The organism is Arthrobacter sp. HY1533 (assembly GCF_027568515.1).
Classification (GTDB): Bacteria; Actinomycetota; Actinomycetes; order Actinomycetales; family Micrococcaceae; genus Specibacter.
Genome location: NZ_JANKZF010000012.1, coordinates 1 through 55886 on the forward strand (window position 1 = coordinate 1; position 55886 = coordinate 55886).

51 protein-coding genes and 1 tRNA gene (1 of these 52 running past the window's edge) are annotated in these 55886 nt (G+C 66.6%); 27 read left to right on the top strand and 25 right to left on the bottom strand.

From position 1 onward, the window contains the following. The first annotated feature begins 216 nt into the window (after window positions 1-216). The 3 genes from PCK14_RS10600 to PCK14_RS10610 all read left to right on the top strand — a co-directional run bounded on the left by PCK14_RS10600 (window position 217) and on the right by PCK14_RS10610 (window position 4923). Window positions 217-1875, top strand: coding sequence for a sigma-70 family RNA polymerase sigma factor (locus PCK14_RS10600; RefSeq protein ID WP_269938462.1), 1659 nt, complete (start codon window positions 217-219; stop codon window positions 1873-1875). Between the two features lie 117 nt (window positions 1876-1992). Next, on the top strand, window positions 1993-3483 hold the full coding sequence (locus PCK14_RS10605; RefSeq protein WP_269938463.1) for an amino acid permease: 1491 nt from the start codon (window positions 1993-1995) through the stop codon (window positions 3481-3483). 99 nt (window positions 3484-3582) lie between these two features. Then, on the top strand, window positions 3583-4923 hold the full coding sequence (locus PCK14_RS10610; RefSeq protein WP_269938464.1) for an anaerobic C4-dicarboxylate transporter family protein: 1341 nt from the start codon (window positions 3583-3585) through the stop codon (window positions 4921-4923). Window positions 4924-4942: 19 nt separating this feature from the next. On the opposite strand, the gene PCK14_RS10615 is transcribed toward PCK14_RS10610, so the two are convergent. Continuing rightward, window positions 4943-6109 (bottom strand): N-formylglutamate amidohydrolase, encoded by a 1167-nt coding sequence (locus PCK14_RS10615; protein ID WP_269938465.1) that lies wholly within the window; start codon window positions 6107-6109, stop codon window positions 4943-4945. Window positions 6110-6275: 166 nt separating this feature from the next. Here PCK14_RS10615 and PCK14_RS10620 point away from each other — a divergent pair, with 166 nt between their 5' ends. Further along, window positions 6276-7070, top strand: a complete 795-nt coding sequence (locus PCK14_RS10620; protein WP_269938466.1) for an oxygenase MpaB family protein — start codon at window positions 6276-6278, stop codon at window positions 7068-7070. 22 nt (window positions 7071-7092) lie between these two features. Here PCK14_RS10620 and PCK14_RS10625 read toward each other — a convergent pair whose 3' ends face one another. Further along, window positions 7093-7728 carry a DUF2461 domain-containing protein gene (locus tag PCK14_RS10625; RefSeq protein WP_269938467.1) on the bottom strand — a complete coding sequence of 212 codons (636 nt, stop codon included), beginning with the start codon at window positions 7726-7728 and terminating at the stop codon, window positions 7093-7095. Between the two features lie 153 nt (window positions 7729-7881). Here PCK14_RS10625 and PCK14_RS10630 point away from each other — a divergent pair, with 153 nt between their 5' ends. Both PCK14_RS10630 and PCK14_RS10635 read left to right on the top strand, forming a co-directional pair. Then, complete coding sequence (locus tag PCK14_RS10630) at window positions 7882-8349, top strand: Fur family transcriptional regulator (RefSeq protein WP_269938468.1); 468 nt, start codon at window positions 7882-7884, stop codon at window positions 8347-8349. 2 nt (window positions 8350-8351) lie between these two features. Then, window positions 8352-9818 (top strand): catalase, encoded by a 1467-nt coding sequence (locus PCK14_RS10635; RefSeq protein ID WP_269938469.1) that lies wholly within the window; start codon window positions 8352-8354, stop codon window positions 9816-9818. Window positions 9819-10015: 197 nt separating this feature from the next. Here PCK14_RS10635 and PCK14_RS10640 read toward each other — a convergent pair whose 3' ends face one another. Further along, on the bottom strand, window positions 10016-10402 hold the full coding sequence (locus PCK14_RS10640; RefSeq protein WP_269938470.1) for an ankyrin repeat domain-containing protein: 387 nt from the start codon (window positions 10400-10402) through the stop codon (window positions 10016-10018). Next, the gene (locus tag PCK14_RS10645; RefSeq protein ID WP_269938471.1) at window positions 10399-11274 is read right to left on the bottom strand and encodes a hypothetical protein; all 876 of its coding nucleotides are present in this window, start codon (window positions 11272-11274) and stop codon (window positions 10399-10401) included. Before PCK14_RS10645 ends, PCK14_RS10640 begins: the two co-directional genes overlap by 4 nt. 125 nt (window positions 11275-11399) lie before the next feature. Here PCK14_RS10645 and htpX point away from each other — a divergent pair, with 125 nt between their 5' ends. The 5 genes from htpX to PCK14_RS10670 all read left to right on the top strand — a co-directional run bounded on the left by htpX (window position 11400) and on the right by PCK14_RS10670 (window position 18777). Continuing rightward, on the top strand, window positions 11400-12263 hold the full coding sequence (gene htpX / locus PCK14_RS10650; protein ID WP_269938472.1) for a zinc metalloprotease HtpX: 864 nt from the start codon (window positions 11400-11402) through the stop codon (window positions 12261-12263). Between the two features lie 44 nt (window positions 12264-12307). Next, window positions 12308-13000 (top strand): histidine phosphatase family protein, encoded by a 693-nt coding sequence (locus PCK14_RS10655; protein ID WP_269938473.1) that lies wholly within the window; start codon window positions 12308-12310, stop codon window positions 12998-13000. After that, entirely contained in the window at window positions 12987-14312 is a 1326-nt protein-coding gene (locus tag PCK14_RS10660) for a sensor histidine kinase (RefSeq protein ID WP_269938474.1), read from the top strand. Before PCK14_RS10655 ends, PCK14_RS10660 begins: the two co-directional genes overlap by 14 nt. Beyond that, the gene (locus PCK14_RS10665) at window positions 14309-14986 is read left to right on the top strand and encodes a response regulator (protein WP_269938475.1); all 678 of its coding nucleotides are present in this window, start codon (window positions 14309-14311) and stop codon (window positions 14984-14986) included. Before PCK14_RS10660 ends, PCK14_RS10665 begins: the two co-directional genes overlap by 4 nt. A gap of 368 nt (window positions 14987-15354) precedes the next feature. Then, the gene (locus PCK14_RS10670) at window positions 15355-18777 is read left to right on the top strand and encodes a M66 family metalloprotease (RefSeq protein WP_269938476.1); all 3423 of its coding nucleotides are present in this window, start codon (window positions 15355-15357) and stop codon (window positions 18775-18777) included. 105 nt (window positions 18778-18882) lie between these two features. Here PCK14_RS10670 and PCK14_RS10675 read toward each other — a convergent pair whose 3' ends face one another. Together PCK14_RS10675 and PCK14_RS10680 are read right to left on the bottom strand one after the other, a co-directional pair. Next, entirely contained in the window at window positions 18883-19659 is a 777-nt protein-coding gene (locus PCK14_RS10675; RefSeq protein WP_269938477.1) for a VOC family protein, read from the bottom strand. A gap of 152 nt (window positions 19660-19811) precedes the next feature. Continuing rightward, window positions 19812-20300 (bottom strand): YajQ family cyclic di-GMP-binding protein, encoded by a 489-nt coding sequence (locus tag PCK14_RS10680; RefSeq protein ID WP_269938478.1) that lies wholly within the window; start codon window positions 20298-20300, stop codon window positions 19812-19814. Between the two features lie 236 nt (window positions 20301-20536). Between PCK14_RS10680 and PCK14_RS10685 the strand changes: the two genes are divergently transcribed. From PCK14_RS10685 to PCK14_RS10695, 3 genes are all read left to right on the top strand, one after another. Beyond that, window positions 20537-20899: a hypothetical protein gene (locus tag PCK14_RS10685; RefSeq protein ID WP_269938479.1), complete on the top strand. Its 363-nt coding sequence runs from the start codon at window positions 20537-20539 to the stop codon at window positions 20897-20899. 187 nt (window positions 20900-21086) lie between these two features. Next, a tRNA-Tyr gene (locus tag PCK14_RS10690) sits at window positions 21087-21168 on the top strand. A gap of 109 nt (window positions 21169-21277) precedes the next feature. Then, window positions 21278-22057 carry a hypothetical protein gene (locus PCK14_RS10695; protein ID WP_269938480.1) on the top strand — a complete coding sequence of 260 codons (780 nt, stop codon included), beginning with the start codon at window positions 21278-21280 and terminating at the stop codon, window positions 22055-22057. A gap of 59 nt (window positions 22058-22116) precedes the next feature. Here PCK14_RS10695 and PCK14_RS10700 read toward each other — a convergent pair whose 3' ends face one another. After that, window positions 22117-22359, bottom strand: coding sequence for a hypothetical protein (locus PCK14_RS10700; protein WP_269938481.1), 243 nt, complete (start codon window positions 22357-22359; stop codon window positions 22117-22119). A 190-nt stretch (window positions 22360-22549) separates the two neighbouring features. Here PCK14_RS10700 and PCK14_RS10705 point away from each other — a divergent pair, with 190 nt between their 5' ends. From PCK14_RS10705 to PCK14_RS10715, 3 genes are all read left to right on the top strand, one after another. Further along, a complete protein-coding gene (locus PCK14_RS10705; protein ID WP_269938482.1) occupies window positions 22550-22996 on the top strand; it encodes a MarR family winged helix-turn-helix transcriptional regulator in 447 nt (148 codons plus the stop codon). A 150-nt stretch (window positions 22997-23146) separates the two neighbouring features. Continuing rightward, window positions 23147-24307, top strand: a complete 1161-nt coding sequence (locus PCK14_RS10710; protein WP_442864701.1) for an MFS transporter — start codon at window positions 23147-23149, stop codon at window positions 24305-24307. A 64-nt stretch (window positions 24308-24371) separates the two neighbouring features. Further along, a complete protein-coding gene (locus PCK14_RS10715; RefSeq protein ID WP_269938484.1) occupies window positions 24372-24752 on the top strand; it encodes a thioredoxin family protein in 381 nt (126 codons plus the stop codon). A 210-nt stretch (window positions 24753-24962) separates the two neighbouring features. Here PCK14_RS10715 and PCK14_RS10720 read toward each other — a convergent pair whose 3' ends face one another. The 6 genes from PCK14_RS10720 to PCK14_RS10745 form a co-directional block, all read right to left on the bottom strand. Beyond that, window positions 24963-25241, bottom strand: coding sequence for a putative quinol monooxygenase (locus PCK14_RS10720; protein WP_269938485.1), 279 nt, complete (start codon window positions 25239-25241; stop codon window positions 24963-24965). Window positions 25242-25311: 70 nt separating this feature from the next. Then, window positions 25312-26055, bottom strand: coding sequence for a GolD/DthD family dehydrogenase (locus PCK14_RS10725; RefSeq protein ID WP_269938486.1), 744 nt, complete (start codon window positions 26053-26055; stop codon window positions 25312-25314). A gap of 2 nt (window positions 26056-26057) precedes the next feature. Further along, window positions 26058-26516, bottom strand: a complete 459-nt coding sequence (locus PCK14_RS10730; protein ID WP_269938487.1) for a ribose-5-phosphate isomerase — start codon at window positions 26514-26516, stop codon at window positions 26058-26060. A 32-nt stretch (window positions 26517-26548) separates the two neighbouring features. Beyond that, complete coding sequence (locus PCK14_RS10735; protein WP_269938488.1) at window positions 26549-28273, bottom strand: dihydroxyacetone kinase family protein; 1725 nt, start codon at window positions 28271-28273, stop codon at window positions 26549-26551. A gap of 32 nt (window positions 28274-28305) precedes the next feature. Next, window positions 28306-29610 carry an RbtT/DalT/CsbX family MFS transporter gene (locus tag PCK14_RS10740; protein WP_269938489.1) on the bottom strand — a complete coding sequence of 435 codons (1305 nt, stop codon included), beginning with the start codon at window positions 29608-29610 and terminating at the stop codon, window positions 28306-28308. Between the two features lie 50 nt (window positions 29611-29660). Next, window positions 29661-30788 carry a zinc-binding dehydrogenase gene (locus tag PCK14_RS10745; RefSeq protein WP_269938490.1) on the bottom strand — a complete coding sequence of 376 codons (1128 nt, stop codon included), beginning with the start codon at window positions 30786-30788 and terminating at the stop codon, window positions 29661-29663. 188 nt (window positions 30789-30976) lie between these two features. Between PCK14_RS10745 and PCK14_RS10750 the strand changes: the two genes are divergently transcribed. Beyond that, window positions 30977-31951, top strand: a complete 975-nt coding sequence (locus PCK14_RS10750) for a sugar-binding transcriptional regulator (protein ID WP_269938491.1) — start codon at window positions 30977-30979, stop codon at window positions 31949-31951. 45 nt (window positions 31952-31996) lie between these two features. Here the strand turns inward: PCK14_RS10750 and PCK14_RS10755 are convergent, their stop codons facing one another. The 3 genes from PCK14_RS10755 to PCK14_RS10765 all read right to left on the bottom strand — a co-directional run bounded on the left by PCK14_RS10755 (window position 31997) and on the right by PCK14_RS10765 (window position 35795). Then, window positions 31997-33478, bottom strand: a complete 1482-nt coding sequence (locus PCK14_RS10755) for an FGGY-family carbohydrate kinase (protein ID WP_269938492.1) — start codon at window positions 33476-33478, stop codon at window positions 31997-31999. 115 nt (window positions 33479-33593) lie between these two features. Further along, window positions 33594-34547 (bottom strand): DNA-3-methyladenine glycosylase family protein, encoded by a 954-nt coding sequence (locus tag PCK14_RS10760; RefSeq protein WP_269938493.1) that lies wholly within the window; start codon window positions 34545-34547, stop codon window positions 33594-33596. A 39-nt stretch (window positions 34548-34586) separates the two neighbouring features. Continuing rightward, window positions 34587-35795 (bottom strand): SLC13 family permease, encoded by a 1209-nt coding sequence (locus tag PCK14_RS10765; RefSeq protein WP_269938494.1) that lies wholly within the window; start codon window positions 35793-35795, stop codon window positions 34587-34589. Between the two features lie 150 nt (window positions 35796-35945). Here PCK14_RS10765 and PCK14_RS10770 point away from each other — a divergent pair, with 150 nt between their 5' ends. Beyond that, window positions 35946-36557: a hypothetical protein gene (locus tag PCK14_RS10770; RefSeq protein WP_269938495.1), complete on the top strand. Its 612-nt coding sequence runs from the start codon at window positions 35946-35948 to the stop codon at window positions 36555-36557. Here PCK14_RS10770 and PCK14_RS10775 read toward each other — a convergent pair. Continuing rightward, window positions 36554-37522, bottom strand: coding sequence for a LysR substrate-binding domain-containing protein (locus PCK14_RS10775; protein ID WP_269938496.1), 969 nt, complete (start codon window positions 37520-37522; stop codon window positions 36554-36556). The two genes, PCK14_RS10770 and PCK14_RS10775, sit on opposite strands and share 4 nt — an antisense overlap. Before the next feature lie 144 nt (window positions 37523-37666). On the opposite strand from PCK14_RS10775, the gene PCK14_RS10780 reads away from it, so the two are divergent. Further along, on the top strand, window positions 37667-41119 hold the full coding sequence (locus tag PCK14_RS10780; protein ID WP_269938529.1) for a bifunctional proline dehydrogenase/L-glutamate gamma-semialdehyde dehydrogenase: 3453 nt from the start codon (window positions 37667-37669) through the stop codon (window positions 41117-41119). A 158-nt stretch (window positions 41120-41277) separates the two neighbouring features. Here PCK14_RS10780 and PCK14_RS10785 read toward each other — a convergent pair whose 3' ends face one another. The 4 genes from PCK14_RS10785 to PCK14_RS10800 are packed head-to-tail and all read right to left on the bottom strand — an operon-like array spanning window position 41278 to window position 43254. Then, window positions 41278-41679 carry a VOC family protein gene (locus PCK14_RS10785; RefSeq protein WP_269938497.1) on the bottom strand — a complete coding sequence of 134 codons (402 nt, stop codon included), beginning with the start codon at window positions 41677-41679 and terminating at the stop codon, window positions 41278-41280. A 10-nt stretch (window positions 41680-41689) separates the two neighbouring features. Further along, window positions 41690-42178, bottom strand: coding sequence for a helix-turn-helix transcriptional regulator (locus tag PCK14_RS10790; protein ID WP_269938498.1), 489 nt, complete (start codon window positions 42176-42178; stop codon window positions 41690-41692). After that, window positions 42175-42756, bottom strand: a complete 582-nt coding sequence (locus PCK14_RS10795; protein ID WP_269938499.1) for an AAA family ATPase — start codon at window positions 42754-42756, stop codon at window positions 42175-42177. The genes PCK14_RS10790 and PCK14_RS10795 overlap by 4 nt, the downstream gene beginning before the upstream one ends. A gap of 57 nt (window positions 42757-42813) precedes the next feature. Beyond that, window positions 42814-43254, bottom strand: a complete 441-nt coding sequence (locus PCK14_RS10800) for an SRPBCC family protein (protein ID WP_269938500.1) — start codon at window positions 43252-43254, stop codon at window positions 42814-42816. A 111-nt stretch (window positions 43255-43365) separates the two neighbouring features. On the opposite strand from PCK14_RS10800, the gene PCK14_RS10805 reads away from it, so the two are divergent. Both PCK14_RS10805 and PCK14_RS10810 read left to right on the top strand, forming a co-directional pair. After that, window positions 43366-44751 (top strand): cystathionine beta-synthase, encoded by a 1386-nt coding sequence (locus tag PCK14_RS10805; protein ID WP_269938501.1) that lies wholly within the window; start codon window positions 43366-43368, stop codon window positions 44749-44751. Window positions 44752-44822: 71 nt separating this feature from the next. After that, on the top strand, window positions 44823-45986 hold the full coding sequence (locus PCK14_RS10810) for a cystathionine gamma-synthase (protein WP_269938502.1): 1164 nt from the start codon (window positions 44823-44825) through the stop codon (window positions 45984-45986). Window positions 45987-46121: 135 nt separating this feature from the next. On the opposite strand, the gene PCK14_RS10815 is transcribed toward PCK14_RS10810, so the two are convergent. The 3 genes from PCK14_RS10815 to PCK14_RS10825 form a co-directional block, all read right to left on the bottom strand. Beyond that, window positions 46122-50093, bottom strand: coding sequence for an alpha-N-acetylglucosaminidase TIM-barrel domain-containing protein (locus PCK14_RS10815; protein ID WP_269938503.1), 3972 nt, complete (start codon window positions 50091-50093; stop codon window positions 46122-46124). Window positions 50094-50232: 139 nt separating this feature from the next. Further along, window positions 50233-51048, bottom strand: a complete 816-nt coding sequence (locus PCK14_RS10820) for a hydrolase (RefSeq protein WP_269938504.1) — start codon at window positions 51046-51048, stop codon at window positions 50233-50235. A 26-nt stretch (window positions 51049-51074) separates the two neighbouring features. Beyond that, window positions 51075-51296: a hypothetical protein gene (locus PCK14_RS10825; RefSeq protein WP_269938505.1), complete on the bottom strand. Its 222-nt coding sequence runs from the start codon at window positions 51294-51296 to the stop codon at window positions 51075-51077. 95 nt (window positions 51297-51391) lie between these two features. On the opposite strand from PCK14_RS10825, the gene soxR reads away from it, so the two are divergent. Beyond that, window positions 51392-51898: a redox-sensitive transcriptional activator SoxR gene (soxR, locus tag PCK14_RS10830; protein WP_269938506.1), complete on the top strand. Its 507-nt coding sequence runs from the start codon at window positions 51392-51394 to the stop codon at window positions 51896-51898. Window positions 51899-52167: 269 nt separating this feature from the next. After that, window positions 52168-52848, top strand: coding sequence for a LysM peptidoglycan-binding domain-containing protein (locus PCK14_RS10835; RefSeq protein ID WP_269938507.1), 681 nt, complete (start codon window positions 52168-52170; stop codon window positions 52846-52848). A 147-nt stretch (window positions 52849-52995) separates the two neighbouring features. Here PCK14_RS10835 and PCK14_RS10840 read toward each other — a convergent pair whose 3' ends face one another. Next, window positions 52996-54408 carry an amidohydrolase gene (locus PCK14_RS10840; protein WP_269938508.1) on the bottom strand — a complete coding sequence of 471 codons (1413 nt, stop codon included), beginning with the start codon at window positions 54406-54408 and terminating at the stop codon, window positions 52996-52998. 96 nt (window positions 54409-54504) lie between these two features. On the opposite strand from PCK14_RS10840, the gene PCK14_RS10845 reads away from it, so the two are divergent. From PCK14_RS10845 to kdpA, 3 genes are all read left to right on the top strand, one after another. Then, window positions 54505-55254: an SDR family oxidoreductase gene (locus tag PCK14_RS10845; RefSeq protein ID WP_269938509.1), complete on the top strand. Its 750-nt coding sequence runs from the start codon at window positions 54505-54507 to the stop codon at window positions 55252-55254. Window positions 55255-55489: 235 nt separating this feature from the next. Continuing rightward, window positions 55490-55582: a K(+)-transporting ATPase subunit F gene (gene kdpF, locus PCK14_RS10850; RefSeq protein WP_269938510.1), complete on the top strand. Its 93-nt coding sequence runs from the start codon at window positions 55490-55492 to the stop codon at window positions 55580-55582. 9 nt (window positions 55583-55591) lie between these two features. Then, on the top strand, window positions 55592-55886 hold the 5' portion of the coding sequence (kdpA, locus tag PCK14_RS10855; RefSeq protein WP_269938511.1) for a potassium-transporting ATPase subunit KdpA. Its footprint extends 1361 nt past the window's final position; the window shows 295 of its 1656 coding nt (coding positions 1-295); the start codon lies at window positions 55592-55594; its stop codon lies beyond the right edge, outside the window.

Here is a 55886-nt window from a genome sequence, read left to right on the forward strand (position 1 = left end):
ACACCCCCCCGTCGCCCCGGCGCCGCCCGGCCCCCCCCGCTGCCTGGGCCGGGCCCCCCCCGCGACTGTGGTCGTTAAGGGCCAAAAAAAAGTTGTTGAAAAAGTTATCAAAAACCGCGTCATGATTCGGGGCAAACGCACTCACAGGCGAATCCTGGCGCCTGGGTAGACTGGAAGATTCCCCGTCGTGGCGGGTCGATGAAGGGATGGGGCAAATTGACTGGCAACGACGATGAAACCGTGCGGGTTGAGGATTGCGACGAACAGCTGATTGAGCTGGTTCGCTGCGGGGATGTTCAGGCCTATGCCGGCCTGTACGAGCGGCACCTGCCCTCGGCTCGGGCCACCGCGAACGGCTACGCCCGTAATTCCAGCGATGTGCCGGATCTCGTGGCCGAGGCGTTTGCCAACGTGCTGGAGGCGATCCAGGCAGGCAATGGCCCCACAGTCTTTTTTCGCGCCTACCTGCTCACAACCCTGCGGCGCCTGGCAGCAGCCAAGGGCAGGGACGACAAACGGGCGCTCGTTGTTGAAGACCTGGACTCGGTGCCGGACATCGAAGCGGGCAAGGACCCCGCAGTGGCCGCCTTTGAAAGGGATGTGGTGGGCCGTTCCTTCAGGGACCTGCCCGAACGGTGGCAGGCCGTGCTCTGGTACACCGAAGTGGACGGGATGGCCCCGGCCGAGGTTTCGCCCATACTTGGCATCAGCGCCAATGCCGTGGCGGCCCTCGCGGTCCGTGCCCGCGAGGGGCTCAAGCAGTCCTACCTGCAAAACCATGTTTCCACGGCCGCCGAAAGCTGCGCCGAATACTCCCGGCAACTGGGCGCCCATGCCCGCGGAGGACTCAGCCTCCGCCGCAAGGAGAAAGTGGATGCGCACCTTCAAGGCTGCCTGCGCTGCACCGAAATGCTGATCCACCTTGGCGATGTCGGGTTCGGCATGCGTTCGGTCATTTTTCCCGCCGTGGCGGGCCTGGCATTTTCGGGCACGGCAGTGGTCGGTGCGGCCGGAGCTGGCCTGGCGCCGACGCTGTCAGCCGGGACCCACGGCACAAGCCTGGCTGCAGTGCTGTCCGCATCGGCCATCGGTGTGGTCCTGGTGGGAACAGTCGTCGCGGCCGCCGTGGCGGGGACCTCGGGAACGCCGGGGGAACAAGGCAATCCGGGGGCCGCCCAGGAAAGTGCGGCGAGTGCCGCAATTCTTCCGGCACCAACGACCGGCCAAGGCGCCCCGCCGGCCACCAGCCAGGCCCCGGTGCAGCCTGGAAACCTGCCGGAACTGCTCATGATGCCTGTGCCGTCGGCGGAGGCCGTGCCGGGCGCCCTGGTGCCTGCGCCGCCGGCAATGCCGGCGGAAACAGTGCCGGATCCCACCCCGACAGGAAAACCCGTCCCCGGGCCGTCGCTCCAGCCAACCCCGTCTCCGACTCCAGCCTCCACGCCGTCGACCCTGCCAAACCCAACGCCCAGCCCCTCGCCGGAGCCCAGCGCAACGCAGCAGCCGGAAGCCGTGTTCTCGACAACCGGATCCCTGCTCTCCCAGGACAGCGGGGTGACGAGACTGCAGGTTGACATTGCCAGCAGCGTGGCCGGCCTGGCCGGACCCCGGGTTGGGTTCACCATTCCGCGGCTCTGGATGGGGCGCGACGTGAGCATCACCGCGCCGGAGGGCTGGAACTGCGTGGAGTCATTCGGGCTGCTCACTGCCGGTGGAATCTGCACCTCCGAGACTTGGGCGGGGGGCGTGCAGAGCTTCATCGTGGAGGTGCCCACGCCCAGCCTGCTGGAAGGCTATCCCATGGAAATCACGGCCACGGCCAACGGTGCGGCGGACTTTCGGGCATGGTTGAGTTTCTCCGCGACCCATTTGTGACGGATGCCAGCCGCCAGAAAGTCTCACGATTCGAGACAAAATATTTGAAATGCGCATAATCTGATAGTGCTTCGCTACTGTTGATGGGTTGTAAATACCAGAGGATTAGCGGTTTTCATGAACTTGTTCCGAACGAAGTCAATTGAGCATTCACTAGCAGATGCCGACGAGCCCGGCCACGGCCTGAAGAGGTCCCTGACCACCTGGGATCTGATGATCATGGGAATTGCCGTCGCCGTGGGTGCCGGAATCTTTTCCGTGGGCGCCGAGGCAGCCGCGCACCATGCAGGCCCTGCCGTTTCCATCTCCTTCATCCTGGCCGCGGTCACCTGCGCGCTGGCGATCATGTGTTACGCGGAGTTTGCCACGGCCATGCCTGTGACAGGCAGCGCCTATGTGTTCACCTACGCCACTGTGGGGGAGCTCCTGGCCTGGATCATCGGCTGGAACCTGATCCTGGAACTGCTCATGGCAGCCTCTGTCATCGCCAAGTACTGGGGCGTCTACCTCAGCAACTTCTTTGAGGCCGTCAACATCGACATACCCTCGAACTTCGCGCTGGGCCCGGTCACCGTGTTCTGGGGCCCGCTGGTTGTTGTTGCCGTCTTCACCTTTGTCCTGGTCATGGGCACCAAGCTCGCGGCGCGCATCAACAACGTCTTCACGCTGATCAAGATCGGCATCGTGCTGTTTGTCATTGTGGTGGGCTTCTTCTACGTCAAGGCCGAGAACTACACGCCATTCGTTCCGCCGTCCCAGCCGGCCCCCGCCACCGAAACCTCATGGCAGCTCCAGCCGTTCCTGTCGATGCTGACCGGCGCCGAACCCTCCGTGTACGGCTTTGCCGGGATCATCTCCGGTGCGGCATTGGTCTTCTTCGCCTTCATTGGCTTTGACGTGGTTGCCACCAGCGCCGAGGAAGTGAAAAACCCGGCCAAGACCCTGCCCCGCGGAATCTTCGCCGGCCTGGCCGTGGTGACGGTTCTGTACATCCTGGTCACCCTGGCCGTCACAGGCATGGTCTCCTATGAAGACCTGGCCAAGGTCGATTCGCCGTCGCTTTCCACTGCCTTCCAGCTGGTGGGCGCCGACTGGGCCGTGGTTGTCATTTCCCTCGGGTCCCTGATTGGCCTCACCACTGTCATCATGGTGCTGCTCATGGGCCTGGCCCGCGTGATGATGGCCATGAGCCGCGATGGGCTGCTGCCCCGTGGACTGAGCCGCACCTCCGACCGCCACGCCACCCCGGCCCGCACCCAGATCCTCAGCGGCATCCTGGTGGCCATTCTTGCCGGCTTCACCCCGGTTGAACTGCTGAGCGAAATGATCAACATCGGCACGCTCAGTGCCTTCGTCATGGTGAGCATCGGCATCCTGGTCCTGCGCCGCAAGCGCCCCGACCTCAAGCCCGCCTTCCGGGTGCCGCTTGGCCCGGTCATCCCCGTGCTCTCGGCGCTGCTGTGCATCTACCTGATGCTGAACCTGGCCACGCTCACCTGGGTGTTCTTCGCCGTCTGGCTGGCGGTCGGCCTGGTGTTCTACTTCAGCTACGGTCACTGGAATTCACGGTTGCGCCGCGAGGAAGCCGCTGGAATCAAGCAGCAGTAGCAGTACGAAACGCAAACAGTAATCCACTTCATGAACCCAAATCCGCCGTCCCATCCGGTATCGTCTTGACGAAAATTGGAAACTGCTTGGGGGCACTAATTGGAGACTGTTCGGTTCATCATTGAGTTGCTGGTGGTCTTGGCTGCCATCGTCATGGGCACGCGGTCCAGCGGCGTCGGGCTGGGCCTGTGGGGCGGTGCCGGTGTGGCGGTGCTCGTCTTCATCATGGGCCTGCCTGTGGGCTCTCCACCTGTGGATGCCCTGCTCATTGTCATGGCGGTCATCGTGGCCAGTGCCACCATGCAGGTGGCCGGCGGCATCGACTGGATGGTCTCGATTGCCGCCAAGCTCATTGCGGCCAATCCGAAGCGGATCACCTTTGTGGCGCCGCTGGTGTCCTTCCTCTTTGCCGTCGGCGCGGGAACCAGCAACATCCTGTACCCCCTGTTGCCGGTGATTTCAGACCTTTCCTACCGCAACGGGGTGCGGCCATCGAGGCCCCTGTCACTCTCGGTGGTTGCCACGGGTGTGGCCCTGGCCTGCAGCCCCGTCTCGGCAGCCATGGCCGCCATGGTGACCTTGACCGCCGTCGGGCCCTACAACTTTGAGCTCATCGACATCATCAAGGTCACCTTCCCGGCGGCCCTGATCGGCATTGTTGCGGCCGCCTTCGTGGTCAACAAGCTCGGCAAGGAAATCGAAAACGACCCCGAAATCCAGGCCAAGATTGCCGCCGGCGTGATTTCCGCACCGGGTGCAGGCGGCCAGGCGGCCGAAGTTCAGGTCAGTGTCACCAAGGAGGGGCGCAATGCTGCCATCATCTTCTTCGTCGGTGTTGCCGCCATTGTTGTCTTCGGCCTGTGGAAGGGCATCCGCCCCCTCGATGCGGCCGGGAACCCCATGGCCATGACGCCCATGATCGAGGTCATCATGCTCCTGGTGGGTACCTTGATCCTGCTCATCTGCAAGCCCAAGATGTCCGAGGTCCCCAGTACCACTGTGTTCAAGGCGGGCATGGTCTCGGCCATTGCGCTCTTTGGCCTGGCCTGGCTGACCGACACCTTCCTGAGCGCACACACGGATGAGATTGCCTCGGGCGTGGGTGCCCTGGTGCAGCAGGCCCCGTGGATCTTCGCCCTGGGCGTGTTCCTGGTCTGTGTGCTCACCACCAGCCAGTCCACGGCCACCAGGACAGTGGTGCCCATTGGCCTGGCCGCCGGCATGGCCCCGGCACTGCTGTCGGGCATGTGGGCAGGAGCCTTTGCCGGCATCTACCTGCTCCCCACCAACGGTTCACAGATCGCCGCGGCGAACTTTGACACCAGCGGCTCCACCAAGCTGGGCACCAAGCTCTACGACCACTCCTTCTTCATCCCCACGCTGGTCCTGGCCGTGGCGACGCTGATTCCCGGAGCCATCCTGGGCGCCATTCTCAGCTGAGGCGGACTCCCGCCCGCCCCTACTCGGGGCGGGCGGCCAGGTATGAGCGGAACTCATCCCAGCTGATCTTGCATGAATGCGCCAGCTGTGCGGTCCAGGCCGTGTCCTCCTCGGGCCAGCCCGTGCCCGGCTGCTGCAGCGCGGCCGTTGCGTCAGGACCCAGCAGATACTCCCGCAGGAATTCCGCCTGGACCGCTCCGAGCGCAACATGGGAGGCCCCGGCGCGCTTGCGGAACGTTGAGTCCGTCAACTCGCGGAACAAGGCCCCCGAGGCGATGATCTCCTGGCTGCCCAGGTAGGGCTTGTTCAGGGCCACCGCCGCTGGATCGCCGACATTGAAGCCCAGCCTGTGGCATTCGGCCAGGATCCGCAGCATTTCAGGGTCCATCGTGATGACCTCGCTGCCGCGGGGCTCACCCTCCTGGTCTCCCCGGTTGGACAGCGAAACCACGTCCGGGAGCCTGTCGGCTTCGGCCCGCTCAACGTTGACCGCCCCGTCCCGCGTGGTGGTGTGGTTCATGGTGTCGTGGAACGACAACGTAAAGACGTGCCCCGGAGTGCCGCTTGCAGCCGCACGGGCGGACGCGGCCTCGACGACGGCGTCGCGCAGCGAGTCGCGGGTGGACTCGTAGACGCCCAGGCCGCGTTCGGCCACCTCCTCGAAGGCCGCCACCATGCGGTCAAGCTCGGCATCGCTGCCTGGAACCTTGAGCAGGGGGTAGAAGGAGAAGGTGACGGGGCGGATGGTGTCCACCCCGCCCAGGTCCACCTTGTTCCAGGTGCCGGCTTCGCGCACCCGGACAAATGCCTCACGCAGTTGGGCGCCAAGGTCCTCTGGCCGGGCCCGGTTGGGGTCGCGGAGCAGGCGGGGGTGCGGGTTTTCGACGTAGACAATGCGGGGGTCCTGTTCCGCCCAGGCCCGGCAGACAGGGGCCGTGGTGCGGTCGCTGTAGTCGAACTGGAGGCGGTGGGTAAACTCCGGCGCCAGAAACTCCACCAGTTCTTCGGGGACGGCGTCGCCGGCATGCGGCGTTGACACCACAAGGTCGGCTTCGGCAATGGCCTCCTGCAGCGTCCGGCCGGACTCCTTGCCCTGGTAGAACGTGATGTCCGAACTGGAGTAGCTGGTCCCGGCCGGAATGACCACGGGTGCGCCATCGGCGTTGGAAGGGGAGTGCGTTGACATGTGCAGTTCCGGGCCTTTCAAGAGGGGGCGGGGAGAAATGGTTTGAGCCTACCTGTGCGTCGCGGGCCGTTGAGGCATTTGGGCATCTCACAGCCTTTTGTGTCAGGCTGGCGTTGCGGGCACGCAGGATGTCCGCACAAACAAAGCCAAGAACCAGGGTGGGCGGATGGTGCAGCACATAGGCATTGGCGACATTGCACCGGAATCGGTCATGCTGGCCGGGGCCGGCCGCGCCATACTGTTGCAGCTGGCCAACCCCGCCGTTGGGTACGGCGTTGCCCACCACTCACACTTCGCCACTGATCCGCTCCGGCGCCTGCACGGGACCCTGAGCTACATTTACGCCCTCACCAACGGCACGCCTGAACAGCGGGCCGCCATGGTCCGGCACGTGGCCAAGGCGCACCGGGCAGTGAAGGCCACCGCTGCGGCAACGCACCCGGCCTATGACGCGCGCGACCCGCAGCTGCAATTGTGGGTGGCGGCAACCTTGTACGATTCCGGCATGCTGGTCTACAACAAGGTTTTCCCGCCGCTTTCGGGCGCCGAGGCCGAGGCTGTCTACCGGGACTACGGTGTCCTGGGCACAGCCTTGGGGATGCCTGCGGAGCTGTGGCCGGCCACCACGGCGGACTTTCAGCAGTACTGGGACACCCAGCTGGACGGGCTGAGCGTGGATGCAACCATTCGCTCAGTGGCAGGGGACCTGTTGGCGGCACGCAACGCGCCGCTGTGGGCCAAGGCGCTCATGCCCCTTGCGCGCTTTCTCACCGCCGGGCTGCTGCCGGCCGCCGTCCGGGAGCAGTACGGGTTCCCCTGGACGCAGCGGCGGGAAGCTGTCCTCGGGGCACTTCTGGGTGCTGTCCGAATCGCGGTCAAGGCGATTCCCGCCCGGCTCCGCCATGCGCCCATGCACTTCTACCTGAAACGAATTCCCGGTCAGGGGCAGGCGCCGGTCTAAGATGCCGGCCTAGGGTGCCGGCCTAGGGCGCCGCGTAGCGCACCACCCAGTCCACCAGCGGCCGCAGCTGCTCCCAGAGGCCCGCGATTCTTGCCTCCGCCTGCGCATCATCCATCCAGTCGGGCCGGCCGGGGGCAATGGAGGCACTGAGTGTCTTGTGCTTGAGCAGTTCCGCCCGGGGGTGGTCCTTGGCGAAGCCCCGGGGGACCATCTTGAGGGTTTCGCCTTCGATCCGGAAACCGGCTGCCTGCAAGGCGGCGAGGTTGGTGTCCAGCGCCTTGCCGCTCGCGGAGGCATCGACGGCCGCCCGGTACCGCGCCAGTTGGGCCGGTGAATGGGAGTGGTAGCCGCCGCCCGCCAACAGGCCGTCGGCGCTGACCTGCAGATAGAACCCCACCCCTTCGTGGTTGGACAGGAACATGCCCTGCGCCGTCTTGTACGGGGTCTTGTCCGGCGAGAAGCGGACGTCCCGGTACGGGCGGAAAATCTTCGCCGTCCCAAACCTTGGCTCAAGGGCCCCGGCCAGCGCCTCCAGCGGGCGCCGCACATCGGCGTCGTACTGCTCCTTGTGCTCCAGCCACCACGCCTTGCTGTTGTTCTCCTCAAGGGCTGCGTAAAACTCCATGGCCGCCGCTGGGATGCCTGTAAAAGTGTCCATGGGACTGAGCCTAGGTGCTGATCGCCCGCCCGCACCATGGAAGGGGAATTTGGTGGACAAGTGTTGACGGTGCACCGCCTGTGGGGGAATTGCCGGCTGTGACTTAGGGGCCACTTACTGGACTCAGTCCAAAAAAGGGTGCATTATTGACACATGGTCACCAAAGAGCACTACGAGGAAATGTTGCGTGCAGTCCCACTGCGCGTGACGCGTCCCCGTGTTGCCGTGCTCGAGGCTGTCGGGATGCATCCGCATGCGGATGCAGACACCCTCATTGGTGCCGTGCGCGCGGAACTGGGCAGTGTATCCAAGCAGGCCGTCTACGACGTCCTGGGGGCACTGGTCGAGGCCAACCTTGTGCGGCGCATCGAGCCCTCGGGCTCACCTGCCCGCTATGAGAGCCGGGTGGGGGACAACCACCACCACGTGGTGTGCCGCTCCTGCGGTGACATTGCCGACGTGGACTGCGCCCTGGGCGCCGCCCCCTGCCTGCATGCCTCAAATGACCACGGATTCACCATTGATGAAGCCGAGGTCATCTACTGGGGCACCTGCCCCGCCTGCGCCGCCAAGAGACTTCTGAACGAACAAGAACCGACCTCAACTAGGAGCGATAAGTAAAGATGACTATCGAAAACACCGCCCCCCTGACCACGGCAGCCGGCGCACCGGTTGCCAACAACCAGGACAGCCTCACCGCCGGCCCCCGTGGCCCGATGCTGCTGCAGGACGTCTGGTTCCTTGAAAAGCTGGCCCACTTCAGCCGCGAGGTCATCCCCGAGCGCCGCATGCACGCCAAGGGCTCCGGCGCCTTCGGCACGTTCACGGTCACGAACGACATCACGAAGTACACGAAGGCTGACATCTTCTCCGAGGTGGGCAAGAAGACCGAAATGTTTGCACGGTTCTCCACCGTTGCCGGCGAACGCGGCGCTGCCGACGCCGAGCGCGACATCCGCGGCTTCTCCCTGAAGTTCTACACAGAAGAGGGCAACTGGGACCTGGTGGGCAACAACACCCCCGTGTTCTTCTTCCGCGACCCGCTGAAGTTCCCCGACCTGAACCGCGCCGTCAAGCGCGATCCCCGCACCAACATGCGCAGCGCCGAGAACAACTGGGACTTCTGGACCAACCTGCCCGAGTCCCTGCACCAGGTCACGATCGTCATGTCCGACCGCGGCATCCCGGCCAGCTACCGCCACATGCACGGCTTCGGCTCGCACACCTTCTCCCTGATCAACGCCGCGGGCGAGCGCTTCTGGGTCAAGTTCCACCACGTCACCCAGCAGGGCATCAAGAACCTGACGGACGAGGAAGCCGGTGCATTGGTTGCCGCGGACCGCGAGTCCAGCCAGCGCGACCTCTTCGACTCCATTGAGAACGGCGACTTCCCGAAGTGGAAGCTCATGGTCCAGATCATGCCCGAGGCTGACGCTGACACCTACAAGTACCACCCGTTCGACCTCACCAAGGTTTGGTCCAAGAAGGACTACCCGCTGATCGAGGTTGGCGAGTGGGAACTGAACCGCAACGCCGAGAACTACCACGCCGATGTTGAGCAGTCTGCCTTCACCCCGGCCAACGTTGTCCCCGGCATCAGCTTCTCACCGGACCGCATGCTGCAGGGCCGCCTGTTCTCCTACGGCGACGCCGCACGCTACCGTCTCGGTGTGAACCACCACCAGATCCCGGTGAACGCGCCGCGCAACAACGTCAACACCTACCACCGCGACGGCCAGGGCCGCGTTGATGGCAACCAGGGCCGCACCCCCGGCATCGAGCCGAACTCCTACGGCCGCTGGCCCGAGCAGCCGGCCTACGCCGATCCGGCACAGGCCATTGGCGCCGTTGCGGACCGCTTCAACTACCGCGACGACGATGCCAACTACTTCGAGCAGCCCGGCATCCTGTTCCGCGAGAAGATGACGGATGAGCAGCGCCAGGTGCTCTTCGAGAACACCGCCCGTGCCATCGACGGTGCCTCAGCGGCCACCATTGAGCGCCACATCTTCAACTGCACGCAGGCGGATCCCGCCTACGGTGAAGGTGTCCGCAAGGCCATCGAGGCGCACCAGGCGTCCAAGGCCTAGTCCCCACGCCCTCCCAGGTACGACGGCGGCACCTGCCTTTCGCTTTTCAGCGAGGGGCAAGTGCCGCCGTCGTCGGTTAAGGCCCGACGCCGCAGGCCGGCGATCGAGCCCGCCGACCGGTGATCGAGCCTGTCGACCGGTGATCGAGCCTGTCGAGATCCAGGTTTCGACAGGCTCAACCACCGACAACGCAGGCGCTAGGCGAGGAGGTGTTCGCGGCCGAACATGGCCGCCGTGGCCCGGGCCGAGGGGGTTCCTGCGTCGAGGTCTGCCCCGGCTGCCACCAATTGCGCCACAATGGCGTCCTCACCCTTGAACAGGGCCCCGGCCAGCGGCGACTGGTCGCGGCCGTTGCGGATGTCGGCATTGGCACCCCGTCCCAGCAGCATGGTGACGGTCGCGCCCTGGCCCTTGTAGGTGGCCAGCATCAGCAGCGTGTTGCCGTCGGGGTCCTGCGCATCCACGGGCAGCCCGTGGTCCAGGAACTCGGCCAGTTCCTCGGTTTTGCCTTCGCGGGCAAGGTCCATGGCCAGGGCAAGGACCTTGGCCGCCTGGTCGTCGTTGAGCGGTGAAGTGTTGGTCATTTCTCCACAGTAGGTGATGGCCGAGCAGATTTCCCCTGCCCGGCATCCTTCGCGGCAGCAACGGGCAGGTCCAGGCCGCCGGCCTGGGCGAACGCCGCGAGCTGGCCGCCGCCGCTGCCATGTTGGCGGCCAAAGACGTGGATGATGGCGGGCGTCCCCCACACGTCGTTTGCCCAGACAGTCATGCCCGCGTGGCGGGGGCTGGAATTCCAGGCCAGTTCCTCAACCCCGGCCGCCAGTTCCAGCAGCGCCTCCACGCCCACGGCATCGAGGGAGTCCACCGCTCCCCGCGGGACGGCCGTCCAGTGGCCCGCCGCGGCGGGGGAGCCGGGGATTTCCTGGACAGCTTCCATCAGAAACGCCCGGGAAGTCCAAGGGCCCGCAGACAGGCCGATTTCGGGGTCTGTCGCTTCGGGGGCCTGCTCCGTACTTGGGGCCGGGGACGGATCGGCGGGGCTGCCCGAAGCTTCAGCTGCCCATTCACGCAAGGCGGCATCCAACGCCGCGGTCTCCCCGGACCGCACGCGCTGGTGGGCCGGTAACTTGAGGGCGGCAGAGGCCGTGGGGCTTCCGGGCCACGCAAAAAACGTGTGGAGGCTGGGGGTTGAGGTCTCTGACACGGGCTCGCCAATCGCATCGCCCACGGGCTGCCAGTTCCGCGACATGCAAAGTTGCGCTGCAGTGGCCCCGGACATGTCCACCAGGGCCTGGCGCAGGCGGCCGTAGCAGTGCAACAGGTCGGTGGCGGATGCGGCGTCGAAGGCCAGCGAGGGGTCATTGAGGCGGATGACGAAGTGCCCCGGAGTCAGAGGGAACTTGGGCCGGCAGACGCCCCAGAAGGTGGAGGCAAACAAGTGCTCGCGCGCGGCCACAACCCCATCCTTTCCAAGCGGCAATTGTTGCCAGCATAGCCCAACGCCGCCAACCCGCCCCGCCGGAACAACTGCAGCTTCAGGCACGTTTTACCCAATGAAGGCAACTAGTGAAAGGACCTGGAGTGCGAAGCCACTACAACGGACTCAAGACCGCTGCCCTGTTCGGCGTGCTGTGGGCGGTGCTGCTGGGGTTGGGCGCCGTCATCGGTGCCGGCATGAACAGCGCCGCACCGCTGTGGATCTTTGCCCTCATCGGCGTGGGCACCACGGCGTACGGCTACTGGACTAGCGACAAGATCGCCGTCCGGTCCATGCAGGCCTACCCCGTGACCGAGCAGCAGGCGCCCGGCATCTACCGGATCGTGCGGGAACTGTCGGCCAAGGCAAATCAGCCCATGCCGGCCATCTACATCTCCCCGACGCAGGCGCCCAACGCCTTCGCCACGGGCCGCAACCCCCAGAACGCCGCGGTCTGCTGCACCGAGGGCATCTTGAACATCCTCGATGAGAGGGAACTGCGCGGGGTCCTGGGGCACGAGCTCATGCATGTCTACAACCGCGACATCCTCACCTCCTCGGTGGCCGCGGCCGTGGCCGGCGTGATCACCTCCGTGGCGCAAATGCTCATGTTCTTCGGCGGGGACCGGCGCAATGCCAACCCGTTGGCCATGATTGCCATGGCGTTGCTGGCCCCCTTGGCTGCCTCCATGGTCCAGTTGGCCATCAGCCGCACCCGTGAATACGACGCCGACCAGGACGGTGCCAGGCTGACGGATGACCCGCTCGCCCTGGCCTCGGCGCTGCGCAAGCTGGAACTGGGCGTGCAGCGGGCCCCGCTCCCGCAGGAGCAGCAACTCGTCAACACGAGCCACCTCATGATCGCCAACCCCTTCAGGGGCGGCGGTGCGGCCAAGTTGTTCGCCACCCACCCGCCCATGGCCGAACGCATTGCCCGGCTGGAGAAGATGGCCGGCCGCCCGCTCTGACAGGCCAGGCCACGGCCGGCGGCCCCGTAGGACAGAATGGAACCATGCGACTGATCTTGATTAGGCACGGCCAGACCCCCAACAATGTGCGGGGGCTGCTGGACACGGCAGTGCCGGGGCCCGGGCTGACACCCCTGGGACTGGCGCAGGCCGCAGCACTGCCGGGCGCCCTGGCCGGCCGCGACATTGATGCGCTGTACATTTCCACCCTGACCCGCACGGCGTTGACCGCCGCGCCACTGGCCGCCGAGCGCGGGCTGGAACCACTGGTGCGTGCGGGCCTGCGTGAGATCAGCGCCGGCGAGCTGGAGATGAAGGGTGACAGGGCCTCCCTCGAGGCATACCTGGGCACGCTCAAGTCCTGGCTGACCGGGGACCTGTCCGTGCGCATGCCCGGCGCCGACACCGGAACCGAGGTCCTGGCACGCTTCGACGCAGTGGTCGAGGAAGCATCGGCCCACGAGTCCGTGGCCATGGTGAGCCACGGTGCCATGATCAGGTTCTGGGCCGGACACCGCGGCATCAACCTAGACTGGTCCAACCCGAAGTACCACGAACTGTCCAACACAGGCATCGTCATCCTCGACGGAGAGCCCACCGGCAGCGCAGCCCCCGGAGGCTGGAAGATCCACGACTGGAACGGCGAGCCGGCCGGCGGAACCGGCGGCATGGACGCCGACGGGCCCACGGCCGAACTCATTGCAGACGCCGCGGCAACGGGGCATGAAAACGGCTAGGGGCGCCGCCGGCGCCAGCACCGCGGCACCGTCCGCGCACACCAGCGAGGTGCCGGGCCTGGAGGCCCACGCACCCTTCAACACCGTCAACCTGTGGCGGCTGAAGGGCATCAGCTGGGTATGGTTGGGCACCGCCGCGGTCTGCATCGCGCTCATGGCCGTGGGGGCATCACTGAACATGAGCCTGTACCGCATGGCCCTGCCGTTCGGCCTGGGCATGGCCATCCTGCACGCGGCCTCCCTGGGGCTCACGGCGGCACGGCCGGTGGCCGGCGTGCTGGTCTCCCTGGTGCCCATGGCCGTCCTGCCGCTCGTCTCCGACCCCGTGGGCGCGGCACCCATGCCGTTCAGCGTGGTCGCCATGATCACCCAGGTCCTGGTCATCTGCGTGGCCGGCCTGCGCACCCACTGGATGGTCCCGGCCGCCGGCTGGCTTGCCAGCGTCGTCCTGGGCGTCGTCTCCAACTACTTCACCTTGCCCGAGGGACAGTCCGACGGCGCCCAAAACAACGTGGTCATCTTTGCCGCGGTTTCCGGCGGACTCATGGTTGCCGCCGTCGTGGCCCAACAGTGGCAGCACCTGCGCGAGGAACTCGCTGCGGAGCGCACCCTCAGCGCCGAAGAACAATCCCGGCGCCGGCTCGCGGAGGAACGCACCCGCATTGCCCGCGAGCTGCACGACGTCGTGGCCCACGGCATGTCTGTTGTGGTCGTCCAGGCAACCACGGCCGGCTACCGGCACCCCGGGCTCAGCGATGAGCTCAAGCAGGAATTTGACGACATCGCCGCCAATTCGCGCCGGGCCATGACGGAAATGCGCAGCATGCTCGGATCGCTTCGAAACGCCGGCTCCGGCCGGGAACTCGGCCCGCAGCCCACCCTGGCGGAGCTGCCGCAGCTGCTGGCCTCGGCACGCTCCGCCGGGGTGGACATCCCGGAACCGGTGGTCTCGGGCGTTGAGGGCCGCGACATTGGCGAGGTCATCGCACTCACCACGTACCGGATCGTGCAGGAGGCGCTGAGCAACGTCATCAGGCATGCGCCCGGGGCCACGGTGCACCTTTCCCTGATGGTCGACGGCGGCCGGCTGCGGGTTTCGGTGGTCAACACGCGTTCGGGTGTTGGGGCCGTCATGGCGCAGCTGGACAAGGGCGCCCACGTGGGCCAGGGCTTGATTGGCATGCGCGAGCGTGCCTCCATTGTGGGCGGTGTGGTGGAATGCGCGCCAACGCCCGACGGCGGCTTTGCCGTCACGGCCACGCTGCCGCTGGCCGCGGCAACCACCAAGGGCAAGGGCGGCGCACGCGCATGAGCATCAGGGTATTGGTGGTGGACGACCAGGCCATGGTCCGGGAGGGCTTCGCCGCACTTTTGGGCGCCCAGGAGGACATTGAGGTGGTGGGCCAGGCCGAGAACGGGGTCCGGGCCGTGGAGCTGGCGGCCCTGCACCGTCCGGACGTTGTGCTGATGGACGTGCGCATGCCTGTCATGGACGGGCTCGAGGCGGCCCGGCGGATCCTGGCCCAGGCGCCCGGGGAACCGGGCGCGGGGGACACCCACGTGCTCATGCTGACCACCTTTGATGTGGACGACTACGTCTACGACGCGCTGCGGCTTGGGGCCAGCGGCTTTCTGCTCAAGGATGCGCTCGCCGATGAGCTGGTGGCCGCGGTGCGGATTGTGGCCTCGGGCGAGGCGCTGCTGGCGCCCTCGGTGACCAAGCGGCTCATTGAGCAATTTGCCGTTGCCGGGGCCAGGCCCGTGCTGTCCAGGGAGAGGCTGGCCGGGCTGACCGAACGGGAGCTGGAAGTCATGACGCTGCTGGGGCGTGGCTGCTCCAACCAGGAGATTGCGGCGCAACTGTTCATTGCCCAGCAAACCGTCAAGACACACGTCAGCAAGATCCTGGCCAAGCTGGAGTTGCGCGACCGCGTCCAGGCAGTGGTGCTGGCCTACGACACAGGGCTGGTCGAGCCCGGCAGCTGAGCGGGCCCCGGGCAGTCCCCAGCCGGGCAGCGGGCGGTGTTCGGCTGCCCTTTTGACCAGCCGGGCAGAACTGGCCTTGGCCAAAAAGCCAGACAATCTGTTATCCATAACAAATCTTGCTTCCGGGCCATCAAAAGGGCCGGCAACAGTGCTATTTTCTTCACAGGCAGCTGGTGGGGGCCAGCAGCTGTGGGCGGTGTCCGTGCGCCCGCGTTGGATCCTTTCGTCCTATCTGGACGGTGCGCTTCAAGCCACGATTTCTACGCCGGGTGCTGTGCCCACGGGTGCAGCCACCCCTGACACCTAGGAACGCAGTGAAGAAAACTCCGCCTTTTACAGGCCCAAAAAGAAATGCCACCGGCAAGGCAATGCTCACGGGAGCCGTCCTTGCCATGATGGTGGGCGGCACACTTCCCGCCACCGCAGCTCCCGCCGTTCCGCTGAATGCGTCGGCGTTTGTGCTGGCCGCCGGAACTGCCGCCATCGACATCAGCGGCGTGAGCATCACCGGCCAGCTCACGGATGTCACCCGCGATGTCCTGCTGAACCCGTACACCGTGGGTGAAAAGGTCAACTACACCTTCAAGGTCACCAACGGCCGTGCCCAGACCGTGACGGTGGTCCCGCTTTCCGGGGACTTCAAGCCGTTCATCCCGGCCGACGGCGGCGGAAACTGCCGCTACATGAACCTGCTGGCCGGTGCCAGCTACAACTGCACCACGGCCAAGCACACGGTCACGGCTGCCGACCTGGCCGCGGGCTTCTTCAACACCACCACCTCATGGCAGGTTGGCAGCGAGACCAAGACGCTTTCGACGCCGGCCGTGAACCTGCGTGCCGGTGCCGCCACGGCCGTTGGCCAGCTGAGCATTTCCGGGACGCCGACCAACCCGCAACGCAACACAACAACCTCGCCATATGCCGTGGGCGAGGCCGTCGACTACACCTTCACGATCCGCAACAACGGCTCCAGCGCCGTGGAGGTGGCCGCGGTTGCCGGTGCGTTTGCGCCGTTCCTGCCCGCCGACGGCGCAGGCAATTGCAGCCAACCCAGCCTCGCCGCGGGGGCAAGCTACAGCTGCACCACCGCCAAGCACACGGTGACCCGCGAGGAACTGGACAGGGGCTACTTCCTGCCCGTCACCTCATGGCGCGCGGACACGGCAACAATTGCCGTCACCACCGACCCCGTCAAACTCGGGACACCCTTGGAGGACCCGGCGGCCGGCTACCTGAACGCCGCTCCCGCGGACCGCGGGCTGGGCTTCCACGACGTGGACAAGACTGGCGCGCCGCGGGCCATCCGCAACGACCTGTCCGCCGGCCCGCTGACCGGCATGGTGGAATTTGCCCAAAGCCTCACCGTCAACCCGGCCGGAAACGACGCCGCGGAGATGCCTGACCTGGTGGCAGAACGCCAGGCACTCCTGCTCTTCACACCGTCGCAGGCCACCAGCAGCGTCAGCGTCGCGGCCAGCGTCAAGGGCGTTGCCAAGGGCGTGTTCACGCTCAAGGCGCCTGCCTCACTGCCCGAAACCGATGCAAACTTCCCGGCCGGGCGTCCGTCCGTGGTGTACTCCAAGCGGGCGTGGAGCGTTGACCTGCCGTGGGATGTGGTTGTCCCGGGCCTGGCGTTGACGTTCACGGCGGCCGACGGCGGCACCGGCACCCTCCCGGCGTCGAACATCACCATGGTCCCGCCGTCAGAACTTGTCATCAACAACATTGAACTGGGCATGCTGACCACCCCGAACATGAACGGGGACCACGCGTTCATCAACAAGCCGGCGCAGTCGGCGGCCGACTACTTCCAGACGATTCCGGTGTCCAAGCTGGTCATGGCCAAGTATGAATCGGTGCAGTTGAACAAGGTCATCGTGGCCAACGGAAACATCTACACCCCGGAGAACCCGTCGGTGACCAACGGCGATGTGTACTCGGGCGACATGCGCGAGAACGTGGGCAAGGCCCAGGTCTCCACGGGCATCAACCTGGCCAACTTTGGCCAGACCTCCGGGCCCATGAACCAGCAGCAGCCGTCCCTGTACAACCAGCGGATCATCCACCACTCGGCGGGCCTGTACGCCAACGGTCGTGCCGAACATGGCCTGTCCGGCGGCAACGGCATGGCCACCATTTACTCCTCTAGCGGCAACGAGCTCAGCCACGAACTGGGCCACTCCTACGGCCTGGGGCACTACCCTGGCCAGAACTCCTCGCTGCCGGGGGATGCTGCAACCATCAACGCCACGCACCATGCGGATTCCGGCTGGGGCTGGAACGCCTACCGCGGGGCCCTGCGCAGCAACTTGCGCATGGGTGATTACCAGCCCGACGGCGTGAGCATCAACAACCTGCCGTTCACACAGACCTTTGGCGGCGCCTACAACTACCTGGTGGATGCCATGTCCGGCGGCTGGGTGGAGAGCAAGTACTCGAACTACACCCTGCACACCGGCTACAGCGCGGACAGGATCCAGGAGTCATGGACCAACGTGGTCCCGGATTTGGCCTACCCCAGCGGCTACCGCAACTGGGACGCGGCAACCCAGGGCTACGTGGACGCCAAGGTGCTCAACCCCGCGTTCAACTCGCTGCGCCCCACAGCCGTGGGCGTGCCCGTGGTGACGCTGCTGGGCGGCTATGTGCCGGCCGACTCCTCCAAAGCGGTGCTGTACCCGGCCTTCCGCTCCAACTGGGGCAACGCCTTCAACTACCCGGCACCCGTGCTGGATGGTCCGGCTGCCACCCGGGTGTGCTGGATGGATGTTGACTTCCAGGACGGTTCCGCCAAGGCGTTTGCGCTCAGCGGCGGCGTCAGCGGGGTTCCCGTGGGCAACGCCCTGCAGTTCAACATCAACATTGCCCAGGCCGATGCACCCACGGGTGCCCAGCTGTCCTGCAGGCAGAACGGTGTCACCAGCCAGTACGGCAACCGGATCGACATCGCCACGGACAGCCCGGCCATGCCGGCGGCCGAGACGATTGGCCAGGAGGCCGGCTACACGGCAGTGCGCGACGCCGAGCTGCCGGCCCTGCAGGCGGAACTCGAGTCCCTCGCCGCCAGCGCCTTCCCGCTGCTGGGGACTGGTTCCAGCGTGGCCCTGGCCACGTGGCAGGGCAGCCTGGATCTGCTGAGCCCTGCCGCCAAGACCGTGGCACAGAAAATCCTGGCCCTTGATGCCGCGGCAGGCAACGCGGAGAAGTTTGTCCGCTACTACCAGGACACCATGGGCTCCGCCGCCACACAGCAGAGGTTCAAGGAACTGCTGGGCAATTCCGGGCTGACGCCCTCGGCCGCCACGCCCGTGGTTCCCGCCGGCTCCGCCATCAAGGTGGATATTGGCAACAGCGGGGTGGCAGCCGGCTACTGCCTCAAGCTCTACACGAATGCCGATGGTTCGCTCGAGGCCCGGGTTCCCACGGGGGACATGGTGGCCACCGAATGCACGGGCGCAGCCAACGAGAGGTGGGTCATGGACGCCCGCGGTGCCGTGCACAGCGTTGCCCGCCCGGATCTGTGCATCACCAGCACCAACCCGAGCAGGCCAAGCAACTGCGACGCATCCAATGTGTCCCAGCAATGGATATACACGGCCGACGGCCACCTGAACTCGGTGGCCTCGCCCGGCTACTCCGTCGACCTGAACCGGGCCACGCGGCTGCCCATCCTGTACCAAACCTCAGGGGGCAGCAACCAGAAATGGGTTGGCCTGGGCAACACCACGGTGCCGGCATTGGTGGCGCTCGATGCGGCGACGTTGAAAAAGTTGGGGGAGCTGGGACTCTAACGCCCGGTTACAAGAAAAAGGACCGCCCGCACGCACCGTGAAGGTGCGTGCGGGCGGTCCTTATGACTGTGGGGGTTCTCTTGAAATGCCTAGGCCAGGGGCTGGCTAGGCCAGGGGCTGGATCAGCTTGAACATGGCGCCCGTGCAGTCGGTGAGCCCGGCAAGCCGGCCGTAGGGGGTGTCCTCGGCCTCGTTGATGACCGTGGCACCCAAGGTCAGGGCCTTCGCCACGGAGGCATCGGCGTCGTCCACCTGGAAGTAAACCTCCCAGTGGGAGGGCACCTCGTCGGGAAGGTAGCCGGCGGCATCCATGACGCCGGCCAGCTCCTTCTCGCCGTCAACCAGGGTGGTGTAGCGGAACTCCGGGCTGTCGCCCATGACCTTGGGGGTCAGGCCAAAGACGCCCGTGTAGAAGTCGACGGCGGCCGGGTAGTCCTTGCTGTGCAGCTCGTGCCAGGCCGAGGCGCCGTTTTCCTCGTGGGCCTGGAAGCCCGTGTGCCCGCCGAATTCCCAGAGCCCAATGGACGCGCCGCCGGGATCGCCGAGCATGGCCATCTTCCCTTGTTCCGGCACCTCCATGGGATCCATGTAGGCGATGGCCCCGGCGTCCTTGGCGGAGGCCACGGCCGCGTCGATGTCGTCAACGCGCAGGTACGTGCTCCACATGTCCGGGTAGCCCTGGCCATCTTCCTGGCTCTGCATCAGGCCGGCAACGCTCTTGCCGTCCTTGTACGCCATGGTGTAGCCGCCGTACTTTTCCTCATCCCCGGTTTCGTAGTTCCAGCCGAACAATGCGGTGTAAAACTCCTGGGACTTCGCCATGTTGGAGGTCATCAGGTCAATCCAGCACGGTGCGCCGGCGGGGAATTCTTGCTCGGTCATGGTCACTCCTGGTTGTGGAGAAAGGGGGAACAATTCAAGAGCCTATGCCCGGGAAAGGTCCGCCACAAGGGCAAAAAGGCGCCCGCACACTGGGAATTCACCGGGTGTTCGCCGGTGGGTTCCAGTGCGCGGGCGCCTTGGGTTGCTGCGGACTAGCGCAGGTTCACGAACTGCAGGTCCGCGTCCTCAAACTTGCGCAGCAGGGCCATGACATCCTGCAGGTCGTCGCGGCTCTTGGAGCTCACGCGGAGTTCGTCGCCCTGGATGGTGGACTTGACGCCCTTGGGGCCCTCGTCGCGGATGAGCTTGTTGATCTTCTTCGCCACGTCCTGGGCGATGCCCTCCTTGATTTCGGCTTCAAGGCGGTATTCCTTGCCGGATGCAAAGGGCTCGCCGGCGTCGAGGGACTTCAGGGAGATGCCGCGCTTGATCAGCTTGGATTCGAAAACGTCCATGACGGCCATGACGCGCTCTTCGGAGTTGGCCTTGATCAGGATCTTTTCGCCGCTGAAGTCGATCTCAGCGCCGACCCCCTTGAAGTCGTAGCGCTGGATGACTTCCTTCTGGGCCTGGTGCAGCGCATTGGCCACCTCCTGCTTGTCGACCTTGCTGACGACGTCAAACGTTGACTCACTTGCCATGATTGCTCCACCTTCCAAAAAATATGGGCGATTTACTTGGATCTAAGCCTATCGCCCGAGGGCCCCAAGTCGAGCGAAGCGAGATTTGGGAGGGCGCGAGGCGCTATCGCGCGAGGGGCGCAAGTGGGGAGTAGGGGGATTTGCCGCTCACAGAATCCTCGTAGGGTCCCTACGGCAACTGCACATGTGGCCTCGGCATAGTTGCTTGTGTAGAGACCGCCACACCAGGAGGAACGATGTCTGCCAACGGAACCGAACCCCACCCAGCTGCAAAAGCCGCCGCACTGCCTCTGACGGGGTTGCCCGCCATCGGAACCGGGCCCAAGGTTGCCAGGAAATCCGTTGCAACCACCATGGCCGCCGTCACCCTGGCCGCTGCAGCAGTTTTGGGGGCGCCAGGCCTGGTGGGCGGCAGCGCCCCGACTCTTGACCCGGCGAGCATCATTGCATCCCCGCCGAACTCCACGGAGCAGCGCATTGCCGGGGTCCATGAGGACATGGCGCGCGCCGTTGCGCTGCAGCAGGTCACGGCCGAACAGGCTGCCTTCCTGGAACGCCAGCTTGTCCGCCGGATCCAGGGCGGCACGGCGGATGCCTGAGCGGGCCGGACAGGCAATCCGAACTCAGCGATTGGAGCAGGAAATGTACCGCCACCAACCTGGAATTTGGCCGAACTGAGGCGCTGAGAGCGCTCGATTTTATTCTTGAGCAAATCCCCTGTATTGTTTTACTGCTCCCACTTGCTGGGGGCGAAAGTCGGACCTGAAGCTGGGTTTGGCTGGCCATGGCAGATTACCCGAGTGGCCAAAGGGGGCTGACTGTAAATCAGCTGGCAACGCCTTCACTGGTTCGAATCCAGTATCTGCCACCGCACCGGAAAACCCGGAACCAAGCGATCTTCGCCTGGTTCCGGGTTTTTTGTTTCCCGGATCTTGCCCGGCACCTCCGTGCGGGCCGGGGCGAACTACAGTTAAGGCATGGAATATCTGGTGCCGCTGCTCATTGTGCTTGTCATTGTCATTGCCGCAGTTGTTGCTGTTCGGCTGCTGGGCCGGCGCAACAGGCCAGCCGGCAACAAGACTGGCAACCAGGCCGTCGGCGGCCCCCGCCGGGGCCGCGAGCCCACCCGTGAAGATGCCGTTGAAGCCAGTTCCCGCCTGAGTCCTCAGGAGCATCGCAGGATTTACTCCATGATCGCGCAGGGCCAGGTGCTCAATGCCGTGAAGGAGTACCGCAAGGCCACTCGCCTGGGGCTCGGAGAGTCTGCCGCCGCCGTGGCGGCCCTGGCACAGTTCCCGCAGCCCACGCCGGAACCGGTCGTGCCTGCCGTTTCCGCTGATCCTTCCGCCGCCGGGGACGCCCCGGCAGGTGACGGGACCCCCGCAACGGTGGAGGTTGTCCCCGGCCTGCCGCCCATGGACGCGAATTGGACGGTGGAGGACATCATCAATGCCGCCCCCGTGGATGCGCCATCCCCGGCTCCGGAAGCAGCTCTTCCATCGGCGGCTGTGCAGGCTGCTGCCCAGCAGGTGCCTAACCCCGTGGCCGGCAGCTACCGCTACCGCGCCATAGTTTCCAGGGGCAATGACGTGCGTGAGGTTGCCAGCACCCGGTTGAATGAGCAGGTGTTTGACGCCATCAAGGAGTTGGCCCGGGCAGGGGACAGGGATGGGGCCGCAGCGCTGCTGCGCGGCCACGCCGAGATCGGGGCGGCGGAGGCCCGGGAGTTTGTGGACATGATCGGCCCGGAAGACTAGATCGAATTGCAGAAGCGCCCGGTCCCCAAAAGGGGCCGGGCGCTTTTTTTGTGTGCGGTTTAGCTGGCCCGCTGTTCGCTTTCGAGCACGAATCCGTCCTGGTGGTGGATCAGCTGGCGGCCCATGCCGGCGTCGAGCTGGATCCACAGGCACTGGCGGTCGTTGGACAGTGTCTCCACGCGGCCGGACAGCCGCCATCCGCGGCTGTTTACCAGGGCCACGGGCTCGTCCTTGGCCAGGACTGGCCACACGTCATGGTGCTCGGGGTCGATGAAAGCTCGGTGGTGAATGGGGCGTGTCATGGGGTCTCCTGGTGTGAAAGTCATCGCTGCTTCCTTGAAATCGTTAGTCAACACCCCCAGCTTGGGTGAAACAGGTGAACTCCCTGTGAACTTGGTGTGTCCGCGTGTCCAAGAATCCATGAAGGTGCGTCTGGCTGTTTTGTCACAGGTACTTGACTGTTAGGTAGCCTAATAGTTAGGCTACCTAATTATGAACGAAAGCCAGCTTGAACTTGCCCGCCGCTACCGCGACATCCTGCGCCAGGCCGTGTTCCTGGTCCGTTCCATGGATCCCGAGGGTGACCTCAGCATTGCGCACTTGAGCACGCTGAACATGGTCGCCGAGGAGCCCCTGCGGGTGGGCGCCATTGCGCGCAACTCCGGCATCAGGGTGCCCAGCGCCACCGAGCAGGTCATCAAGCTTGAGACTGCCGGCCTGGTGGAACGCGTCGCCGACCCCGACGACGCCCGGGTGGTCCTTGTCCGGCTCACCGAGCAGGGACAGGCCATGCGGGCGAAGGAAAACAAGCACCGCAATGCGGCCATGGCGAGGGCCCTGGAAACCCTCAACGAGGGGGAGCGGGATGCCATTTCCGTCGCCATCCCCGCCATTGCCAAGCTCAATGAGGCCTTGGCAAAGCAGTCCGCTGCCGGCTGAAGCAGCCGCCCATCTCGGCCGCGTGCTGGGCCCGGGCGCCCGGCGTCGAACTTTATGAAGAAACCAAACAAGGAGAAAACAGTGCAGGCCAGTGCCGCAACGGACACACACCACCAAGGTGGCGGGGCGCTCCAATCGGAAAAGTCGTCAATGCTCAAGCAGCCCAAGGCGGTGTGGGCGGTGGCTTTCGCGGCCGTCTTCGCGTTCATGGGGATCGGGCTGGTGGACCCCATCCTGCCGGCCATCGCCGAGAACCTGAAGGCCACGCCCAGTGAGGTCTCGCTGCTGTTCACGAGCTACTTCCTGGTCACGGCCATCGCCATGCTGGTCACCGGATTTGTGTCCTCGAGGATCGGCGGCAAGAAGACCCTGCTGATCGGCCTGGGCATCATCGTGGTGTTCTCCGCCCTTTCCGGGATGTCCAACTCGGTGGATGCGCTGGTGGGCTTCCGGGCCGGCTGGGGCCTGGGCAACGCGCTGTTCGTGGCCACCTCCCTTGCCGTCATGGTGGGCGTAGCCTCCGGCGGCGCGGCCACGGCCATCATCCTGTACGAGGCCGCACTGGGGCTGGGCCTCTCGCTCGGCCCGCTCATGGGCGCCCTGCTGGGTGGCTGGCAGTGGCGTGCACCGTTCTTCGGCACCGCAACCGCCATGGCCATCGCCTTCATCCTGCTGGTGGTGCTGCTGCCCAAGACCCCGGCCCCCGCCGTGAAGACCCGGCTGCGCGACCCCCTGCTGGCCCTGGGCCACAAGGGCCTGCGCACCACGGCCGGCAGTGCACTTTTCTACAACTACGGCTTCTTCACCATCCTGGCGTTCGTGCCGTTCATCCTGGGCTTTGACGCCTACGGAATCGGAGCCGTGTTCTTCGGCTGGGGCGTGGCCGTGGCCGTGTTCTCCGTCTTCGTGGCCCCCGTGGTGCAGCGCCGCTTCGGCGCCACCACGTCACTGACCGCCTCCCTGCTGGGCCTCATGCTGATCCTGGCCGGCCTGGCACTTTCCGCCGGGCACTCCGTCACGGTCATCGTGGTGCTGACCATTGCCTCCGGCGCCCTGCTGGGCATCAACAACACGCTGTTCACCGAAATGGCCATGTCCGTCTCGGATTCGCCGCGCCCCGTGGCCAGCGCCGGCTACAACTTTGTGCGCTGGATGGGCGGGGCCCTGGCACCATTCCTGGCCGCCAAGATCGCCGAGCACTCCTCCGCAGCCGTGACGTTCTGGGTGGCCGCGGCAATGGTGCTGGTCAGTGCTGCCGTGATCTTCGGTGGGCGCAAGTTCCTCACCGCGCACCAACCCCACGGCGTGTAGCCGGGGCTCACGCGCTCAGCGAAACCGGTAGCCATGGTTTCTGCGGTCACGTACCGTGGAAACCATGGCTACAGTTGAAATCACCACAGAATCTTTTGGACCCACCATTGAAGGCAACGACATTGTGATCGTTGATTTCTGGGCGTCCTGGTGCCAGCCCTGCGTGCGCTTTGCGCCCACCTTTGAGGCTGCCTCCGAGAAGCACGACGACGTCGTGTTCGGCAAGGTCGACACCGAGGCACAGCAGCAGTTGGCTGCCGAAGCCAACATCACCTCCATCCCCACGCTGATGGCGTTCCGCGAAAAGGTGCTTGTCTTCGCCCAGCCCGGCGCCCTGAACGGCACCCAGCTGGACTCGGTCATCGACGCCGTCAAGGCCCTGGACATGAAGGAAGTCCACGCAGCCGTGGCCGCCAAGCAGGCCGAGGCGCCGGCAGCCGAGTAGGCGCCGGACCCGCAGCAACAAATGAGGCCCGTCACCTTCCGGTGACGGGCCTCATTGCGCTGGCGGGTCGGGCCGCCGTCGGGCTTTCAGCGCCGAGTCTGACGGAGCGTGGTCGAATCCGACGTTGCGCAACGTCTCTGCGGACGCTTTCCGTCAGACTCGGGAAATCACGCGTTGCTTTCCGTCAGACTCGGCGGCAGGGTGCCTCGGTTAGAGGCGGACCAGCTGGACGGGCTCGGCCAGCAGGGCGCTGAGGGACTCGTTGAGGTCCTGCACGGCGATGCCCTTGCTGTGCTGGTCCAGGTCTTCCTGGGACGCCCACTGCTCGGTCAGCACAATCTTCTCTTCCGATTCCTCGGTGATTTCGTACTGGATGCAGCCGGCCTCTTCCACGACCTGCTCGATGGCAATCTCGAGTGCAAGCTTCACGCGGAAGAACTCGTCCTCGTTGGGGATGAAAGTGGCCTGTAGGTTGATGATCTCGCTCATGGAAACAGCCTAGGCGATGCGGCCGTGCGGACGGGAAGCCGTCCCGCAGTGTGGGCCGTACCGGGTGCGGCTAGATGCTGGAGTAGCCGCCGTCGATCAGTATGTTCTCGCCCGTGATCATGCCTGCGTTCTCACCGGCCAGGTAGGCGATGAGGGAGGCCACCTCCTCCGGCTGGGCAAACCGGCCCGTGGGAATCCGCTTTTTCAGGTCCTCGCCCTTCTCGCCGGCCCAGGCCAGTTTGCCCAGGGGCGTTTCGACCACGGTGGGGGACACGGCGTTGACCGTGACGCCCCGCGGCGCCCATTCCATGGACAGGACCTTGGTCATGCCGAGGATGGCGGCCTTGCTGGCGCAGTAGGCCACGTGCTCATCCAGACCTATGACGCTGGCCTGCGAGGCAAGGTTGATGATGCGCCCGTAACCGGCTTCCGTCATGGCCCGGCCCGCGGCCTGGGCCATCTTGAAGCTGGCCGTGAGGTTCACGGCGAGCGTTGCATCCCACTTTTGTTCGCTCAGCTCCAGGGCCTTGTCCAGCAGCACGATGCCGGCGGAGTTGACCAGGACGTCCACCTTGCCGGCGGCAGCCAGGACCTGGCCGATCGTGGCGGTTCCCGCGCCCTCGGCGGTCAGGTCCCGGGCGATGCCCTGGTGCCCGCTGCCTGGCAGCTTGGCCATCTCCGCATGGACCGTTTCACTGAGGTCCACGCCGAATACCTGGGCCCCGCGTTCGGCGAAGTGGCGCGCCACCGAGTTTCCAATGCCGCTGGCGGCGCCTGTGACGACGACCGTGCGGCCGGCAAATGTCTGCTCCATGGCTATGCCTCGTAACCGCAGATGGCGTCGACCTTGTCGGCCGAGGCGCTGGATGAATCAAAGGAGTACCCCAGCCATTCTGCAGCGAGCCGGCGGGCCAGCTCCACGCCGATGACGCGCTGGCCCATGCACAGGACCTGGGCGTTGTTGCTCAGCACGGAGCGCTCCACGGAGAAGGAATCGTGGGCAGTCACGGCGCGGATGCCCTTGACCTTGTTCGCGGCAATGGCCACGCCCAGGCCGGTGCCGCAGAACAGGATGGCCCTGTCGGCGAATCCGTCGGCCACGAGCTTTGCCGCGTTGACGGCGATGTGGGGGTAGGCGGTTTTGTCGTTGGGGTCCACGCCAACATCGATGACCTCGGCGACCAGGCCGTTGGCGGCCAGGTCCTTCTTGATGATCTCCTTGTAGTCGACTCCGGCTTCGTCGCAGCCGATGACAACGCGCAATTTCTGGTTCATGGTGGGTTCCTTAGCTTTTGTTCGGTTGTGGGTCAGGCGCGTCCGGCAGCTGCCGGCAGCCCTGACAGCGCAGTGACCAGAAGCGCCAGGGACGTTGCGCCGGCATCCGGCGTGCCCACGGACTTGGCTGCCAGCGGACGGGCCCGGCCCAGCTTGGGGCTCAGGGCGGCGGTGGCCGCGGCCTGCTCCGTGGCGGTGGCGGCTGCCCCCTGCCAGGCGGCGTCGAATTCAACCCCTTCGGAGACGGCGGCCTCGAGGGCTTCAGTGAAGGGCAGCAGGGCGTCCACGAGTGTCTTGTCGCCGATGGTTGCGCGGCCCAGCTCGATGATGGCGTCGGCAAATGCATGCGCTGCCGCCACATAGTGTTCGGGGGTGTAGCTGGGGCGGTTGTTCTCCAGGGTGGTTCCGGCGGCCTCCAGGGCGGCTCCCCACAGCACTCCCGAGGTGCCTCCGGCTTCTTCGGCCCAGGCCTGGCCCGCACGCTGCAGCACCCATGCGGCCCCGGCACCACCGCCGGCGGCCTGGCGGGCAGTCCGCAGTGCCGCGTCGACGCCCTTGACCATGCCGCGGCCGTGGTCGCCGTCGCCGGCAACGGCATCGATCTCGCCCAGGCGCTGCTCGTGTTCATGCAGCGTCGCGGCCATGATTTCAAGGCCGGACACCACGGCGCCGGCCAGCCGGGCCGAGGCCCCGGAATACTCCGGGGCCACAGCTGCATCCAGTTCCGCCTCTGCGCCATCTTGGGCGAACGCCTCCAATGCTGCGACGGGGGCCGCCTGCTTGCGGTAGGCGGGGGTGTAGGCGTCCGCCTTCCAGAACGTCTCAAGTTCCTCGTCGAGCCACATGAGCGTCAGCGAGGTGCCGCCCATGTCCAGGCTGGTCACCAGCTCGCCCACTTCCACATCCACCAGTTCCAGGCCGGCGGCGCGCAAACGCCGCGAGACGGGCCCCCATAGCAGGAACAGTTCCTCATACTTGGTGGTGCCGAGGCCGTTGAGGATCACTCCCACCCTGTTTCCTGCGCCGGCTGGGGCGGTGGCGAGCAGCTTCTCCACCAGCATGTCCGCGAGTGCGGAGGCCGTGGGCATGGGTTCGTCGCTGATACCGGGCTCCCCGTGGATGCCCAGGCCCAGGCCCAGGTGCCCCTCGGGAACGTCAAAGAGCGGCTTGTCGGCGCCCGGCATGGTGCAGCCGGTGAAGGCGACGCCGAGCGTGCGCGTTGCGGTGTTGGCCGCCCGCCCGGCACGTTCGACGCCGTCGAGGTCCAGGCCCGCGGCGGCCGCGGCGCCCATGACCTTGAAGACCGTGAAGTCCCCGGCGATGCCGCGGCGCTTTGCCTCGTCGTCGGCCGAGGCGATGTCGTCGGTGACCACAACGATGCGGGTGTCGATGCCTTCCTTGCGGAGGCGCTCGGCCGCAATGCCGAAGTTCATGTTGTCGCCGGCATAGTTGCCAAAGCTGAGCACCACGCCGCGGCCCTGGTTGGCAGCCTTGGCCACGGAATACACCTGGGCCGCCGACGGCGAGGTGAAGATGTTCCCCACCACGGCGCCGGTGGCGAATCCTGTTCCGACGAGCCCGGCGAAGGCCGGGTAGTGGCCGGATCCGCCGCCAATGACCACAGCCACCTGCGGTTCGCCGGCGCGGAGGGCAACGGCCCCGCCGGCCACTCCGCGCAGGCGGTCCGAGTAGATGTCCAGGAAGCCCTCAAACTGGTCGTCCGAAAAATCTGCCGGTGAATTGAATATCTTGGTCATTGCTGCTCCAGGTTTGTCTAGCTTGGGTTTTCTCAGTGTTGGCGGTTGCGGGAAGAGTCTTCCGGCACCTTGAGGAAGTTGGTCAGGGCGAAGGCCACGCCGTAGAGGGCGACGAAAGCCCAAACGACGCCGGTGTTCCCGCCCCAGGGCAGGACGATGGCGACGACGGCGGCACCCAGGAAGGCTGCGCCCCCGGCGGCCGTGGTGTACATGGCCATGGCGGCACCTTGGTGGGTGGGTGCCAGTGCCGGCATGATGGCGCCCATGGGCACAAAGCCGGCCAGCAGGATTCCGAAAACGACGCCAGCCAGGACCGACAGCCAGTAGCCCCAGTCGGAGCCGGGGGCCACCAGGTGCGGCACGTACCACCAGGCCAGCAGGCCAAGGGCGGAGCCCAGGATGCCGAACCAGCGGACAGTGCGCACCCAGCCCCATTTGTCTCCAATGGCGCCGAAAACTGCGTTGAAGGCAATGTTGGAGGCGTAAACAATGACTGTCATCATGAGCCATTGGGTCTGCGTCCAGCCCAGCTGGCCGCCAATGACGGCTGGCAGGATGACAAACATGCCGTACTGCGGGGCCGTGTTGATCAGGCGGACAATGAAGCCGGCCAGAACACGCGGTTCGGTGCGCAGCAGCCGGAGGCCGGAAGTGAGAACTTTGGCGGTGGACTCGTGGGCGGGGGCGCTGCGCTGCGAGCCGCTCGGCTCCTTCACACCGAACCACACCAGGGCAAAGCCAAGCGTCACCAGGGCGATCGATGCCCAGAGCGTCTTGCTTTCACCCGTTGCCCCGCCGCCGAAGGTGGGGATGAAGACCAGGGCAAACAGCGAACCAAAGGTGGGCAGGCCGCCGGTGAACATGACGTAGAACCAGCCAACGGCCGTGCCCTTGCTTTTGGTGGGGGCAACGTTGTTGATCCACACCAGGAAGGCGAAGGCAAACAGCGGGTAGCCGAGGCCGCGGAAGAAGTAGGTGGCGAAGATGGCCGTGGCCGAACCTGTTCCCAGGCTAAACAGGAACAGGACTTCAAAGACCACCCAGCAGGCGAAGCCCAGGGCCATGACCCGGCGCGGCCCCACCAGGTCGGACAGGGCGCCGGAAAGGTAGGAGGCAACCGTGACGGCGACGCCGTAGAGCATGATGATGGTTGGCACCAATGCGGCCTGGCTGCCCAGGGCGTTGGCCATGTGGGGGGAAATGAAGTTGGATTCAACACCGTTTCCGGTCATGAAGACCAGGACTGCCAGGAAGCCCCAGCGCAGGGAGTGCGGAATGCCGATCCGGTCGAGCCAGGTTTCCGCCGCCACGAGTGGCCGGCCGCTTAATGCTGTCATGGAAAACGCCTTTGTTTTGATGGGAATGGTGGAAGGGTGTGGCTGGGAGGCTAGTTTGCGGCGCCCGGCAGAATGGAGACCTTGACGGAGGCACCGGCTGTGTCGGCAACCAGGTCCAGGGCTTCCTGGAACTTGTCCAGGGGGAACTGGTCGGTGCAGATCTCATCGAGGGGCAGGATGCCGGACTCGATCATCTTGATGGCGGCCGGCCAGCAGTGCGGGCCCAGGTGGGCGCCGCGGACGTCGAGTTCCTTGTCATCGCTGATGATGGACCAGTCCACGGTGACGTCGGAGCCGAACACTGAGTATTCGACGTAGGTGCCCAGCTTGGCCAGCAGGTTCAGCCCCTGCCCGACGGCGGACGGGTGGCCGGTGCCCTCGATGTAGACGTCGGCCCCATAGCCGTCAGTCATGTCCTTGATGATCTGGACGGCGTCCTCGCGCCCGACGTTGATGACCATGTCCGCGCCGCACTTGGTGGCCAGGGCCAGCTTGTCGTCTGACATGTCCAGGGCGATGACCTTCAGCGGGTTCTTGGCCTTGGCGCCGGCAACCATGCCCAGGCCGATGGGGCCACAGCCGGCGATGACCACGACGTCGTTGAACTTGATCTCGGCGCGCTCCACGGCATGCAGTGAGCAGGAGAGGGGTTCGGCGAAGGCTGCGTGCGCCGGTGCGAGGTCCTTGGAAACCTTGTGGGTGAGGGCCTTTGTGGGGACCAATACGTATTCGGCCATTGCGCCGTTGTAGTTGCGGAAGCCGAACATGTCGTGGGGGCCGCACATCCAGTACTGGCCGCGGACGCAGTAGCGGCACTCGCCGCAGGGCACGATCTGCTCGCAGGCAATCCGATCGCCGACTTCCAGGCCGTGGTGGGCCAGGCCGGCGCCGTCGCCGAGGACCACGGTGCCAATGAATTCGTGTCCGGGCGTGACGCCGGCCTGTGCCCATGCGGGGCGGTTCTCATCGCCCCAGAACTTCGGTGCACCGTGGTAGCACTTCAGGTCGCTGGCGCAGACGCCCACTGCCTCAACCTTGATGAGCAGTTCGCCCGGGCCGGGGACGGGGACGGGAAGTGTTTCCAGTACGTAGTTTTCGGGGCCGTGGACAACCACGGCTTGCATGGTGGTGGGCAGGGACGTGGATGCGGCAACGGTTTCAACAGCGGTGGTGGTCATTGTTTTCTCCAGTGGAAGTGTGATGCAGGTCAATGATTCAAGTGTGAATCCGCCCTGAACAAATGTCAAGAACATAATTTCTGAAACCCTGAACCGTGAAATTTTGTTCACAACGTCCCTGCTTCGGGCTACCATGGGTGCGGGCCTGCCGTGGGGCAGGCCCGGGAAAACAACCAGGGAGTAAGCGTTTGGCGACTGAGACTGCTGCCGCCGATGGCGGCGTCGAAAGCAGGTTTCCCGTGGAAACCCTGTACCAGGCTGCCCACATGTACTACCTGGAGGATGTGAACCAGGCCCAGATTGCCGAAACCATGAAGGTTTCACGGCCCACAGTCAGCAGGCTGCTAACGGAGGCCCGGCGCATCGGCATGGTCAGGATCGAAGTTGTCCACCCCTCCACTGGCGCGACGGAATCACTGGCCGACGAACTGGCCAGGGCGCTGGGGCTGGAAAAGGTGTACCTGGCGGAAGGCGACCAGTCCGGCCGTCTGCGTGCAGGCCTGGCGCCCCTGGTGGGCGAGGCCATCCGGGACATGGAGCTGGCACCCGGAGACATCCTGCTGGCCTCCTCAGGCCGGACCATCTACGAACTTGCGGGGGCCAAGCTGCCCCAGCTGCCCGGTGTCATTGTGGTGCCCACCGTGGGTGGCCAGACCGAGCCGGAACCCTGGTACCAGACAAATGAAATTGCCCGCGCCATGGCTGAACAGACCGGCGCCCGGCCGGCCTTTCTGTGGACGCAGGCGCTGCCCTCCCCGGACATGTTTGCGCTGCTGCAACACGACCCCGATTTCCAACGGATCCAGCGGTTGTGGGACTCAGCCAAGGGTGCCCTGCTGGGCATCGGGGCGCCACCCACCACGAGAAGCTCCATCTCCCGTTTCATACCCAAGGACAATGACTCACTGTCGCGTGCCGCAGGTGACATCTGCCTGAACTTCTTTGATGTCGACGGGACTGAGATTCACTTCCCGGGCAGTGAAAACATGATCGCAACCCCGCCGGCGCTGCTGCGCACCATTCCCTGTTCCGTGGCGGTTGCCGTGGGCGTGGAGAAGGTGCGCAGCATTGTTGGCGGGGCCAATGCGAGGTATTTCCGGCGGCTGGCCACGGATGTCAAGACGGCAAAAGCCATTCTCGACGTGGTGCGCACGGCCGGTTAGCCAAGCCGGCCAAGCCGGCCGAGCCTCGTGCGCGGTCCGGCGGTCTCAGGCCCCCTCGCGCTGGACTTGCGCCAGGGCGTGCATGTGCCCGGCCGTTGCCGGGTATAGCCGGCAGTAGTCCTGGAACAGGCTGTTGTACAGTTCCGCCGCTTCCGGGTTGGGCTCCACCACCCGCGCCGGGCGGGTCCAGTCGGTGTCCGGCGGAACCGCCCCGGTGCCGATGGCCGCCATGAGTGCATCGCCGTAGCTGGCGCCAATGGTCTGCTCCGGAATGATCTGGGGGCGCCCCAAAATGTCGCTGACCAGCTGGGTCCACAACGTTCCCTGGGTTCCGCCGCCCACCGCCAGGATCCGCTGGATGGGCTGGCCGGAGCTTTCGAACAGCTCCAAGCTCTGCCGAAGGCCAAAACAGATTCCCTCCAGCGCCGCCCGGACCAGGTGCCCGCGGCCATGCCGCAGGGTGAGCCCAATGATGGTGCCGCGGGCGTCGGGGTCAAGGATGGGGGATCGCTCGCCGGCAAAATATGGCAGCAGGAGCAGCCCGCCGGCACCGGGGCCGGCCGCTGCTGCCTCGGACATCAGCGTTTCCATTGGGATCCCCCCAAACAACTGCGCCATCCACGTGATGAGGCTTCCTGAGGTCGACATGCCGCCGGCCAGGGTAAGGGATCCTCGCTCCACGCCGGCGGTGGTCCACAGCTGGCGGTGGGCATGGAATTCCTCCAGCACCTGGACAAAGAACATGGTGGAGCCGTACATCAGCATGAAGTCCCCGGGGTGGCGCACACCGGCACTGAAACCCTCTGCCCAGGCGTCAACTGTGCCGGCGCAAACCGGTGTCCCCTCGGGGATCCCCGTCGTCGCGGCGGCAGTCGCGGTGACGGCGCCAATAATATCGGTGGACCAGGCCAGCCGTGGCATGGGAATGTGCCCGGCGATGGCACCTGCCCGCTCCGGGATCCAGGCCTGGGCGGTGATGTCATACAAGGGATCGCACTGGCTGGCCGTGTGGTGGTCAAGAACGTACTCACCCGTGAGCTTGGCGGTGAGGAAAGAGCTGGCACTGAACCAGTGCCTGGCCGCCGCAAACACGCTCGGCTCCTGGTCGGCAAGCCAGCGCAGCTTGGGGCCCACAGCCTGCGAGGAGAGCACCTTGCCGCCGGTGGCGTACATGGCCTCCACCCCAAATTCGGAGTTGAGGTCCTCGATCTGCCGCTCGGCCCGGGTGTCCACCCCGTAGAGGATGGCCGGGCGCAGTGGCCTGAACTCGGCATCGGTGACCACCAGGCAGGGTCCCAGTCCGCTGACCGCCACCCCCGCCACCAAGGCGGGATCGTTGCGGCTGAAAAGCTCGGTGCACAGGGCTGCGACCTCGGCCCACCAGGCGGTCTCGGCATCAAACTCGGCCCAGCCCGGGCGGGGGAGTGACACCTGGTGCGTGATGGCGGCCGTGTCCACAATGGATCCGTCGGATCCTGCCAGGACCGCCTTGCTGCTGCCCGTGCCTACATCAATGCCGAGGAACATGGGTGTTTGCCTCCATGGTTGGGGGTGGGCAAGCCATTGCCGCAGGCTGCCGCCGATGCTGAATGCCTCCATTATGTGTTGAATCCGCAAAAGCGGCGGCAGGCGCGGCTGCGGCTCAATGCCTGCGGTGGTCTTGGATGGCCATCCTGGGCCCGAATGCCGGCTTGCGGAATCCGCTGAGCTGAAGCATCCGCACCACACGCTGCCGCTGCCCGCGCCAGGGCTCGAGCAGTTTCAGCATGCCGGCATCGTCCACCGGCCGCCCCGCCAGCGCCCAGCCCACATAAGCGGCCAGGTGGTAGTCGCCCACGGCCACCTGGTCGGCGTCGCCGTGGGTGCGCTGGGTTGCCTCCGCCGCCGTCCACATCCCGATCCCAGGGATGGCCTGCATTTTCCGCCCGGCCTCCTCCGCCGTCAGCCGGGCCAGCCGTTCCAGGCCCGACGCCGAACGCAGCATCCGCTGGACCGTGGCCGAGCGCTGCGGCCCAACGCCTGCCTTGTGCCACTCCCAGGATGGGACCGCGGCCCATTGCGCCGGGGTGGGCGCCACCAGCAGGCCGGGCGGAATGTCCGGGTGCAGGCCCGCCCCGGGCGCCGGGGAGCCGAATTTTCGCAGGAGCGTCGCGTAGCCGCGGTGGGCCTCGAGTGAGGTGACCTTTTGTTCAAGGATGGCCGGCACCAGGGCGTCAACCACGCGCCCGGTGGAGGGCAGGCGCAGTGCCGGGTGCCGCCGTCGTGCCTCCCGGACGCGGTGCGGCAGCGAAGCGGCAAAGGCGGGGTCATCAAAACCGGACCAGTCGTCGTTCAGGCCCAGCAGCGCCGGGGCGCCGGCCAGGGCATGTTCGGAGCCCGGGCCCCAGCATCGGACCAGCAGTTCGCCGCCGTGGTGCGTGATGCCCAGTGTTGCCGGGCCATCCGGGGTGTTGAAGGCCAGCCATGCGCCGCCCGGGGAGAGAGTGATGGTCCGGTCGCCGGGGCCGCGGCCAATGATGCCAAGGGTCTGGGCAAGGGAGTACGGGCCGCCGGCGTCGAAGGCCGTGGCGGGCCCGGTGGTTGCTGCGGCGCTCATGCCTCCATGGTCGCACGCGGTCCTGACAAGGAGCAGGATCTATCCGGGCATCCCGGCCGCGAGCCACAGGGCCAGCACGGCGCCGGGGACCAGCACCGCCACCAGGGCAAGGCCGGCCAGGGCAAATCCCGCCCAATTGATGCTGATGCCCATGGACTTGAGCCGGCTGTGCCACAGTAGCGTGGCCAGGGAAGCCCAAGGCGAGACAAGCGGGCCCAGGTTGACGCCAATGAGCAGGGCGGCCAGCCTCACGGGGGATCCGGCCACCGGCTCAAGTGCCAGGTACGCGGGTAGGTTGTTGACCCCGTTGGCGCTGAGTGCGCCCAACCCGGCAAGCTGCAGCAGGCTGGTGAAGCCGTCGCCGGAGCCGGCAAACCGGGCCAACGCTGTGCCCAGGCCGTGGTCGTGGAGGGTGGCAACCAGCAGGAACAGTCCCATGGTCAGCAGCAGCGGCTGGACCGGCACCATTCCCCAACGCAGGGCTGAACGGCGGCGCAGAATGTAGACCGCCAGCAGAAACAAGGCCGCAATGGTTGCCGGAATCGCCACGGGAACACCCGAGACGAGGGCCGGGAGCAGCAGGGCCACGGTGGCGCCGCTGAGCACCAGCAGGCGGCGGTCCGATGCCGTCGGCAGCTTCGGAGGCGTGTATTGCCCGCGCAGGTCCTTGCGAAAGAACACCAACAGGAAAGCCACGGGCACCAGCGCGCCCACCAGGGCCGGCGCCCACATCAAGTGCAGGAAACCGGCCGGGCTGGCCCCCAGTTGCTGCTGCGCCAGCAGGTTGCTCAGGTTGGAAACCGGCAGGAAAAGTGAGGCCGTGTTGGCCAGCCACACAGTGGTCAGGGCAAACGGCAACGGGTGGATGCGAGCATGGCGCGCCAGGGAAACCACCAATGGCGTGACCAGCACGGCCGTGGTGTCCAACGACAGGAACACGGTGCTCAGGCAGGCCAATGCCACCACGAACAACCACAGCGACATGACCCTGCCGGTGCCGCCCCGGCCCGGGCGTGCCCCGGCGCGGGCCAGCCAGGCCGTGATGAAACGGAACAGTCCGGCGTCGTCCGCCAGCTCCGTCACAACCGTCATGGCGGCAACAAACAGCAGGATGGGCACTGTGCGGGCAGCGAGCTCCAGCGCGGAAGCCCGGCCGAGAAGGCCTGTGCCAACCATCGCCAGTCCCAGCAGGCACAGTGCGGCGGGGAAGCTGGCGGCCAACAGTTTCTTCAGGGCTGCGCCGGACATTCTCCAATGGTCGCATGGAGTCGCGGCTGGTTGCTGCCCGCCACCTCGGTGGGCTCCTTGTGGGCGGAACAGTCCTGGCGGACCGCTGGCCAGTGCACGACGGCGGCCCTAGGCTGAGCGGAACAGGTGACGGTTGGTGGAGGGGGAGCCATGCAACGGGTTGGGGGCATCTTTGGCAGGGAGGCGCTGCCATCTTGGCAGGGGAGCGAGGGCAGTTCCTGGCCCCTGGCGGTGGCGCTGTTCATTCGCGACGTTTACGCGTTGCCCGCCACGAAGCCCTTCTTCGTTCCGCCCATGGATCCCGAAGTGCCCGAGCACATCCCGGTGGTGGGACCGGCTGGCGACGGCGCCTTGGCTGACGAATGGGCTGTTTGGTTCGACTCCTTGGTTCACAGCCGGGCATCCATCCACGAGTCGGCCGGCCTGATGTTGGAGGAGCGGACTTCTGCGTTCCGGCAGGCTGTTGAGAATCAACTGGAGCCGGCCGTGGCGGCGGCCGAAGCTTTCAGGAACCATGATGCGCTGGACATGAGGAACGGCTGGAAGACGGACGGCCCCATCCTGCCGAAGCTGGTCCGCTCCATTGAAAAGGAACTGGGCCGCAAGGCCGCACCTTTTGACCTTGAAATCCGGATCCTGCCGGTGGCCGGCACATGGCTGCACCAAGTTGCGCCGCAGCGGGTGCTCACCAACCGCGCCACCCGCTCCGACCCCGCCGAGCTGCGCCGCCTGCTTGGCCCCATCGTGAGGGAACTGGCCTAGGAAAGCCCGCCCTCCGGCGTCGAACTTCCCGCGGTGCCTGAGTCAACGGAGATGCCCTCGGCCGCCTGGGCCAGAATTTCGCGGCAGGCCAGGATGGCGGGGCGCAAGCGGCTGGCCAGGCGGGCCGAGGTGAAGACAGTGCGGCGCGGGCGCTGCGGCAACTCGATCAACGTCAGCGCCGGCGGGCGGCCGGTCCACATGAGGTCCGGCATGAGGCCCACCGCGTTGCCGGATTCGATGAGGCGGACCTGCGCCTGGAGGTCGGCGGTTTCAAAGCGGACGTCGGGTTCGAATCCGGCCTGGCGGCAGGCCTGCTCGGCCCAGTGGCGGGACGCGGCACCGTGCGGCTCCATGACCCAGGGCAGTTGCGCGGTGTCGGCCAGGCCCGTGATGGGGCCCGTGAGGAGCCGGGCCATGCCGCCGGCCACGCCGTCGTGCGGCACGGCGAGGCGGATGGCGTCGGAGGTGAGCGTGGCGCGGTCCAACTCTGGGTGCAGCGGCGCGGCGTGGCCGGGGTACTGCTCGGCCACCACCAAATCAAAGTCCCTGGCCCACGTCTCGTACAGGGCGGCCTCGGGCTCGCGCTGCACCACCTCGATGCGCACCTCGGGGTACGCCCGGGCCATGGCCGTGAGCATGTCCGGCAGCAGCGCCAGGGCCGCCGACTGGAAGACGGCCAGCTTCACGGTGCCGGTCACGGTGGACAGGGATGCGGAGAGGTCGGCCTCGGCACGCTCCAGAGTCTCCAGGATCTCGGCTGTGTGGGCCACAAGGATCTCCGCCTGGGCCGTGAGCTGCACCCGCCGGCCCACCTTGCGCAGCAGTTGCGTGCCGGCCTCCTTCTCCAGCAGGGCCAGCTGCTGGGACACCGCAGAGGGGCTGTATTGCAGGGCCGCGGCCACATCTGCGAGGGTCCCGCGCAGGTGCAATTCACGCAGCAATCGCAGGCGTTTGATGTCCAGCACGGAGGCCTCCGTTTAGTTAAGAAAAAGTGATCAATATTCATCATAAATCACCACTTTTGCTAAATCGACAAAGGTCTCATACTGGTCATTGGAATTGAATTCCCCAACCCCCAGCCACCAGCAGAAATGAACGCACCCGCCACCATGACAAGCACCACCACAGCGGCCACCGCCGCCAACATCCCGGTCCCCGGCAACGACCTTGCCGAGGAGACCATTGCCCTGGTTCGGCACTGGCTCAGCGAGGCCGCCAAGTTCCCCGCCGACGTTTCGGCGCAGCGACTGGCCGGTGTCCTGAAGGACCCCAACGGCCTGGACTTCACCGTGGGCTTTGTGGACGGCGTGATCCGCCCCGAGGACCTCGCCGTGGCCGGCCGCAACCTGGCCGCCCTGGCCCCCAAGGTACCGGCGTTCCTGCCCTGGTACATGCGCGGCGCCGTCCGCCTCGGTGGCATCATGGCCCCGATCCTGCCGGGCATTGTCATCCCGATCGCCCGCAAGGTGCTGCGCGAAATGGTGGGCCACCTGATTGTGGACGCCACCGACGCCAAGCTGGGCCCGGCCATCGCCAAGATCCGCAAGGGCGGCGTTGACCTGAACATCAACCTGCTCGGCGAGGCCGTGCTGGGCGAGAAGGAAGCCGCCCGCCGCCTGCAGGGAACCCTGGACCTGCTGGCCCGCGAGGACGTTGACTACGTCTCCATCAAGGAATCCTCCACCGTGGCCCCGCACTCGCCGTGGGCCTTTGACGACGCCGTCAACCACATCGTGGAGAAGCTCACCCCGCTGTACACGCTGGCCAACTCCTTCCCCAAGGCAAAGTTCATCAACCTGGACATGGAGGAGTACAAGGACCTCACCATGACCATCGCGGTGTTCAAGCGCATCCTGGACAAGCCCGAGTTCAAGAACCTCGAAGCCGGCATCGTGCTCCAGGCCTACCTGCCGGACACCCTGGCCGCCATGATCGACCTGCAGGAATGGGCCGCTGCCCGCCGTGCCGAGGGCGGTGCCGCCGTCAAGGTACGCATCGTCAAGGGCGCCAACCTGCCCATGGAACAGGTCCAGGAATCCGTCTTCGGCTGGCCGCTGGCCACCTGGGGCACCAAGCAGGACTCCGACACCAACTACAAGCGCATCGTCAACTACGCGCTGACCCCCGAACACATCAACAACGTCAACATCGGCGTGGCCGGCCACAACCTCTTCGATGTGGCCCACGCCTGGCTGCTGGCCAAGCAGCGCGGCATTGACACGGCCACCGGCCAGCTCGAATTCGAGATGCTGCTGGGCATGGCCACCGGCCAGGCCGAGGCCGTCCGCAAGGACGTTGGCTCGCTGCTGCTCTACACACCCGTGGTCCACCCGGGCGAATTCGACGTGGCCATCGCCTACCTCATCCGCCGCCTGGAAGAGGGCGCAAGCCAGGACAACTTCATGTCCGCCGTGTTTGAGCTTTCCGAGAACGAGGCCCTGTTCGAGCGCGAGACCAACCGCTTCCTGGCTTCCCTGGAAGACCTGGACACCTCCGTTCCTCCGACCAACCGTGTGCAGGACCGCAACCTCCCGGCCGTTGCCGCGCCGGTCGATTCCTTCGCGAACACCCCGGACACCGATCCTTCGCTGGTGCCCAACCACGCCTGGGGCCGCGACATCCTGGCCCGCATCCCCGGCTCGGAGCTCGGCAATGACATCGTCGCCGCCACCACCGTCACGGAACTCGACGAGCTGAACCGCATCGTGGCCACCGCCGTCGACTCCGCTACTGCCTGGGGTGCCATGACCGGTGCCGAGCGCGCCGCCATCCTGCACCGCGCCGGCGACGTCCTGGATGCCCGCCGCGCCGACTTCATGGAGGTCATGGCCTCCGAGACCGGCAAGACGCTGGACCAGTCCGACCCCGAAATCAGCGAAGCGGTGGACTTTGCCCACTACTACGCCGAGCGTGCCAAGGACCTGGAAACGGTCGACGGCGCAACGTTCGTCCCGGCCAAGCTCACAGTGGTGACCCCGCCGTGGAACTTCCCCGTTGCCATCCCGGCCGGCTCCACCCTCTCGGCACTCGCCGCCGGCTCCGCCGTCGTCATCAAGCCGGCACCGCAGGCACAGCGCAGCGGATCCCTCATGGTCAAGGCCCTGTGGGACGCCGGCGTGCCCCGCGATGTCCTGGCCCTGGTGCAGCTGGGTGAAAACGAGCTGGGCCAGGCCCTCGTGGCGCACCCCGCCGTGGACCGCCTCATCCTGACCGGCGGCTACGAAACCGCCGAGCTGTTCCGCAGCTTCCGCAACGACCTGCCCATGCTGGCGGAGACCTCCGGCAAGAACGCCATCATCGTCACCCCCAGTGCCGACCTGGACCTGGCCGCGAAGGATGTTGTGCAGTCCGCCTTCGGCCACGCCGGGCAGAAGTGCTCCGCCGCCTCGCTGGTCATCATGGTCGGTTCCGTGGCCAAGTCCAACCGCTTCCGCAACCAGCTGCTCGACGCCGCTGCGAGCCTGAGCGTGGGCTACCCGGAGACCGCCACCACGCAGATGGGCCCGGTCATTGAGCCGGCCGCCGGCAAGCTGCTGGGCGCCCTGACCACGCTGGATTCCGGCGAGGCCTGGGCCATCGAGCCCAAGCAGCTGGACGAGACCGGGCGCCTCTGGTCCCCGGGCGTTCGCACCGGTGTTGCCGCGGGCTCCAACTTCCACCTGACCGAATTCTTCGGCCCCGTGCTGGGTGTCATGCAGGCAGAGACGCTCGAGGAGGCCATTTCCATGGTCAACGGGATCGACTACGGCCTCACCTCCGGCCTGCACTCCCTGGACTCCGCGGAGATCGGTCTCTGGCTGGACACCGTCCAGGCCGGAAACCTGTATGTGAACCGCGGCATCACCGGTGCCATTGTGCAGCGCCAGCCGTTCGGTGGCTGGAAGAAGTCGGCCGTGGGTGCCGGCACCAAGGCCGGCGGCCCCAACTACCTCATGGGCCTGGGCTCATGGGTCCCCGCGACGGCCACGGCCACCGCGACCCTGGGCGACGCCGCGACCAAGCTGCTCTCGGCTGCGTCCGCACTGTCGGCCGACGAGCAGGCCTTCCTGACGCGTTCGCTGCACAGCGATGCCGCCGCCTGGGCCGCTGAATTCGGCGCAGCCAAGGATGTCTCCGGGCTGTGGGCCGAGCGCAACGTGTTCCGCTACGTGCCGCTGAACCCGCTGGTCCGCCTCGCCGAGGGCGAATCCACCGCCAAGCTGCTGCGCGTGCTTGCGGCAGGCATCCTGGCCGGGGCAACCCCGGAAGTCTCCTCCGCCGTCGTGCTTTCCAGCGAGGTCCAGGCCCTGCTGCTGAGCCAGCGCATCACCGTTTCGGTGGAGAACGACGCCGAGTGGCTCACTCGTGCGAAGGCCTTCGGCGCCGGCCGCATCCGCCTCATCGGCGGCGACGCCGCAGCCCTGTACGCGGCCACCGGCGGACGCCCCGACCTGGCGATCTACCACGGTGAGGTCACCGAGGCCGGCCGCGTGGAGATGCTGCCATTCCTGCACGAGCAGGCCGTCAGCATCACGGCGCACCGCTTCGGCACCCCGAACCACCTCTCGGACGCGCTGATCTAGCCCCCGCCCCTCAGACGCTCCCTCACTTCTGGGGGTGTTTAACGAAACGCTCCCTCACTTCTGGGGGTGTTTAGCGAAACGCTCCCTCACCGGGGATGAACTGGTGAGGGAGCGTTTCGTTAAACACCCCGTTTGGTGAGGGAGCGTCTGTGGTGGGGCTACGCCTGGGCGATGCGGACCGTGTTGCCGGAGGGGTCGCGGAAGGCGCAGTCCTTGGGGCCCCACGGCTGGGCGATGGGTTCCTGCAGCACCTCGGCCCCGGCGGTGACTGCCTGCTCAAAGGTGGCGTCGAGGTCGGAGGCGGTGAAGTTGAGCATGGGCAGCACGCCCTTGGCCAGGAGGCGGGCCATGGCGTCGCCATCCTCCTTGGAACGGCCGGCGTGTGGTTCGGAGAGCACAATGCCCAGGCCGGGCTGGGACTGCGTGCCCATGGTGACCCAGCGGAACTCGCCGTTGCTGACGTCGTTCTGGACCTCCAGGCCCAGGGCGTCGCGGTAGAAGGCGATGGACTCGTCGGGGTCGTTGACGGTCAGGTGCGTGTACTGAAGTGAAATGGTCATGGCAGCAACGCTATGCCTGCGGTGGAGCGGGCGCTTCTTCAATCCTGCTCGGCTTGCCGGCCGGGCCGTTGAGCGACGCCGGGCCGTTCCTGGTGGGCCGGGTGGTGTTCCGGGCAAAGCACGGCGGCATGGCCTCGATGGCGCTGTGGTCGCGGGACTTGTAGCTGCTGGGCGTTTCGCCCATGATTTCGGTGAAGCGGGAACTGAAGGACCCCAGCGAGGTGGCGCCCACGGCCATGCACGCATCGGTCACCGAGACGCCGGCGCGCAGCAGCGCCGCGGCCCGTTCGATCCGCCGCGTCATGAGGTAGGAGTACGGGGATTCGCCGTAGGCCTCGCGGAATTTGCGGGAAAAATGCGCGGGGGACATGAATGCCTTCGCCGCTATGGTGGGGACGTCCAGCGGCTCCGCATATTCCCTGTCGATCAGGTCCCTGGCCCGGCGCAGAAGCACCAGCGTGGCCAGTTCATCCGCCGTGACAGCCGGACCGGGGCTCATGCCGGGCCCCGCCGGGCAGCATCAACGTCCACGGCCAGCCGCCCCAGCCAGGCATCGACCTCGCGGGGCGAAGACAACCGCACCACGCACAGCCCCGGATACTTCCCCTCAAGCGTGGGCACCAGCCCCCGGAGCTTGTGGCGGGTGCGCCAGCCCCAGCGGATGATGTGGTCGCGGTCGGTGAACACGCCGAGCAGCGGCCCCTCGAAATTGCCGTTCCACAGCTCCTGCCGCCGCAGCCTGCGCCGGACGGTGCGCCGGATGAGCCGCCCCATGGAGACGGGCACGGGAAAGTCCAGCCAGACAAGCGTTTCCGCGCGGCCGGCAAGCTGCGCACGCACGGCCGAGTACTGCCACTCCGTGACCCAGGCCGGCGCACTGCTGAAACGGTCGACGTCGTCGGCAAAGTCCGCGCGCGGCTCCCAGTTCGGCCCGTGGAACAGGCTGTCGATCTCGGTGTGCGGGAGGTGAAGAATGCTGCCGATCCGCCGGGCGAGCGTGGTCTTGCCGCTGCCGGACACGCCGGCCACCAGCACGCGGCGGGGCTGCCGGGGGAGGGGGTCGTTGGCGGAAAGCACGCCACGAGTCTACGGCTGCGGCGCCCGGGCCGCCATCGTTTCTGGCCCCGTGGCGCGTCAGCCCGCCTGCGACTCGGCGAACGCCTTGAACGCCTGCATGGACTTGCGGGTTTCCTTCGTGAAGCTTGAGCCGAACAGCAGGCCGATAACCTTCATGAAGCCCTTCAGCTCAAAGATGTTGTGGGCCACCCACCTGGTGGCGGTGCCGTCCACGTCAATGAACTGGTTGTTGCTGATGTTGTGCACGCCCTTGGCGTCGTATGTGCCGTCAAAGTGGTCCGGGAGCTGGCGGCGGACGATTGTCTCCACCATCTCCAGCGTGCCCTTGCCGCGCTTGTACGTGAGCTTCGAGGTGGCCCCCTCCTGGCCCGGAACGCCGGTCAGGGGCTCGAAGGACAGCAGGCCCTCCTGCCACTGGGGCATGAGGTCGGGGTTGTCGAAAAGTTCGATGAAACGTTCGCGCGGGACGTTGACCACAATCTCCTGGGTGTATTCCATGGCGGAAGTCTATCCGCAGCCCAGCCTTGATGGCTTGGCTGCGAACAAGGAAAAGTCCCATGGGGTCATGCCCAATGGCCACGGCCGGGTGGGGAGGGCTACCTTTGAACCATGAAGTACGCGAACTCGGTCCTGGACCTTATTGGCAACACCCCGCTGGTGAAACTGAACAAGGTCACCGAGGGGATTGCGGCGACCGTATTGGTGAAGCTGGAGTACCTGAACCCGGGAGGTTCGGCAAAGGACCGCATTGCGGTGAAGATGCTGGATGAGGCAGCCCGGGAGGGCAAGATCAGGCCCGGCGGCACCGTGGTTGAGCCCACCAGCGGTAACACGGGCGTGGCCATGGCCATGGTGGCCCAGCAGCGCGGCTACAACTGCGTGTTTGTGGTCCCGGACAAGGTGGGCGAGGACAAGCGGGCCGTGCTCCAGGCTTACGGCGCCGAGGTGGTGGTGACCCCCACAGCGGTCGCGGCCGACTCTCCGCAGTCCTATTACGGCGTCTCCGACCGCCTGGTCACCGAGATTCCCGGCGCGTACAAGCCGGACCAGTTCTCCAACCAAAACGGCCCGCTGAGCCACTACGAATCCACGGGCCCGGAGATCTGGCGCGACACCGAAGGCAAGGTCACGCACTTTGTGGCGGGCGTGGGCACCGGCGGAACCATCACCGGCACGGGTCGGTTCCTGCGGGAAGTGTCCGCCAACCGTTCCGCGGACGACGGCGGCGAGGTCCAGATCATCGGAGCTGACCCCGAGGGCTCGGTCTACTCCGGCGGCACGGGCCGGCCCTACCTCGTGGAGGGCGTGGGTGAGGACATTTGGCCAGCGTCCTACGACCCGAAGATTCCGCACCAGGTCATCGCGGTCAGCGACAACGACTCCTTCGCCATGACCCGCCGCCTGGCCCGCGAAGAGGGCCTGCTGGTGGGCGGTTCCTCCGGCATGGCGGTGGTTGCCGCGCTGGAAGCCGCCAAGGGGCTGGGACCGGATGCCGTCGTCGTCGTGCTGCTGCCGGACAGCGGACGCGGCTACTTGGCCAAGATCTTTGACGACAAGTGGATGCAGTCGTACGGCTTCCTGAAGGTCACCGACGAACCCGCCGTCGGGGAGGTGCTGAAGGCCAAGACGGGCAAGCTGCCGGAGCTGGTGCACATCCACCCGAACGAGACCGTGCGCGATGTCATCAACCTCATGGCCGAATACGGCGTCTCCCAAATCCCCGTCCTGTCCGCCGAGCCGCCCGTGGTGATGGGCGAGGTCCTGGGCTCCGTGGACGAGCGCACCCTGACCGGCAAGCTGTTCCGGCACGAGGCCAAGCTGACCGACAAGATCACCGAACACATGCAGCCGCGGCTGCCCATCATCGGCTCCCTGGAACCCATCTCCGCCGCGCGCACCAAGCTGCAGGACGTGGACGCCCTCATGGTGACGTTTGTGGGCGCGCCCGTTGGTGTGCTGACCCGCCACGATTTGCTCAACTACCTCAACGACTGACCGCCGGCGATCGAGCTTGCCGAGATCCTGTGTCTCGACAAGCCCGACCGCCGGAACCAAAGGAGACAACAATGACCGAAGGCTTCAACACCCGCGCCGTCCACGCCGGGCAGACCCCCGATCCCACCACCGGCGCCGTCATCCCGCCGCTGTACCAAACCACCACGTTCGCCCAGGACGGGATCGGCAAGCTGCGCAACGGCTACGAGTACGGCCGCGGCACCAACCCCACCCGCGACGCCCTCCAGGCCCAGCTCGCCGCGCTTGAGGGCGGCGACTTCGCCTACAGCTTCTCCTCCGGCCTGGCCGCCGCGGACGCCCTGATCCGCGCCCTGCTGGTCCCGGGCGACCACATCATCATGGGCAACGACGTCTACGGCGGCACCTACCGGCTCATCAACCGGGTCCTGTCCGTGTGGGGCATCAGCAACGCCGCCGTGGACATGAACGACGCCGGTGCGCTGGCTGCCGCAGTTGCCGCCGGCGGCCCGGAAGGCAAGACGAAGATGGTGTGGGTGGAGACGCCGTCGAACCCGATGATGAAGATCACCGACATTGCCGCGCTCGCCGAGGTGGCGCACGCCGCGGGCGCCCTGCTGGTGGTGGACAACACCTTCGCCTCCCCGTACCTGCAGAACCCGCTGGCCCTGGGCGCGGACGTGGTGGTGCACTCCACCACCAAGTACATTGGCGGGCACTCGGACGCCTCCGGCGGGGCCATCGTGCTCTCCGACCCCGAGGCCGCCGAGAAGATCGGCTTTGTGCAGTTCGCCGTGGGCGCGGTGTCCGCCCCCATGGAGGCATGGCTGACCACCCGCGGGCTCAAGACGCTGGGCGTCCGCATGGACCGGCACTGCTCCAACGCGCAGGCCGTGGCCGAATGGCTGCTGACCCGGCCCGAGGTGGAGCGCGTGCTCTACCCCGGCCTGCCCGACCACCCGGGCCACGAGCTGGCCGCGAAGCAGATGCGCGGCTTCGGCGGCATGATCTCGGTGCAGTTCAAGGGCGGCGAGGCTGCGGCGCGCAAGGTTGCCGAGGCCACGCATGTGTTCACGCTGGCGGAGTCGCTGGGCGGCATCGAGTCGCTCATGAACTACCCCTCGGAGATGACGCACGCCTCCGTCAAGGGCACCGAGCTGGCTGTGCCGGAGAACCTGATCCGCCTCTCGGTGGGCATCGAGGACATCGAGGACCTGATCGCCGACCTCGAGCAGGCCCTCAACACCCTGGCCTGACCCCGCCTCCCCGCCCGCACACGAAAAACGCTCCCTCACTTTTAGGGGTGTTTTCACGGACGCTCCCTCAGCAAATTGCGGGAGCGTCCGTGAAAACACCCCATCTTCTGAGGGAGCGTTTGGGGGTGGTTGGGGCTAGCTGTGGCGGGGCCTGCGGCGGAGGGCCAGCAGGGCCGAACCCAGCAGCAGCACCAGCAGGCCCGCGGCGGGCAGGATGCCCAGAGATGCACCCGTGTTGGCCAGGCCGTTGCCCTGGCCTGCTCCGGCCGGGGTGCTTGTCGGGGGAGTGCTCGACGGCGGCACCGTTGCGCTGGCTGTGGGTGACACGCTCGGCGAAGCGGTTGCCGTCGGAGTCGGCTTCGCCGCGGCCTCAACCACCACGGGCTCGGCCGGTGCAGAGGCGTTGCCCGCCACGTCCGACGCACGGAAGCCCACCGTCAGGGCGCCGTCCCCGGCAGCAATCGGCGCGGTGTACGCATGCCAGGACGTCCCGCCGTCGGACGTGAACTCTACGGCGGCGATGCCCGAACCGGCGTCGGAGGCGCTGAGCGTGACGGCCCGGCCGGCAACGGCGGCGGCCACCACAGGCCGCACGGTGTCCACCTTGACCGGTCCCAGCGTCTTGGCCTCTTCCGCGAGGCCGCTGGCGGACACCGACCGGTACTGCACCGTGGTGACGCCCTCGGGCAGCACCACGGGCGCGGCGTAGGCGGACCAGTCCGCGTCGCCGAAGCGGTACTCGGTCCGGCCCGCCCCGGCCCGGGCGGCATTCGGAGACGGCGCGGCGTCTGCCGTGAGGGTCAGGATCGGGGCCACCGTGTACCAGCCGGAGGCGGGCACCGCTGCGATGCCCGCGGTGGTCACGGGGGCCACCTCCGCATCGGCGCAGCTGACGCGGGCGTTGGCCCAGTCGGCGCGGTCAAACCAGTTGACGTCACCCTCGGTGACCTTCAAGGTCAGCGTCTTGACGTCCTTGATGGGGACGTTGATGGACTTTGGCTCGCCGCCGGTGAATTCGCCGCTGTTGTAGAGCTCGGTGCCGTCACCCAGGACCGTGAATGTCACGGACGGGGTCTTGCCGGCCTGGTCCATGGTGCCGTCAATGCCGGCCAGGGCCTGGAAGACGCTGCAGCGCCCGCCCACGTTGAACTCCAGCGTGGTGGGTGCCTGCACACCCAAACCGGTGGCGTACGTGACGCCGTTCAGGGTCAGGGGACGGCGCACACGGGAGGTGGCGTCGCCAATTTCGGTGTCGCGGGCCACCTGCCCGTACGCAGGGTCGGAGTTGTCGCTGAGGAACGGCAGGTGCGACAACTGGGTCACTCCGTTGCCGGGTGCCGCCGGGGCAGGCTCGTCCCCGCCGCATGTGACCTGGGCGTCGGCCCAGTTGGCGCGGTCAAACCAGTTCACGCCGTTCGGGTCCACGTTCAGCGTCAGCAGCTGCACGCCCGTGACGTCCACGGAGATCTTCAACGGTGCCTGCGCCGTGGCGCCCGTGGAGGCCGTGAAGGCGCCCGAGGTGTAGATGTTGGTGCCGTCGCCAAGCACATTGAAAATCACGTTCGGCGTCTTGCCCGCAACGTCCATGGTGCCATCGATGCCGGCCGTTGCGGAGAAGTTGCTGCACTTCCCGCCCAGGTTGAACACGATCGTGGAGGGCGAATTCACGCCCAGTCCCTTCTCATACACCGTGCCGCCCAGGGTGATCTTGTTGCGCACCTTGGTCCCGTTGTCGCCAATGGCCGTGTTGCGCCCAATCGGCCCCAGTGAGGCATCCGACTCATTCGAGACGAACGGCAGCTCGGACAGCTGGGTCTTGCCATTGCCCGGGGGAGCCGGCAGCACGGGCTGGGCAGGGACGAAGTCGATGACCTCGTTGTAGCGCACGACGGCGTCGGCCGCCAGGGCGTTGATGTCGCCCGTTGCGGTGGTTGCGTAGCCGCCGGCGGGCTCGTACGGGGCCGTGCCGTTGACGAACGCCGCGCCCATGGCGCCGAAGTCAGGCGCGGTGCCGGGTCCGCTGCCGCTCATCTTCTGCTCCAGTGAGGTGAAGTAGGCGCTCCAGCGTGCCTTGTAGTAGCCGCCCACCAGGCCGTTCCATTCACGGTTGGCGTAGTCGTTGAGGTCTGACATGCCGGGGGACCAGAGGCTGACGATGGAGCGCTGGTCGGCCTCCATCCCGTCCTTGTCCGCGGCGACGGTGGTGAAGTCGCGTGCCTGCTTGATCCAATTGCCCAGCAGCTGCTGGGAGTTGGTGCCGGCAACCTTGTCCATGAGGTCCATGGAATCCAGCCACAAGGTGGTGAGCTGGGCAAAGTCCGCCGCCTCACCGGCGTCGTACGCCTTTTTGATCTTGGGCAGCATGGTGCGCGACAGGTTGGAGAGGACCTGGCGTGAGACATCCATGAGGTCGTACTTGTAGGTGTCGGTGGCCTTGACGGCGGGGCTGGCGGCCAGGAGCTTGGGCAGAGCCGAGGCAAAGGTGTCCATGTCGTAGCGCTGCGAGCCGGGGGACCATGCCGCGGCGGTGTTGACGGTCAGGGACGGTGCGGCGCCGAACAGGCCGTCGGCAGCCTCGCTCCAACCGTCATCGGCGGGAAGGTCGTAGGCAGTTTGGCGCAAGACATCCCAGGCGGCTGTCGCGTTGGGATCGGCCACGCCGTAGCGGCGCTGGGCGAAGTCGCTGAACCAGGCGGTGAGGTCAGCGGGGGCGCTGCGCCAGGCCAGGCCGGCAAAGAAGTCAAAGGCCGCAGGGTTGTTGTCGCCGCCCTCGGGCATGATGGCCAGGCCCTTCATGGCGCTGCCGGGCTTGTTGAGCCATTCAAAGTAGCGGGTGTTCTGCACGGAGATCTGCGAGCCCATGGTGGTGTGCCCGCCAAAGTTCCAGATGGTGCCAAAGGCGTAGGGGATGCCTTTCCAGGTGGCGTCGCGGTTTTGGCCGTTGTACCTGTCCGAGATGCCGTCCACGATGAAGGTGGTGGCAGGGTTGGCCGCTGCGGCAACGGCCTGCGGCGGGTTGTTCTGCCAGCCCAAAAGGACCCAAATGGCGTCCTTGTGTGCGGTTTGCAGGGCCTTTTCCACGGCCACCGTTGCGGTGGAGACGTTGACGGGCCCCGGGGTGCCACCCTCGTGGAGCAGGTCCATCTTGTACATCGATGATGCGCCCAGTCGGGCGGCGGAGGAATCGTAGAACGCCTTGGCAACCTGGGGGAACACCACGTTGTTGGGGTCCAACCAGTCGGGGCGCTGGTAGCCGCCCACCCAATTGCCCTGCGGGACCACAGCGGCAGCGAGGTTCTTGGCCTTGAAGCCGGCCGGAACCGTGCCGAAGTAACCCGGCAGCACGGGCACCATGCCCAGCGAGCGGATGTAGTTGGCAATCTCCTTGCCCAGTGCGGCGCGCTGGTTGACCGTGTTCAGCGTGAGCGGGTGCGGGTCCGCCGACATGTTCTGCAGCAGCCACCACGGCTGGTGGGCGGCCTGCGGAATCCAGGCGAGGATCTCGGCCTCGCTGTAGCCGAACTGCTTCAGCACGTCCAGGTAGATGGCCTCGGCACCGACGGGCATGAAGACCTCGTTCAGGCCGTGCAGGGCAAAGGTGTCAACCATGTCCTTCCACTGCTCCAGGGTGCGGTAGGCGCCCGTGTATCCGTCCTCGACGTCGTTGTTGACAAAGCGGTGCGGCACATTGGCGGTGTTGACCAGGGGCGCCGTGTCCGGAAGCGTTGCAGGAAGGTCAAGCGAGCTGCTGTTCCAGGAGGTTGACTGGTGCAGCACCTGGCCCACATAGGCGTTGAAGCCGGCCAGAATGGTGGCGGGCGTTGACCCGGTGATGGACACGCGCCCGCCCTGGGCCGTGACCTTGTAGGAGTCCTGGCCGGCGCTCTTCGCCCCAATGGCCAAGTCAAATTTGCCGGCGTCCGAACCGACAAGGCGCGCCAGCACCGTTGCGGCGGCCTCGGCGCCGGGGCCCACCTGGGCCGCCAGCGGGGCCGGGGCCGCGGCTGAGGGGGAGATGGGACCGAGCATCGCAGCCGCAATGGCGAGGGCGGCCGTGGCAGCCCCGAGTCGCAGGCGGCCTTGCCGGCGGGCAGGTGGGATCTTCATGGTGGGGCTCCTTGGGCGGGCGCGGCAGCAGTGATCCGGGAGGGGCCCGGCGGCGGTTGTTATGGATAGCATAAATGCCAGGCCCGTTCCCGCGGCCATCATTACGTGAGCCATCCCACAGCTTTCGCCCGGGCTGGCACTAGTCGGGAAGGGTGCCGTCCAGCCAGGCCATGTACCGACCCAGTGAGCGGACGCTGATGGCATGGGCATCGCTGTCGATGATGCCGAAGGCGCCGTAGATCCGGTCGAAGGCCAGCGGCGAGACCGTGTCCAGGATGCGCTCGATGGCCCGCTTGGGCAGTGGGATGTTGTTGACGTAGCTGCGCATCGCGTTGACTGACTTCCGGTCGGCGCCGATGGCCAGGGTGTCGCCGGTCAGGAGGGCACCCCGGCCCGCGGCGCCCCGCGCCCAGTGGAGCACGCTGCTGCCGGCAAAATGGCCGCCGCACTGGACCATGGCCAACCCGTCCAGCAGCTCAAGGGTGCCGTGCCACAGCCGGATGGCGGGATCGGGACGTCGGATCCACTGCTGGTCGTCCTGGGAGACGTAAACGGGCGCGTTGCCAAAGGCGTGGCTCCATTGGATGGAGGAGCCCGTCAGGTGGGGGTGGCTTGCGGAAATCGCGGCGACCCCGCCGAGGGCGCGGACCGCTGCCACGCCGTCGCTGTCCAGGAATCCCGGCGGCTCCCACAGCAGGTTTCCCTTCGGGGTTTGCAGCAGGAGTCCCCGCTGGCCGATTCCGAGCTCCGGCATGGTGTCCACTGCGTGCAGTCCCGGTTCCAATTCAGTGACGACAACCCGCATGCCTGCTGCGGCCAGCTCGTCCCGCGTGGTCCAGTGCTGGCCGTCGGCCGGAACATATTGGCGCTCGTCGGAGCAAATCTCGCAGCGGGCAGGCGGGGCTGCGGTGTCGGGGTGTTCAATGGCGCACGTGGCGCAAGTCCAGACGGTCATGGCTTCCTTCGGGTTGCTGGGTTTGTTCAGCGCGGGCCGGCAAGGTGGCCGGCCCACAGCAGGGCTGTTGATTCGTGTGGCAGGGCGGGGTGCAGGGAATTGCGGAGGCGGAATTCCTTGCCCGATCTGCGATTCATGCCGAGGATCCGCACCAGCGAGGGGCGCTCAGGCCGGGGTTGGGAGACGGCAGCGCCCGGGACGTTCGGCGCCCCGTGGCGGCTGCCCGAGGGCAGGGGCGTGGCGGTCATGATGGCTCCTTGGCGGTTGGGGAAAGGCGACAGGAAACAGCCAACTAGCTCAAGCTAACTTAAGGTCAAGCAGTGTCTGTGCCACGATTCATGCCATGGCCCGCATCGCACCCAATGAACTGCTTCCCATCGGCGATCTCGCAAGGCGTGCGGGCATCAGCGTGCCCACGGTGCGCTACTACGAGGAGCGTGGCCTCATCCACTCGGAGCGCACGCCGGGCAACAAGCGCCTGTTTCCACGGCACACGCTGCGCCGGCTCGCCGTGGTGGCCGCGGGGCAGCGGGTGGGCCTGACGCTGGCGGAGATTACGGCCGCGCTCGCCGAACTTCCCGCCGACAGGGCGCCCACGCAGCGCGAATGGACGCACCTGTCCAGCGGATGGCAGGACATGGTTGCCAGGCGCATCCGGCAACTGGAAATCCTGCAGACCTCGTTGGACAGCTGCATTGGGTGCGGCTGCCTCTCACTGGGCAAGTGCACGCTCTTCAATGACGGTGACGCCGCGGCGGCCGAGGGGGCGGGGTCGCGCTGGATGCGCAGGGCGGATGCCGCCGGAGGCCGGACTATCCAAGCGGAGGGGCCCACGGGCGAGCGGCAGTAATGGTGGCTTATACGCCGCCAATCCGGATTTTTCAGCACCGCTTAGGTAACGCTTAGTCCCATTGCATCTCGATTTGGCGGCGGTTTAGCCTTAGGACTTGCCCCGCGGGGCCGGCCGCCCATTGCCGCGGCCCACAAATGCCGGACCTTCCCACCTCACACCGTCCTGCGCAAGGTCGCGGAAACAACCTCCACAAATGCAGGTTGGACGGTGGCGTGCGGATGTCCGGGGACGGGCGGAGCGATGGTGGCCTCCTGGAGAAAGCTTCCATGAACAACTCAAGAATCATGCGCACCATCGGACGGCTGCTGGCTGTGGGGGCCATCGCAGCTGCCGGACTCGTCGCGGCCGGAACCGGCGCCAATGCTGCCCCGGGCGGCACCTGGGACGCCCTGGCCCAGTGTGAAAGCGGGGGAAACTGGGCCATCAACACCGGAAACGGCTATTCCGGAGGGCTTCAGTTCACCCCCGGCACCTGGGCGGCCTACGGCGGCACGGGGGCGCCGGAAAATGCCTCACGCGAACAGCAGATTGCCGTGGCCGAACGCGTCCAGGCCGGGCAGGGATGGGGGGCCTGGCCGGCCTGCGCGGCCCAACTGGGCCTGAGCGGCGGCGGAGGGACGGCCTATGTGCCCGCGGCACCGGTTCCGGCACCGGTCCAGGCGCCAGCCCCCGTGCCATACACCGCGCCGCAAGAGGTGCAGTACACAGCGCCACTGCCCGAGGAGGCGGCACCATTGCCCCTCCAGCAGGCGCCCGTGCAGATTGTCCCCGTCCAGGTTGCCCTGTCCGGTGAGACGTACACCATCAAGCCCGGCGACACCCTGAGCACCATCGCCGAAGCCCTCGGCATCGCCGGCGGCTGGCAGACGCTCTACGCGGCCAACACCGACACCGTTGCCAACCCCGACCTCATCTTCGCCGGGGCATTGCTGCAACTCCCGGCCTGATCCCGGCGCCTGCCTGGCCCGGGCCTGGCGACCCGCGGCCCTGACGGACAAGAAAAGCCCGCTGCCTCAGCTGTTGCACGCCCACAAGGCGATTCCAGCTGCGGCAGCGGGCCTTCCTGCGCACAGAAAACCCTGCGCGCTGACCCCCTACACGCGGGGAGCGGCGGCACCCACCCGGGTGCCGGCGTCGTACGAGTAGACCTGCTTCCCGCCGATAAACACCTGCGTGGCGCGCTGCAGGACATCCAGGGGGTCCCCGCTCCACAGCACCAGGTCGGCATCCTTGCCCACCTTCAGCGAGCCAATCCGGTCCGACAGGCCCAGCACCTTGGCGGGGTTGATCGTGATGGCGCGCAACGCCGTGTCCCGGTCCAGGCCCTCGCGCACGGCGAAGGTGGCCTGGTGGATGAGGAAATTGATGGGAATGACGGGGTGGTCGGTGATGATGGAAATCTCCACGCCGGCCGCCGCAAGCTTGCCCGGGTTGGCAATGGAGCGGGCGCGCAGCTCCGGCTTGGACTTGGTGGTGAACAGCGGCCCGATCAGCACCGGCGTGCCGCGTGCGGCCAGGACATCGCCCAGCACGTGGGCCTCGGTTCCGTGGTCGATGACGAGGTCATAGCCAAACTCCTCGGCGAGGCGGATGGCGGTGGCGACGTCGTCCGCGCGGTGGCAGTGCTGGCGCCAGGGGATTTCGCGGCGCAGCACCATGGCGAGCGCCTCCATGTGGGCGTCCCGGGGGCGCGGTTCGGGCTGCGCCATCCAGTTCTGCGCCGCCATGAACGCCTGGCGGATCACCAGGGCGGTGCCCAAACGGGTTGAGGGCGTCTTCTTCTGCTCGCCGTAGACGTTCTTGGGATTCTCGCCCAGGGCCGACTTGAGCCCGCTGGGGGAGCGGAGCACCATTTCCTCGATGTAGCGACCGTGCGTGTGGAGGGCAACGGCGAGGCCGCCGATCGGGTTGCCGGAGCCGGGGTTCACGTTGACGGCCGTGATGCCGCCGGCCAGGGCGTCGTCAAAGCCGGGGTCAAAGGGATCCACGGCGTCAATGGCCCGGACCCCCGCCATGACGGGATCGGTCATCTCGTTGACGTCACTGGTGCTGGGCACCTCGCCCTCGGGGTCCATGCCCAGGTGGACGTGCGCATCAATGAGGCCCGGCAGCAGCCACTGGCCCGCCGCATCCAGGACGTCGGCGCCCTCGGGAACCGTGATCGAGGCGCCAAGGCCCAGGATCTTGCCGCCCTCCACCAGCACGGTGCCGTGGAACGGTTCACCTTCGATGGGGACCACGTGGGCGTTGGTGATGGCCAGGACGCGCCTCTTTGCCGCGGCGGCCGCCTCCCGGATGGTGGCGCTGATGCTTGCGGTGTCGGGCTTCTTCGCCGGAACGGGCACGGGCTTCTTGCCGCCCTTGCCCTGCTTTCCGGTGGCGCCGGCCGCAGCAACGGTGCCGGGCTTGAGGGGAATCGAGCCTGGCTTTCCTGCCGGAGCAGCCGCCCTGCGGGTCACCCTGCCAGGGACGAAACCGGGATTGGGGGTGGGCTGTGAGCTGCTCATGACTGCCTTTCGTGGGCCGGGGTGGACACTTCCAAGCTATCGCGTTTGCGCCGTGCACCACACGGGGGCGCACCGCGGCGGCGCTAGGCTGGGCAAATGAACGAGAAAACCGCATTGATCACGGGCGTGGGCCGCACGGCGGGCATTGGGGCCGGCATCGCCAGGGCGCTCGCCGCCGACGGCTGGGACCTGGTCCTGAACTACTGGCAGGGCTATGACGAGCGCATGCCGTGGGGCGTGCAGCCTGAGGACGTCCTCACGCTGACCGCCGAGCTCGAGACCGCCGGCGCCCGGGTGTGGCCCCTGCCCGCGGACTTGGCCGACCCTTCCGCCGTCGACCGGCTCTTTGCCCATATCGCCGAGGAGGCCGGGCCGCTGCAGGCCATGGTGCTCTCCCACTGCGAGTCCGTGGACTCGGCCATCCTGGACACGTCCCTGGAAAGCTTTGAACGCCACTTCGCCGTCAACAGCCGCGCTGCGTGGCAGCTGATCGCCGCCTTTGCCCGGCAGGCAACGCCCGACGGCGGCGCGGTCGTTGCGCTGACCAGCGACCACACAGCGTTCAACCTGCCCTACGGCGCTTCCAAGGGTGCCCTGGACCGGATCGTGATTGCCGCGGCGCGCGAGCTGGGCGGCCAGGGCATCAGCGCCAATGTGCTCAACCCCGGCCCCGTGGACACCGGATGGATGGATGCCGGCACCAGGGACCACCTGGCCGCACAGCATCCCGGTGGCCGGCTTGGCACCCCGGCAGATGTGGCACCCACCGTGGCTTTCCTGCTCTCGCCGGGCGGGCGCTGGGTCAGCGGCCAGCTCATCAAGGCCGACGGCGGCTTCTCCTCCTAGCGCTGGCGGCCGCGCTGGCCACGGCGGCGCCAGCATCCGGCAGCACCAGGCGGCGCCAGTTCATGCCGCCGTCTGTACCAAGTCACTCCACTGTCCACGGGCGAAGACGGCAGGTCAGGAAGCCGTCAAGATTGCCGCGGACGGCGTTAAGAACACGTAAAAACAAGCTCCAAACCCACGCCACGGGTGTGCGATTGAGAAAGACATCAACGCACATTGTGAAAGTAGGTTTGACGTGGTTTTGCTGACGTGGCTCATTCTGGGGCTGGTGGGCCTGGCGCTGCTGGTTTACCTGTTCGCGGCACTCATCCGCCCCGAGAAGTGGTGAGCGGACACCATGGACCTTAATATCTTCTCGCTGGCCACTCAGCTGGCCATCCTGATCGTGGTGCTGGCGGCCCTGCAGCAGCCCCTGGGCAAGTATCTCGCCGCCACGTTCACCAGCCACAAACACCTGGCCGTGGAACGCGGACTCTACAAGCTCTCCGGGGTTGACCCCCAAGCAGACCAGCACTGGAAGGTGTACCTGCGCTCGCTGCTGGCCTTCAGCATTGTCTCCATCGTGGTGCTTTTCCTGGCCCAGCTGCTGCAGGGAATCCTGCCCTTCAACCAGGGCCTGGGTGCCGTGGACC

What these genes read in the sequence shown, in the direction of transcription:
- PCK14_RS10675 (WP_269938477.1), bottom strand. Translation starts at nt 19,659, where the DNA reads ATGACCGAGCAAGAATTCCCCGCCGGCGCACCGTGCTGGATTGACCTG.
- PCK14_RS10735 (WP_269938488.1), bottom strand. Translation starts at nt 28,273, where the DNA reads ATGACCAAGATATTCAATTCACCGGCAGATTTTTCGGACGACCAGTTT.
- PCK14_RS10770 (WP_269938495.1), top strand. Translation starts at nt 35,946, where the DNA reads ATGCAACGGGTTGGGGGCATCTTTGGCAGGGAGGCGCTGCCATCTTGG.
- PCK14_RS10665 (WP_269938475.1), top strand. Translation starts at nt 14,309, where the DNA reads ATGAGCATCAGGGTATTGGTGGTGGACGACCAGGCCATGGTCCGGGAG.
- PCK14_RS10720 (WP_269938485.1), bottom strand. Translation starts at nt 25,241, where the DNA reads ATGAGCGAGATCATCAACCTACAGGCCACTTTCATCCCCAACGAGGAC.
- PCK14_RS10810 (WP_269938502.1), top strand. Translation starts at nt 44,823, where the DNA reads ATGACCGAAGGCTTCAACACCCGCGCCGTCCACGCCGGGCAGACCCCC.
- PCK14_RS10825 (WP_269938505.1), bottom strand. Translation starts at nt 51,296, where the DNA reads ATGACCGCCACGCCCCTGCCCTCGGGCAGCCGCCACGGGGCGCCGAAC.
- PCK14_RS10710 (WP_442864701.1), top strand. Translation starts at nt 23,147, where the DNA reads ATGCTCAAGCAGCCCAAGGCGGTGTGGGCGGTGGCTTTCGCGGCCGTC.
- soxR (WP_269938506.1), top strand. Translation starts at nt 51,392, where the DNA reads ATGGCCCGCATCGCACCCAATGAACTGCTTCCCATCGGCGATCTCGCA.
- PCK14_RS10805 (WP_269938501.1), top strand. Translation starts at nt 43,366, where the DNA reads ATGAAGTACGCGAACTCGGTCCTGGACCTTATTGGCAACACCCCGCTG.
- PCK14_RS10740 (WP_269938489.1), bottom strand. Translation starts at nt 29,610, where the DNA reads ATGACAGCATTAAGCGGCCGGCCACTCGTGGCGGCGGAAACCTGGCTC.
- PCK14_RS10755 (WP_269938492.1), bottom strand. Translation starts at nt 33,478, where the DNA reads ATGTTCCTCGGCATTGATGTAGGCACGGGCAGCAGCAAGGCGGTCCTG.
- PCK14_RS10725 (WP_269938486.1), bottom strand. Translation starts at nt 26,055, where the DNA reads ATGGAGCAGACATTTGCCGGCCGCACGGTCGTCGTCACAGGCGCCGCC.
- PCK14_RS10625 (WP_269938467.1), bottom strand. Translation starts at nt 7,728, where the DNA reads ATGGACACTTTTACAGGCATCCCAGCGGCGGCCATGGAGTTTTACGCA.
- PCK14_RS10790 (WP_269938498.1), bottom strand. Translation starts at nt 42,178, where the DNA reads ATGAGCCCCGGTCCGGCTGTCACGGCGGATGAACTGGCCACGCTGGTG.
- PCK14_RS10685 (WP_269938479.1), top strand. Translation starts at nt 20,537, where the DNA reads ATGTCTGCCAACGGAACCGAACCCCACCCAGCTGCAAAAGCCGCCGCA.
- PCK14_RS10800 (WP_269938500.1), bottom strand. Translation starts at nt 43,254, where the DNA reads ATGGAATACACCCAGGAGATTGTGGTCAACGTCCCGCGCGAACGTTTC.
- PCK14_RS10785 (WP_269938497.1), bottom strand. Translation starts at nt 41,679, where the DNA reads ATGACCATTTCACTTCAGTACACGCACCTGACCGTCAACGACCCCGAC.
- PCK14_RS10715 (WP_269938484.1), top strand. Translation starts at nt 24,372, where the DNA reads ATGGCTACAGTTGAAATCACCACAGAATCTTTTGGACCCACCATTGAA.
- PCK14_RS10815 (WP_269938503.1), bottom strand. Translation starts at nt 50,093, where the DNA reads ATGAAGATCCCACCTGCCCGCCGGCAAGGCCGCCTGCGACTCGGGGCT.
- PCK14_RS10695 (WP_269938480.1), top strand. Translation starts at nt 21,278, where the DNA reads ATGGAATATCTGGTGCCGCTGCTCATTGTGCTTGTCATTGTCATTGCC.
- PCK14_RS10680 (WP_269938478.1), bottom strand. Translation starts at nt 20,300, where the DNA reads ATGGCAAGTGAGTCAACGTTTGACGTCGTCAGCAAGGTCGACAAGCAG.
- PCK14_RS10655 (WP_269938473.1), top strand. Translation starts at nt 12,308, where the DNA reads ATGCGACTGATCTTGATTAGGCACGGCCAGACCCCCAACAATGTGCGG.
- PCK14_RS10760 (WP_269938493.1), bottom strand. Translation starts at nt 34,547, where the DNA reads ATGAGCGCCGCAGCAACCACCGGGCCCGCCACGGCCTTCGACGCCGGC.
- PCK14_RS10605 (WP_269938463.1), top strand. Translation starts at nt 1,993, where the DNA reads ATGAACTTGTTCCGAACGAAGTCAATTGAGCATTCACTAGCAGATGCC.
- PCK14_RS10780 (WP_269938529.1), top strand. Translation starts at nt 37,667, where the DNA reads ATGACAAGCACCACCACAGCGGCCACCGCCGCCAACATCCCGGTCCCC.
- PCK14_RS10730 (WP_269938487.1), bottom strand. Translation starts at nt 26,516, where the DNA reads ATGAACCAGAAATTGCGCGTTGTCATCGGCTGCGACGAAGCCGGAGTC.
- PCK14_RS10630 (WP_269938468.1), top strand. Translation starts at nt 7,882, where the DNA reads ATGGTCACCAAAGAGCACTACGAGGAAATGTTGCGTGCAGTCCCACTG.
- PCK14_RS10640 (WP_269938470.1), bottom strand. Translation starts at nt 10,402, where the DNA reads ATGACCAACACTTCACCGCTCAACGACGACCAGGCGGCCAAGGTCCTT.
- PCK14_RS10620 (WP_269938466.1), top strand. Translation starts at nt 6,276, where the DNA reads ATGGTGCAGCACATAGGCATTGGCGACATTGCACCGGAATCGGTCATG.
- PCK14_RS10660 (WP_269938474.1), top strand. Translation starts at nt 12,987, where the DNA reads ATGAAAACGGCTAGGGGCGCCGCCGGCGCCAGCACCGCGGCACCGTCC.
- PCK14_RS10670 (WP_269938476.1), top strand. Translation starts at nt 15,355, where the DNA reads ATGCTCACGGGAGCCGTCCTTGCCATGATGGTGGGCGGCACACTTCCC.
- PCK14_RS10745 (WP_269938490.1), bottom strand. Translation starts at nt 30,788, where the DNA reads ATGACCACCACCGCTGTTGAAACCGTTGCCGCATCCACGTCCCTGCCC.
- PCK14_RS10835 (WP_269938507.1), top strand. Translation starts at nt 52,168, where the DNA reads ATGAACAACTCAAGAATCATGCGCACCATCGGACGGCTGCTGGCTGTG.
- PCK14_RS10615 (WP_269938465.1), bottom strand. Translation starts at nt 6,109, where the DNA reads ATGTCAACGCACTCCCCTTCCAACGCCGATGGCGCACCCGTGGTCATT.
- PCK14_RS10840 (WP_269938508.1), bottom strand. Translation starts at nt 54,408, where the DNA reads ATGAGCAGCTCACAGCCCACCCCCAATCCCGGTTTCGTCCCTGGCAGG.
- PCK14_RS10635 (WP_269938469.1), top strand. Translation starts at nt 8,352, where the DNA reads ATGACTATCGAAAACACCGCCCCCCTGACCACGGCAGCCGGCGCACCG.
- PCK14_RS10700 (WP_269938481.1), bottom strand. Translation starts at nt 22,359, where the DNA reads ATGACACGCCCCATTCACCACCGAGCTTTCATCGACCCCGAGCACCAT.
- PCK14_RS10705 (WP_269938482.1), top strand. Translation starts at nt 22,550, where the DNA reads ATGAACGAAAGCCAGCTTGAACTTGCCCGCCGCTACCGCGACATCCTG.
- PCK14_RS10845 (WP_269938509.1), top strand. Translation starts at nt 54,505, where the DNA reads ATGAACGAGAAAACCGCATTGATCACGGGCGTGGGCCGCACGGCGGGC.
- PCK14_RS10765 (WP_269938494.1), bottom strand. Translation starts at nt 35,795, where the DNA reads ATGTCCGGCGCAGCCCTGAAGAAACTGTTGGCCGCCAGCTTCCCCGCC.
- PCK14_RS10820 (WP_269938504.1), bottom strand. Translation starts at nt 51,048, where the DNA reads ATGACCGTCTGGACTTGCGCCACGTGCGCCATTGAACACCCCGACACC.